This is a genomic window from Helicobacter pylori SA213A (assembly GCF_000476275.1).
Classification (GTDB): Bacteria; Campylobacterota; Campylobacteria; order Campylobacterales; family Helicobacteraceae; genus Helicobacter; species Helicobacter pylori_CL.
This window is the reverse complement of the sequence record NZ_CBOM010000012.1, coordinates 1-47,114: the sequence shown is the minus strand read 5'-3', so window position 1 is coordinate 47,114 and position 47,114 is coordinate 1. Positions and strand designations below refer to the sequence as shown.

General features: G+C 40.0%; 41 protein-coding genes and 1 tRNA gene. 24 read left to right on the top strand and 18 right to left on the bottom strand.

Going from position 1 to position 47,114, the window contains the following annotated elements:
* Nucleotides 1–237: 237 nt before the first annotated feature.
* Nucleotides 238–981, bottom strand: coding sequence for a carbonic anhydrase (locus QT74_RS05425; protein ID WP_033765230.1), 744 nt, complete (start codon nt 979–981; stop codon nt 238–240).
* A 271-nt stretch (nt 982–1,252) separates the two neighbouring features.
* Here QT74_RS05425 and QT74_RS05420 point away from each other — a divergent pair, with 271 nt between their 5' ends.
* From QT74_RS05420 to QT74_RS05410, 3 genes are all read left to right on the top strand, one after another.
* Nucleotides 1,253–2,428: a sugar transporter gene (locus tag QT74_RS05420; RefSeq protein ID WP_033765228.1), complete on the top strand. Its 1,176-nt coding sequence runs from the start codon at nt 1,253–1,255 to the stop codon at nt 2,426–2,428.
* Between the two features lie 170 nt (nt 2,429–2,598).
* Nucleotides 2,599–3,978, top strand: a complete 1,380-nt coding sequence (locus tag QT74_RS05415; protein WP_033765226.1) for an HP1184 family multidrug efflux MATE transporter — start codon at nt 2,599–2,601, stop codon at nt 3,976–3,978.
* Between the two features lie 25 nt (nt 3,979–4,003).
* Nucleotides 4,004–5,155, top strand: a complete 1,152-nt coding sequence (locus QT74_RS05410) for a cation:proton antiporter (RefSeq protein WP_000542869.1) — start codon at nt 4,004–4,006, stop codon at nt 5,153–5,155.
* Between the two features lie 8 nt (nt 5,156–5,163).
* Here QT74_RS05410 and QT74_RS05405 read toward each other — a convergent pair whose 3' ends face one another.
* Together QT74_RS05405 and QT74_RS05400 are read right to left on the bottom strand one after the other, a co-directional pair.
* Entirely contained in the window at nt 5,164–5,925 is a 762-nt protein-coding gene (locus tag QT74_RS05405; protein WP_000312900.1) for a tRNA 2-thiocytidine(32) synthetase TtcA, read from the bottom strand.
* 18 nt (nt 5,926–5,943) lie between these two features.
* Nucleotides 5,944–7,236, bottom strand: coding sequence for an MFS transporter (locus QT74_RS05400; RefSeq protein ID WP_324286933.1), 1,293 nt, complete (start codon nt 7,234–7,236; stop codon nt 5,944–5,946).
* Nucleotides 7,237–7,408: 172 nt separating this feature from the next.
* Between QT74_RS05400 and QT74_RS05395 the strand changes: the two genes are divergently transcribed.
* From QT74_RS05395 to QT74_RS05365, 7 genes are all read left to right on the top strand, one after another.
* A tRNA-Met gene (locus QT74_RS05395) sits at nt 7,409–7,486 on the top strand.
* A 100-nt stretch (nt 7,487–7,586) separates the two neighbouring features.
* The gene (locus QT74_RS05390) at nt 7,587–8,843 is read left to right on the top strand and encodes a NupC/NupG family nucleoside CNT transporter (protein ID WP_033765222.1); all 1,257 of its coding nucleotides are present in this window, start codon (nt 7,587–7,589) and stop codon (nt 8,841–8,843) included.
* 11 nt (nt 8,844–8,854) lie between these two features.
* Complete coding sequence (locus tag QT74_RS05385) at nt 8,855–10,096, top strand: phosphopentomutase (protein ID WP_033765221.1); 1,242 nt, start codon at nt 8,855–8,857, stop codon at nt 10,094–10,096.
* On the top strand, nt 10,093–10,794 hold the full coding sequence (deoD, locus tag QT74_RS05380) for a purine-nucleoside phosphorylase (RefSeq protein ID WP_033621008.1): 702 nt from the start codon (nt 10,093–10,095) through the stop codon (nt 10,792–10,794). The genes QT74_RS05385 and deoD overlap by 4 nt, the downstream gene beginning before the upstream one ends.
* 462 nt (nt 10,795–11,256) lie before the next feature.
* Nucleotides 11,257–13,152, top strand: coding sequence for an outer membrane protein (locus tag QT74_RS05375; RefSeq protein ID WP_033765220.1), 1,896 nt, complete (start codon nt 11,257–11,259; stop codon nt 13,150–13,152).
* A gap of 465 nt (nt 13,153–13,617) precedes the next feature.
* Nucleotides 13,618–14,925, top strand: coding sequence for an NCS2 family permease (locus QT74_RS05370; protein ID WP_001944151.1), 1,308 nt, complete (start codon nt 13,618–13,620; stop codon nt 14,923–14,925).
* A gap of 128 nt (nt 14,926–15,053) precedes the next feature.
* The gene (locus tag QT74_RS05365) at nt 15,054–16,277 is read left to right on the top strand and encodes a sugar MFS transporter (RefSeq protein WP_033765219.1); all 1,224 of its coding nucleotides are present in this window, start codon (nt 15,054–15,056) and stop codon (nt 16,275–16,277) included.
* Nucleotides 16,278–16,549: 272 nt separating this feature from the next.
* Here the strand turns inward: QT74_RS05365 and QT74_RS05360 are convergent, their stop codons facing one another.
* From QT74_RS05360 to QT74_RS05340, 5 genes are all read right to left on the bottom strand, one after another.
* Nucleotides 16,550–17,101: a hypothetical protein gene (locus tag QT74_RS05360; protein ID WP_033765218.1), complete on the bottom strand. Its 552-nt coding sequence runs from the start codon at nt 17,099–17,101 to the stop codon at nt 16,550–16,552.
* A 121-nt stretch (nt 17,102–17,222) separates the two neighbouring features.
* Entirely contained in the window at nt 17,223–18,056 is an 834-nt protein-coding gene (locus QT74_RS05355; protein WP_033765216.1) for a transporter substrate-binding domain-containing protein, read from the bottom strand.
* Between the two features lie 49 nt (nt 18,057–18,105).
* A complete protein-coding gene (locus QT74_RS05350; RefSeq protein ID WP_024118206.1) occupies nt 18,106–18,852 on the bottom strand; it encodes an amino acid ABC transporter ATP-binding protein in 747 nt (248 codons plus the stop codon).
* 1 nt (nt 18,853) lies between these two features.
* Complete coding sequence (locus QT74_RS05345) at nt 18,854–19,525, bottom strand: amino acid ABC transporter permease (RefSeq protein WP_033765213.1); 672 nt, start codon at nt 19,523–19,525, stop codon at nt 18,854–18,856.
* Nucleotides 19,526–19,527: 2 nt separating this feature from the next.
* The gene (locus tag QT74_RS05340) at nt 19,528–20,181 is read right to left on the bottom strand and encodes an amino acid ABC transporter permease (RefSeq protein WP_033765212.1); all 654 of its coding nucleotides are present in this window, start codon (nt 20,179–20,181) and stop codon (nt 19,528–19,530) included.
* A 209-nt stretch (nt 20,182–20,390) separates the two neighbouring features.
* Between QT74_RS05340 and QT74_RS05335 the strand changes: the two genes are divergently transcribed.
* Nucleotides 20,391–22,454: a carbon starvation CstA family protein gene (locus tag QT74_RS05335; protein ID WP_033765209.1), complete on the top strand. Its 2,064-nt coding sequence runs from the start codon at nt 20,391–20,393 to the stop codon at nt 22,452–22,454.
* Nucleotides 22,455–22,749: 295 nt separating this feature from the next.
* Here QT74_RS05335 and hofH read toward each other — a convergent pair whose 3' ends face one another.
* Nucleotides 22,750–24,165 carry an outer membrane beta-barrel protein HofH gene (gene hofH / locus QT74_RS05330; RefSeq protein ID WP_033765207.1) on the bottom strand — a complete coding sequence of 472 codons (1,416 nt, stop codon included), beginning with the start codon at nt 24,163–24,165 and terminating at the stop codon, nt 22,750–22,752.
* A 302-nt stretch (nt 24,166–24,467) separates the two neighbouring features.
* Entirely contained in the window at nt 24,468–26,105 is a 1,638-nt protein-coding gene (gene pgi / locus QT74_RS05325) for a glucose-6-phosphate isomerase (RefSeq protein ID WP_033765205.1), read from the bottom strand.
* A gap of 63 nt (nt 26,106–26,168) precedes the next feature.
* Between pgi and QT74_RS05320 the strand changes: the two genes are divergently transcribed.
* Nucleotides 26,169–27,329 carry an HP1165 family MFS efflux transporter gene (locus QT74_RS05320; RefSeq protein ID WP_033765203.1) on the top strand — a complete coding sequence of 387 codons (1,161 nt, stop codon included), beginning with the start codon at nt 26,169–26,171 and terminating at the stop codon, nt 27,327–27,329.
* Nucleotides 27,330–27,335: 6 nt separating this feature from the next.
* Here QT74_RS05320 and QT74_RS05315 read toward each other — a convergent pair whose 3' ends face one another.
* Both QT74_RS05315 and ccoS read right to left on the bottom strand, forming a co-directional pair.
* The gene (locus QT74_RS05315; RefSeq protein ID WP_033765202.1) at nt 27,336–28,310 is read right to left on the bottom strand and encodes an NAD(P)-binding domain-containing protein; all 975 of its coding nucleotides are present in this window, start codon (nt 28,308–28,310) and stop codon (nt 27,336–27,338) included.
* 24 nt (nt 28,311–28,334) lie between these two features.
* Nucleotides 28,335–28,526: a cbb3-type cytochrome oxidase assembly protein CcoS gene (ccoS, locus tag QT74_RS05310; protein WP_033765200.1), complete on the bottom strand. Its 192-nt coding sequence runs from the start codon at nt 28,524–28,526 to the stop codon at nt 28,335–28,337.
* 122 nt (nt 28,527–28,648) lie between these two features.
* Here ccoS and QT74_RS05305 point away from each other — a divergent pair, with 122 nt between their 5' ends.
* The 3 genes from QT74_RS05305 to ybeY all read left to right on the top strand — a co-directional run bounded on the left by QT74_RS05305 (nt 28,649) and on the right by ybeY (nt 30,293).
* The gene (locus QT74_RS05305) at nt 28,649–29,230 is read left to right on the top strand and encodes a DedA family protein (protein ID WP_033765198.1); all 582 of its coding nucleotides are present in this window, start codon (nt 28,649–28,651) and stop codon (nt 29,228–29,230) included.
* Between the two features lie 91 nt (nt 29,231–29,321).
* Nucleotides 29,322–29,816: a flavodoxin gene (locus QT74_RS05300; RefSeq protein ID WP_000516075.1), complete on the top strand. Its 495-nt coding sequence runs from the start codon at nt 29,322–29,324 to the stop codon at nt 29,814–29,816.
* A gap of 54 nt (nt 29,817–29,870) precedes the next feature.
* On the top strand, nt 29,871–30,293 hold the full coding sequence (gene ybeY / locus QT74_RS05295; protein WP_033765196.1) for an rRNA maturation RNase YbeY: 423 nt from the start codon (nt 29,871–29,873) through the stop codon (nt 30,291–30,293).
* 90 nt (nt 30,294–30,383) lie between these two features.
* Here ybeY and fic read toward each other — a convergent pair whose 3' ends face one another.
* From fic to fliW, 6 genes are all read right to left on the bottom strand, one after another.
* Nucleotides 30,384–30,917: a protein adenylyltransferase Fic gene (gene fic, locus QT74_RS05290; protein ID WP_033765194.1), complete on the bottom strand. Its 534-nt coding sequence runs from the start codon at nt 30,915–30,917 to the stop codon at nt 30,384–30,386.
* Between the two features lie 27 nt (nt 30,918–30,944).
* A complete protein-coding gene (proC, locus tag QT74_RS05285) occupies nt 30,945–31,718 on the bottom strand; it encodes a pyrroline-5-carboxylate reductase (protein ID WP_033765192.1) in 774 nt (257 codons plus the stop codon).
* Nucleotides 31,719–31,739: 21 nt separating this feature from the next.
* The gene (locus tag QT74_RS05280) at nt 31,740–35,435 is read right to left on the bottom strand and encodes an outer membrane protein (protein WP_033765190.1); all 3,696 of its coding nucleotides are present in this window, start codon (nt 35,433–35,435) and stop codon (nt 31,740–31,742) included.
* Between the two features lie 23 nt (nt 35,436–35,458).
* Nucleotides 35,459–37,549 (bottom strand): Hop family outer membrane protein HopI, encoded by a 2,091-nt coding sequence (gene hopI / locus QT74_RS05275; protein ID WP_033765188.1) that lies wholly within the window; start codon nt 37,547–37,549, stop codon nt 35,459–35,461.
* Nucleotides 37,550–37,656: 107 nt separating this feature from the next.
* Nucleotides 37,657–38,718, bottom strand: coding sequence for an undecaprenyldiphospho-muramoylpentapeptide beta-N-acetylglucosaminyltransferase (gene murG, locus QT74_RS05270; RefSeq protein ID WP_033765187.1), 1,062 nt, complete (start codon nt 38,716–38,718; stop codon nt 37,657–37,659).
* A gap of 10 nt (nt 38,719–38,728) precedes the next feature.
* A complete protein-coding gene (gene fliW, locus QT74_RS05265) occupies nt 38,729–39,136 on the bottom strand; it encodes a flagellar assembly protein FliW (RefSeq protein WP_001105858.1) in 408 nt (135 codons plus the stop codon).
* Between the two features lie 125 nt (nt 39,137–39,261).
* Between fliW and valS the strand changes: the two genes are divergently transcribed.
* From valS to QT74_RS08530, 9 genes are all read left to right on the top strand, one after another.
* Nucleotides 39,262–41,880, top strand: a complete 2,619-nt coding sequence (valS, locus tag QT74_RS05260; RefSeq protein ID WP_033765185.1) for a valine--tRNA ligase — start codon at nt 39,262–39,264, stop codon at nt 41,878–41,880.
* A 15-nt stretch (nt 41,881–41,895) separates the two neighbouring features.
* Nucleotides 41,896–43,242: a signal recognition particle protein gene (gene ffh / locus QT74_RS05255; RefSeq protein WP_033765183.1), complete on the top strand. Its 1,347-nt coding sequence runs from the start codon at nt 41,896–41,898 to the stop codon at nt 43,240–43,242.
* Between the two features lie 73 nt (nt 43,243–43,315).
* On the top strand, nt 43,316–43,546 hold the full coding sequence (rpsP, locus tag QT74_RS05250; RefSeq protein WP_000216122.1) for a 30S ribosomal protein S16: 231 nt from the start codon (nt 43,316–43,318) through the stop codon (nt 43,544–43,546).
* 16 nt (nt 43,547–43,562) lie between these two features.
* The gene (locus QT74_RS05245) at nt 43,563–43,886 is read left to right on the top strand and encodes a KH domain-containing protein (protein ID WP_033765181.1); all 324 of its coding nucleotides are present in this window, start codon (nt 43,563–43,565) and stop codon (nt 43,884–43,886) included.
* A 9-nt stretch (nt 43,887–43,895) separates the two neighbouring features.
* Nucleotides 43,896–44,441 (top strand): ribosome maturation factor RimM, encoded by a 546-nt coding sequence (gene rimM / locus QT74_RS05240; protein ID WP_033765234.1) that lies wholly within the window; start codon nt 43,896–43,898, stop codon nt 44,439–44,441.
* Nucleotides 44,442–45,131 carry a tRNA (guanosine(37)-N1)-methyltransferase TrmD gene (gene trmD, locus QT74_RS05235; protein ID WP_080247186.1) on the top strand — a complete coding sequence of 230 codons (690 nt, stop codon included), beginning with the start codon at nt 44,442–44,444 and terminating at the stop codon, nt 45,129–45,131.
* A gap of 20 nt (nt 45,132–45,151) precedes the next feature.
* Nucleotides 45,152–45,508 carry a 50S ribosomal protein L19 gene (gene rplS / locus QT74_RS05230; protein ID WP_000797712.1) on the top strand — a complete coding sequence of 119 codons (357 nt, stop codon included), beginning with the start codon at nt 45,152–45,154 and terminating at the stop codon, nt 45,506–45,508.
* Between the two features lie 565 nt (nt 45,509–46,073).
* Nucleotides 46,074–46,865 carry an NYN domain-containing protein gene (locus QT74_RS05225; protein ID WP_033765179.1) on the top strand — a complete coding sequence of 264 codons (792 nt, stop codon included), beginning with the start codon at nt 46,074–46,076 and terminating at the stop codon, nt 46,863–46,865.
* A 73-nt stretch (nt 46,866–46,938) separates the two neighbouring features.
* Complete coding sequence (locus tag QT74_RS08530) at nt 46,939–47,085, top strand: hypothetical protein (protein ID WP_195742342.1); 147 nt, start codon at nt 46,939–46,941, stop codon at nt 47,083–47,085.
* Nucleotides 47,086–47,114: the final 29 nt, after the last annotated feature.

The window sequence follows — 47,114 nt, the reverse complement described above, 5'->3', positions numbered from 1 at the left end:
GCATAAGAAAATAAGAACACCATAAAATCGTTTTTAGCTTATTTATGGTATTTTAAAGACTCTATATTATCCAATTAGAACAGAGCCTTTTTTAAACTCCTTAGTAGGAATCCTAATCGTTTTTAGCGTTTGAGCGTTTCACAAAATACAAGCGGTTGCAATTTTTAGCGGTGTTTCATGAAGAATGATTTTTATCTCCCTCTTTATAAAAGAGAGAGTTTTCATTTTAGCGGATCTTTAGCGGGTCTCAGCTGAGCTTTTAATGATTACGGTGTTGTAGTCAGGTTGGACGGGGCGTTGGTTGGGCGAATTTTTCATGCGTTTTTTGATTTCAGCCAATTGTTTGGCGGAGACTTCCAAAGGCTCTTCTATGACAAACCATGCCACCCCTTCTGTGCAAGGAGGAGCGGTGAGAGAGCCGTTAAAATGGTAGTAATTGATGCTTTTAGGCAAGAAAGCGTCTAATGCCACCTCTTTAAAATTTTGTTTCTTTTGAATGCCTTCTAAAATAGGATCAAGGTTGGGGTTTTCTTTCCCTTCTTCAAAACCAATCGCTAACACTAACAAACGCCCTTTAGAGTCTTTATGCACGAAATGCGCGCTCAAAGGCCTGGTTTTATTATTGATTAAAAACTCCATAGGGGCGTGGAAATGCACATTATCCAGCACATAATCATGCCCTCTATAATTAATGTGGTTAGTCGGCTCAAACGAAGCCTTTAAAGTATGATGAGTGAAAAAGACCGCTTTAGGTTTAGAAGCGGCGTATTTGAATTGCAAATCGGCTTTATCTTGCGTGTGGTAATAATGCTCAATGTTGATGGGCGATTGGCTTTTACCGCTTTTGCACACTTCAAAATCTTTGTGCAATTTGTCCCAGCGGTGCGGGCCATTTTCTTTATTTTTATAATCCCATTTGGTGTTTTCAGCGCCTATAAGAGAAGCCGTAAGCGCTAAAGCGATCAAAAAAGTTTTTTTCATTTTAATTATCCTTTGTTCTAAAATTCTAAAATATTAAAAAGCAATTAATTCTAGCGCCTAATCAATAATGACCGCAGTTACAAAAAATAGATTGGTTAAAAGTTGGAAATGATTTTAAATTCTGTTTTATATGGTAACAACTCCATTAAATTAATGCGCCTATGGAGCGGGAATATTTGTTTTAACCAGCCCCCAATTTACAAGCAGTTAAAATTTTTGTCTTATACTCTAAGGTTTCAAATTGAATAAAATTTAACCCCTTAAGATTTAAATGATGATAACCAAACAATCGTATCAAAAGTTCGCCTTAATGCGGGTTTTTGTGTTTTCGCTTTCGGCGTTTATTTTTAACACCACGGAGTTTGTCCCTGTCGCACTCTTATCAGATATTGCGAAAAGTTTTGAAATGGAGAGCGCGACAGTGGGGCTTATGATCACTGCTTATGCATGGGTGGTGTCTCTTGGATCATTGCCCTTGATGCTGCTTAGCGCTAAAGTTGAAAGGAAACGCTTACTGCTTTTTCTTTTCGCCCTTTTTATTGCTAGTCATATCCTTTCAGCGCTAGCGTGGAATTTTTGGGTGCTACTCATTTCTCGTATGGGTATCGCTTTTGCCCACTCTATTTTTTGGTCCATCACGGCTTCTTTAGTCATTCGTGTTGCGCCAAGAAATAAAAAACAACAAGCTTTAGGGTTATTGGCGTTAGGGAGTTCGTTAGCGATGATTTTGGGTTTGCCGCTTGGGAGGATCATTGGGCAAATCCTGGATTGGCGATCCACTTTTGGCGTGATTGGGGGCGTTGCGACTCTTATAATGCTACTTATGTGGAAATTGCTCCCGCCTTTGCCGAGTAGAAACGCCGGCACGCTCGCAAGTGTCCCTATATTGATGAAACGGCCGCTTTTAATGGGGATTTATTTGCTTGTGATCATGGTTATTTCTGGGCATTTCACCACTTATAGTTATATTGAGCCTTTTATCATTCAAATCAGCCAATTTTCTCCTGACATTACGACGCTAATGCTGTTTGTGTTTGGGTTAGCAGGCGTGGCAGGGAGTTTTTTGTTCGGCCGTTTGTATGCGAAAAATTCAAGAAAATTTATCGCTTTTGCAATGATTTTAGTCATTTGCCCGCAACTCTTGCTTTTTGTGTTTAAAAACTTAGAGTGGGTGATCTTTTTGCAAATTTTCTTGTGGGGGATTGGGATCACTTCACTCACCATTGCGTTGCAAATGAGGGTGTTGCAGCTCGCACCAGATGCTACGGATGTCGCGAGCGCGATTTTTTCGGGGAGCTATAATGTGGGGATTGGATCAGGAGCGCTGTTTGGCAGTATTGTGATCCACCAATTAGGGTTAGGGTATATTGGCTTTGTGGGTGGGGCTTTAGGTTTGTTGGCACTGTTTTGGCTTAGATTCATTACGATAAAATTTAAAAAAACATAAAGAGCGTTAAAAGGATTAGCCCAATAAAGGAAAATCCCTTTTGCGTTAAAAACCATTTTTTAAAATTTAGTGATACGGCTTGAATCTAACCGTGCTAACGGACAGATTGCCTCTCTTTTTATGTTAAAATAGAAAAATTTGTCATAAATTTTAAGCGGTGTGTGGTTTAAATGCTCAAAAAAAAGATTGATTTGCATAAAGATCCGATAAGAAAGCTCTTTTTTTATTACTTCATCCCTTTAGCTTTTTCTATGATTTCACTTTCCACTTATTCTATGATAGATGGCATGTTTGTGGGCAAAAAACTGGGTAAAGAAGCTATCGCTGCGGTCAATATCGCATGGCCTATTTTTCCAGGACTCATTGCGTATGAATTGCTTTTTGGTTTTGGGGCAGCGAGTATTGTGGGGTATTTTTTGGGTCAAAATAAAACCCATAGGGCTAGGCTTGTGTTTAGCAGCGTGTTTTATTTTGTCGCTCTAAGCGCCTTTATTTTGAGCATGGCATTATTGCCGTTTAGCGAAACTATTGCGCGTTTTTTTGGGAGCAATGACGCTTTATTGGGCATGTCTAAACGCTACATTGAAATCATTTTAATGGGCGCGGTTTTTATGGTCCTCCACCCTTTAGCGGATGTTTTTGTGGTGAATGACAAACGCCCCATTTTAGCGATGGTAGCGATGCTGATTGGCTCGTTAGCGAATATCTTTTTCAACTACTTGTTTATTTTTGTTTTGGAAGTGGGGGTTCAAGGCAGCGCGATAGCCACCGTGATAGGGCATGCGATAGGGGTTTTAGTCTTAATGCAGCATTTTTGGCGCAAAAAAGGGCAATTGTATTTCATCAAACGATTTTCTTTGTCTTCAGTCATTTCTTCAGCTAAAAGCGGCGTGCCTCAAAGCACGGCAGAATTTAGCGCTTCTATTATGATTTTGTTGTTTAATACCGCTATCATGCACACGGCTGGGGAAAGGTTTGTGAGCATGTATGGGATCGTTATGTATAATGCGATTATCTTTTTTACGACTTTGTTTGCGATTTCTCAAGGCATCCAACCGATCGCGAGCTTTAGCTATGGGGCTAGAAATTTAGAGCGCGTGCGAGCCGTGTTTGTCTTTGGTTTGAAAGCAGCGTTTTGTATAGGGATTGTTTTCTATGGCGCTTATTATTTTTTAGATGAATTTTTAATCAAGCTTTATTTACAGCCAAGCGAACAAGATGCACTCTTTATGCAAGAGACTAAAAGAGCGATGAATATTTATTATGTTGGCTATGTTTTTTTAGGCATGACTTTGTTGTGCGCGGTGTTTTTCCAATCCATCCAACGCACTAAAAGTTCGTTTATCATCACCCTTTCGCACACGCTGGGGTTTATAGTTATTCTATTGCCGATTTTAAGTCATTTCTATGGGATTAATGGCGTTTGGGTAACTTACCCTATCGCGCAATTTTTAGCGTTTTTAGTAGCGTTAGGGGTAACTTATTATGAAATCAAAAAAGGGGTTTTCACCACTTATAAAGAGAAAAACCCTATCGCTGTGAAAACTTAATCAATAAATAAGGTAAAATTAAGACATGCATGCAGAATTTTTCACTTTCGCGCTCATTATGCTTTTAATTGTGATGGCTCCTTATATGTCTAGAATCTCTCGTTTGCCTATCACGGTTGTGGAGATTTTATTTGGATCTGTTGGGGCGTATGTGGGTTTTATTGAGCCTACTAAGGGCTTTGAAATCATGTCCGAAATTGGCTTTTTATTTTTAATGTTTTTATGCGGTTTGGAAGTGGAGATTTATTTGTTTAAAAAATTAGGGGTTTCTCTTTTAAAACGCATTTTTGCTTATCTGTTGATTTTATACACGCTTTCATTCATCCTTACTTTTAGCCTTAATTTAGAGCCTATTTTTATGGTGATTTTCCCTATTATCAGTTTGGGCATGATCATGACTTTAGTCAAAGATTATCGTAAAGAGATTTTGTGGCTTGATTTGGTTTTGAAAGTGGGCGTTATTGGGGAATTGTTAAGCATTTTTGGTTTGGTGGTCGTGGATGGGGTGTATTCGCATGGTTTGGGCATGGATTTGATTAAAGATTTAGGCATTCTCATTGTTTTTTTAATCTTAATCATCGTGGCGTTTCAAATCTTTAAGACTTTGTTTTGGTGGTTCCCGCATTTAAAGCTTTTTGTGATGCCTAAAAGCAGTCAGTTTAACCAAGATGTGCGTTTTTCGCTCATGCTCTTTTTTTCCTTGGTTGCGATCGTGGTGTGGCTCAAAATAGAAATGGTTTTAGGGGCGTTTCTAGCAGGGTTAGTCGTTTCTACTTTCTTCCCTCACAAATCAGAATTGATCCACAAGCTCAATGATGTGGGTTTTGGGTTTTTTGTGCCTTTGTTTTTCATCCATGTAGGCTCTACTTTAGACTTAAAATTAGTGTTTTTAAACCCGCATTTGATCCTCCAAGGGATATTGATTGTCATAGCGATGTTGAGTTTGCACTTGATCACTTCAACCTTATTGTGGCGCAAATACTTTAAGGAAGCCAAGCATTTATTTTCATTCGCTTTAGGGGCTTCTATGCCTTTAACTTTTTTAGTAACCACCGCAGCAGTGGGTTTAAAAGCGCAAGCGATCTCGCAAAACACCTACTACGCATTGCTCATGGCGGCTATTTTTGAAGGGGTATTATTCACGATTGCGATCAAAATACTCAACAAAAAAGCTTAAATGAAAGCTTAAGCGTCTAAATATCTAGCGTCGCTAAAGCTGCTCGCTTGGACATTATTGAACGCATTCTCTAAGCTATCAAAGAAACGAGGGTGCAAGTTTTGCATTTCTTTTAAGAAATTTTTGGTGGCTAATCGCGCGATAGGAGGCTTATCAGAGGTGGGCTGTTTGGCCGGGCAGTTGCAATCAGGAGCGACTGGGATATTTTGAGAAGTGACAAAATGGATACTACTGGCTTCTCGAACCTTAATCAAAGGGCGGATCACCAACAAGCCGTTTTCAGCCCTATAAATGGGGGGCATGCTCCTTAAACTCCCGTTATAAGTGAAATTCATAAAAAAGCTCTCCACCGCATCGTCTAAATGGTGCGCGATAGCGACTTTATTATAGCCTTCCTCTAAAGCCTTAGAATACAAAGTCCCTCGCCTCAAACGAGAGCAAAACGAACAAAACGAGCTTTTTTCACGGCGTTTTTCGTTGATGGTGGCAGCGATTTGGGTGTAAATGATCTCATGCTCAATGCCTTGCTCTTGGCACAAATCGCTCAACCATTTTAAATCTTCGCCCAAACCATAATGCACGGTAACCGCTTTAAAATCAAATTTGAAAGGGGCATGTTTTTGCATCCTGGCTAAGATGCAAGCGAGCATGATAGAATCCTTGCCCCCACTCAATCCTAATAAGACTTTATCGCCTTCTTCTATGAGTTTGTAAGTGGCGTTTGTCTTGCCTACAATGTGTAAGACTTTTTTAGAAATTTCATAGGCCATTTTTGATCCTTAATTGTTTTATTTTCTAAAGTTTCGTGCTAAGCGAATGATTTCTTCTTCGCTAATGTGATCGGAATTATATTTCACAATAATGATTTCTTCGCTAATATTAACATACCATTCAATGATTTTGTCCCCTAAAGTTTCAAATTGTTCCTCATTATAAGCGTCTAAGGGGAAATAGACATTTTTTTGCTTGGAAGGGTTATGGAGTAAAAAGAGCGATAGCCCCCAAATAAGCCCTAAAGCTACAACGATTAAGCTTGTGTTAGAAACGCCTAAATGATGGTAGCTCAACCCCCCACTCACACCTCCAACAAAGCTCCCCAAATAGCCAAAAGTAGTGAATTGCCCTAAAACCTTGCCTTTTTCGTTTGCTCTGGCGAATTTGGACGCTAAAGATTGCATGATAGGCTCTAAGGTAGCAAAGCCAATAAAGAAAAACGCCACCCCAACAATAAAAAACCATAAATATTTCCCTAAAAAGCTAGAGTCGGCTAAAAACAAGCATAAATAACTCATAATAAACAATAATACGCCAGAAAGCATCACCCCTTTAGGCTTGTTGTATTTTTCAGCCATAACGCTCGCTACTCCCATGCTTAAAACCCCTAATAAGGCTCCAGGCACATACACTAAGATCAAAAAACTTTCATCTTTATGGAATTCATTCACTAAGGCTAAAGGGATCAGCACAAAAATAAGCGTCATGAACGCTTTTTCAAAAAAAGAGCTTAGATACAAAAGATACAAGGCTTTAGAGTTGGGTTGATAAGCTTTTATGTTTTTGATTTGGTAAGAAATTTTAGGGGCGTCTTTGACTTTTAAAAGCATCAACAAACTCAATAAAGTTAAGATCGCCGTGAGCAAGAAGAGCCATTTTGCCCCCCCAAAAAACGCCACAACCCCAGGGCCTATGGCCATGCTTATAGTGAAGCTAATGAAAATAAACGCCCCCATGATGGCCATCGCTTTGGTGCGCTCTTCTTCTTTCACTTCATCCGCCACCATCGCGCTAATAACCCCCCCTAAAGCCCCCATGCCTTGAATGAAGCGCCCGATAACGAGCGTAATAATATCATTCGCCATAAAGCACACTAACGAGCCAGCTAAAAACAATAATAAGCACACCATAACCACCACTTTACGGCCGATTTTATCGCTAAAAATGCCCATGGGGGTTTGAAAAATAATTTGCGTAAGATACGCTCCGCCCACAGCCAACCCCACGAGTAAGGGGCTGCTTGAATGGAAACTATCCGCATACAAACTAATGACCGGCAAAACAATAAAAAGCCCCAAAAACCGCAACGACGACACTAACGCTAATGGAAAAATTTTCTTAAACATGCGGGTTATTTTACAAGAAAATGCCCAACTTTTGTCATCAATTTGAGGAAGTAGGATTGATAATAAAAGTTTAATGTAATTTTAATGGATTTTTAAGAAAATTTTTTGTATAATCTTATTCTTTTATTTTTTTGTCAAGGTAGCTCAGCTGGTTTAGAGCGCTGGTCTCATAAGCCGGAGGTCGGGGGTTCAAGTCCCCCTCTTGACACCATGATTTGATTTAAACTTCATTTAATCTTCGTTTAATCTTTTTTTTAGCAAACCTGAACTACAATAGCGTTGCATCTTTTAATTTCTTTAGGGATTTGACGATGATTTTTAGCTCTCTTTTTAGTGTTGTAGGGATGGCGGTGCTTTTTCTTATTGCTTGGGTGTTTTCTAGCAATAAAAGGGCTATTAATTATCGCACGATTGTCAGCGCCTTTGTGATTCAAGTGGCTTTAGGGGCGTTGGCTTTATATGTGCCTTTGGGTAGGGAAATGCTGCAAGGCTTAGCTAGTGGCATACAAAGCGTGATTTCTTACGGCTATGAGGGGGTGCGTTTTTTATTTGGCAATCTCGCTCCAAACGCTAAAGGCGATCAAGGGATAGGAGGGTTTATTTTTGCGATCAATGTTTTAGCGATCATTATCTTCTTTGCTAGCTTGATTTCACTTCTATATTATTTAAAAATCATGCCTTTATTTATCAATCTCATCGGTGGGGCGTTGCAAAAATGCTTAGGCACTTCTAAAGCAGAAAGCATGAGCGCAGCGGCTAATATTTTTGTGGCGCACACCGAAGCGCCCTTAGTCATTAAACCTTATTTGAAAAGCATGAGCGATTCAGAGATTTTTGCGGTCATGTGCGTGGGCATGGCTAGCGTTGCGGGGCCTGTGTTAGCCGGGTATGCGAGCATGGGCATTCCTTTGCCTTATTTAATCGCCGCATCGTTTATGTCCGCTCCTGGGGGTTTGTTGTTCGCTAAAATCATTTACCCGCAAAACGAAGCCATTTCTAGCCATGCAGATGTTTCGGTAGAAAAGCATGTCAATGCCATAGAAGCTATCGCTAATGGGGCAAGCACAGGGCTAAATTTAGCCTTGCATGTGGGAGCGATGCTTTTAGCCTTTGTAGGGATGCTCGCACTCATTAACGGGCTTTTAGGGGTTGTAGGGGGGTTTTTAGGCATGGAGCATTTGTCTTTAGGGTTGATTTTAGGCACGCTCTTAAAACCCTTAGCCTTTATGCTAGGCATTCCGTGGAGCCAGGCCGGGATTGCCGGAGAAATCATAGGCATTAAAATCGCGCTCAATGAATTTGTGGGCTATATGCAATTTTTACCTTATTTGGGCGATAACCCTCCTTTAGTTTTGAGCGAGAAAACTAAAGCGATCATCACTTTTGCGTTGTGCGGGTTTGCTAACTTAAGCTCAGTCGCTATGCTGATTGGAGGGCTTGGCAGTTTAGTGCCTAAAAAGAAAGATCTCATTGTAAGGCTTGCTTTAAAAGCGGTGCTTGTAGGCACGCTTTCTAATTTCATGAGCGCGACTATCGCTGGGTTATTCATAGGGCTAAACGCTCATTAAAAGGACAAAACATGCAAAAAAGAGTGGTAATCTTATTATTGGATTCTTTTGGTATAGGGGCTAGTGAAGACGCTAGAGATTTTGGCGATTTGGGGGCGAACACTTTAGGCAATATCGCTAAGGCTTGTTTTAATAACTTGGCTGATTCTAACGATCGCCATGGGGCTTTGAAACTGCCTTATTTAGAGAGTTTGGGTTTAGGGTTGAGCGCTTTAAAAGCTGCAAATGAATTGCCCTTAGGCTTTGAGTCTAAACCTAATCTAATAGGGGCTTACGCTTACGCTAAAGAACTTTCTAGCGCTAAGGATACGATTTCTGGGCATTGGGAGATGATGGGCGCACCCGTTCTTTTTGAATGGGGGTATTTTAAAGACAAAAACAATTCCTTCCCTAAAGAAATTTTAGATGAAATTGCACGTAAAACTAAGATTAAGGGCTATTTAGGGAATTGCCACGCATCCGGGACAGAAATCATCAAAGATTTAGGCGAAAAGCATTTAGAAACTCTATACCCCATTTTTTACACTTCAGCGGATTCGGTATTTCAAATCGCTGCGCATGAAGAAAAGTTTGGGTTGGATAACTTATACGCTCTTTGTGAAGAAGCGTTTCAAATTCTAGAGCCGTTAAAGATCGCTAGAGTGATCGCGCGCCCCTTTATTGGCACCAATAGAGAGAGTTTCAAACGCACCGCTAATCGCAAAGACTATGCGATAAAGCCCCATAAAAAATTGCTTTTTGAAACATTCATTGAAGAAAAGCAGGGTGAAGTCATTAGCATTGGAAAAATCGCTGATATTTACGCTCATGTGGGGATCACTCAAAAGTTCAAAGCCGGTAGTTTGATGGAGCTGTGCGATGTTACTTTAGAGCAGGTCAAAAACGCTAAAAACAACAGCTTGATTTTTACGAATTTTGTGCATTTTGATAGCGATTATGGGCATCGGCGCGATATTAGCGGGTATGCTAACGCTTTAGAGTATTTTGATGCGCGTTTAAAAGAGGTTTTAGACAATTTAAGGGAAAACGATTTGCTCATTCTTTGCGCCGATCATGGGTGCGATCCCAGCTTTAAAGGCACCGATCACACACGAGAATACATTCCTATTTTATTCTATCATAAAGATTTACAACCAGCTTTTTTAGGCAAGAGCGATTCGTTTGCGGATATTGGGCAAAGCATTGCCCACTTTTTGGGATTAAGCCCCTTAGATTATGGCAAAAACTTATTAAAATTTAAAGGACAACCATGACCCCTCACATTAACGCCAAAATCGGCGATTTTTATCCTCAATGCCTTTTATGCGGCGATCCCTTAAGGGTGAGCTACATTGCGAAAAATTTTTTACAAGACGCCAAAGAGATCACGAATGTGCGTAACATGCTAGGCTTTAGCGGGAAGTATAAGGGTAAGGGGATTTCTTTAATGGGGCATGGCATGGGCATTGCGTCATGCACGATTTATGTAACCGAACTCATTAAAACCTATCAAGTCAAAGAGCTTTTAAGGATTGGCACTTGCGGGGCGATTAGCCCAAAAGTCGGCTTGAAAGACATTGTCATGGCGACAGGAGCTTCAACGGATTCTAAAACCAATCGGGTGCGTTTTTTAAACCACGATTTGAGCGCAACGCCTGATTTTGAATTGAGTTTAAGAGCGTATCAAACAGCAAAGCGTTTGGGTATTGATTTGAAAATAGGCAATGTTTTTTCAAGCGATTTTTTCTATTCTTTTGAAACGCATGCCTTTGATTTGATGGCCCAATACAACCATTTGGCTATTGAAATGGAAGCGGCAGGGTTATACGCCACAGCGATGGAATTGAACGCTAAGGCTTTATGCTTATGCTCAGTTTCAGATCACTTAATCACTGAAGAAGCCTTAAGCCCTAAAGAAAGAATAGAAAGCTTTGATGACATGATCACTCTAGCCTTAGAGATGATGGGCTAGCCTTTTTTGTTTTCCCCCATAAGTTAAGGATAAACTTTAAAGGAAAACCCTTAAAGCTAAAAGCCTTAAGGGAACTTTTAAAAAACAAAAGCTACCGTTTTACAGAAACTTCGTTTTAAAAAACTACCGCTTCAATAAAACAACCACTTTACACCCCAAAAACGAAATTTCAAGGTATAATGTTTTCTAAGAGTTTTTGCCATGTTTGGTAGCCATGACAAACTCCTTTTATGGATTTATCCCCATAATCCGACTTATGGGGGCGTTTATTTCACAATAATCTTTCTAAAAACCAAATCCCAATCAATTAAAAACACTCTTAAAAGCTTGGTTGAGCGCATCAAAACACCCTAAAACTTTTTTTTGAAATTCAATAAATTTGTGGTAAAATTAAACGCATTGTAAATAAATTCTCATTTTGATACATTTTTTGCAATAAAACATTACTTTAAGGAACATTTTATGAAAAAAACGAAAAAAACGATTCTACTTTCTCTAACTCTTGCGTCATCATTGCTCCATGCTGAAGACAACGGCGTTTTTTTAAGCGTGGGTTATCAAATCGGTGAAGCGGTTCAAAAAGTGAAAAACGCCGACAAGGTGCAAAAACTTTCAGACGCTTATGAAAACTTGAACAAGCTTTTGGCTAATCACAGCCATTCCAATCCAGAAGCGATTAATACAAACAGCGCCACAGCGATCAATCAAGCGATTGGCAATTTAAACAAAAGCGCGCAAAGTTTAATTGATACAACAGACAATTCCCCTGCCTATCAAGCCACGCTTTTAGCGCTAAAATCCACGGTGGGGTTATGGAATAGCATAGCCTATGCAGTCATATGCGGAGGCTATACGGATAAACCCAACCACAACACCACAGAAACTTTTTACAACCAGCCAGGACAAAATTCAAATTCGATCACTTGCGGTGGGACTGTGGGGACTCTTCCAGCAGGCAAAAATTCTCATCTGTCCATTGAACAATTTGCAACGCTCAATAAAGCGTATCAAATTATCCAAGCCGCTTTGAAACAAGGTCTCCCTGCTTTAAGCAATACAAAAAAAACGGTGGAAGTAACCATTAAAACAGCAACCAACGCTAACAACATTAATGTCAATAATAACAATAACAATGCTGCTGACACTACAGTTAGCATAACTGATACTTATATTAACGATGCGCAAAACCTTTTAACCCAAGCACAAACCATCATCAACACCCTTCAAGACAATTGCCCGATGTTGAAAGGGAAGTCTAGTAGTAGTGGAGCTAATAACGCAAACACCCCTTCATGGCAAACAAGCGCTAACCAAAATTCGTGCAGCGTTTTTGGCACGGAATTTAGCGCTATTTCAGAGATGATTAGTAACGCTCAAAACATCGTTCAAGAAACCCAACAGCTTAATACTACCCCACTAAAAAGCATCGCGCAACCCCACAATTTCAACCTTAACTCCCCTAATAGTATCGCTTTGGCTCAAAGCATGCTCAAAAACGCTCAATCTCAAGCAGCGGTTTTAAAACTGGCCAATCAAGTGGGGAGTGATTTCAATAGAATTTCTACAGGAGTTCTTAAAAATTATATAGAAGAATGCAGCGCGAATGCTTCAAGTGAAAGCGTTTCTAATACCACTTGGGGGAAAGGTTGTGCGGGCGTGAAACAAACTCTAACTTCGCTAGAAAGTAGCAACGCTTCTTTTTCTAGCCAAACGCCTCAAATCAATCAAGCGCAAACCCTAGCCAACACCATTGTTCAAGAACTCGGTCATAACCCTTTCAAACGGGTGGGCATCATTAGCTCTCAAACCAATAACGGGGCGATGAACGGCCTTGGGGTGCAAGTGGGTTATAAGCAATTTTTTGGAGAAAAGAAAAGATGGGGGTTAAGGTATTATGGTTTCTTTGATTACAACCACGCCTATATCAAATCAAGCTTCTTTAACTCGGCTTCTGATGTGTGGACTTATGGGGTGGGTAGCGATTTATTGTTTAATTTCATCAATGATAAAAACACCAACTTTTTAGGTAAAAATAACCAGATTTCTTTTGGGCTTTTTGGAGGCATTGTGCTAGCAGGGACTTCATGGCTTAATTCTCAATTCGTGAATTTAAAAACCATCAGCAATGTCTATAGCGCTAAAGTGAATACGGCTAATTTCCAATTTTTATTCAATTTAGGCTTGAGAACCAATCTCGCTAGACCTAAGAAAAAAGATAGCCATCATGCGGCTCAACATGGCATGGAATTGGGCGTGAAAATCCCTACCATTAACACGAATTACTATTCTTTTCTAGACACTAAACTAGAATATAGAAGGCTTTATAGCGTGTATCTCAATTATGTGTTTGCTTATTAAAAACCCTCTTTTTTAAAAGGGGGGTTAAACTTCTAAAAAACCTCTAAAGCTAAAAATTTTCAAAAAAATAGTTATTAAACCCAAAAATGAAATTTTAAGGTATAATGTTTCCGCCATTTTTATTTTTCGTTTTTAGTTTTCCATGGCAAACTCCTTTTTAGAATTTACCCCCATAATCCGACTTATGGGGCGTTTGTTTTGCAACAATCTTTTCAAATTTAAAAAAACGCTCCCTCAAAAACCATTAAAGAGTGAAATTACCTTACAAGATGAGCTTTTTTGCGATTTTCATTAAAACGATTATTTTTTAGCGGAGTTTTTAAAAAAAAGGGTTTTTTACTCACTTCTTTTGATTGAAACAACACAATCAAGCATCTTAAGGCAATTTAAAATAAAATAGCGCTAGCATAACCCCAAAGCCCCTTATTAAATTAATCTATACCAAATAGTAAGGAGTTATCTAACATGGGGTTTTTCAAGCTTAAAGAACACAACACGAACATTGCCACCGAGTTTAGAGCGGGTTTAACGACTTTTATCACCATGATTTACATCGTGCCCTTAAACGCTCTTATCCTTTCTCAAGCCAACATGCCTTATGAAGCCCTTTTAAGCGCAACGGCCATTATCACTATCTTATCGAGCGTGTTTAACGGGTTATGGGCAAACACTCCCATCGCTATGAGCGTGGGATTAGGGTTGTCAGCTTATTTTAGCTTTGGATTGGTTCAGGGGCTAAAACTCCCTTGGCAGAGCGCTTTAGGCATCGTAGCGCTCTCGGGAGCGATTTTTGTGATTTTGTCTTTCACTAAATTTAGAAGTTGGGTCATGCGAAGCATTCCTAGCGATTTAAGGCGTGCGGTGAGCGCGGGGATAGGGGCTTTTATCGCATTTATTGGCCTTAAAGAAATGCATATCGTCGTTACCCATAAGGCTACGCTTGTAACCTTAGGCGATTTTGGCGATCCGCATGTGTTATTGGGGGTTGTGGGGATCATTCTAACTTTCGCGCTCTACACGCTCAAAATCAGGGGTTCTTTCATTATAGCGGTCTTAATCACTTCCATTCTCGCATGGGTTTTAAAGCTGGCTCCTTACCCTAGCGAATTTTTTTCCATGCCCGCTAGCATTAGCCCTATCGCCTTTCAATTAGACTTTAAGGGCATTTTTTTTGATGCGAGTGGGGCTTTCACTTTAGCGTTAGTGCCAGTCATCATCACTTTTTTTGTAACCGATTTGTTTGATTCTTTAGGCACGCTTGCAGGGATTGGCCACAAGACTGATTTTTTCAATGATGAAGAAAAAAACAAGGAATTAGAAAGGACTTTAGAAGCGGATGCGGTGGCTTCTTTAGGGAGCGCGGTGGTGGGCGTTTCTACTACGACAGCTTTTATAGAGAGCGCGAGTGGGGTTGAAGAGGGGGGCCGCACAGGGCTGACAGCGGTTTTTACCGGATTATTTTTTGTTTTAACGCTTTTTTGCTTGCCTCTTTTAAAAGCCATTCCTAGCAATGCGATTTATCCGGTGCTGGTGGTAGTAGGGGTTTTGATGTTTAGCGTGTTAGAGGGGGTGAATTTTAAAGACATGGCCATTAGCGTTTCCACTTTTTTAACCGTGGTGATGATGCCCTTAACCTTCTCCATTGCCGATGGATTAGCCTTTGGCTTTTTGTCTTATAGTATCATCAAATTGGTTCAAAAAGACTTCAAAGCGCTCAATTCAGGCATCATCATTCTCTGCATCATTTCTGTCTCTGTATTTATCTTTCGTTAAGCTCTTTTTAAGGGGCTTTGCATTTTTTACTCATTTCATGCCTCTTTTTCTTTATTTAGACAGATTATTATCTTAAAATAATTGTAATATCATTATTATTATATCAACTCAATAAAAAAGGAGAAGGTATGCAAAAAACTTCTAACACTTTGGCGCTGGGGAGTTTGACAGCGCTATTCTTTCTAATGGGTTTTATCACGGTTTTAAACGATATTTTAATCCCGCATTTAAAACCCATTTTTGACTTGACCTATTTTGAAGCTTCACTCATTCAATTTTGCTTTTTTGGGGCGTATTTCATCATGGGAGGAGTTTTTGGGAATGTGATCAGTAAAATCGGCTACCCTTTTGGCGTGGTGCTTGGTTTTGTGATCACAGCGACGGGGTGCGCGTTGTTTTATCCGGCAGCGCATTTTGGCTCCTATGGGTTTTTTTTAGGAGCGTTGTTTATTTTAGCGAGCGGGATTGTGTGCTTGCAAACCGCTGGTAATCCCTTTGTAACCTTGCTTTCTAAAGGTAAAGAAGCCAGAAACCTGGTTTTAGTCCAGGCGTTCAATTCGCTTGGCACGACTTTAGGGCCTATTTTTGGGAGCTTGTTGATTTTTAGCACGACTAAAATGGGCGATAATGCAAGTTTGATAGACAAATTAGCGGACGCTAAAAGCGTTCAAATGCCTTATTTGGGCTTGGCGGTGTTTTCGCTTCTTTTAGCGCTCATCATGTATCTTTTGAAATTGCCTGATGTGGAAAAAGAAATGCCTAAAGAAACGACGCAAAAAAGCCTCTTTTCGCACAAACACTTTGTTTTTGGGGCTTTGGGGATCTTTTTCTATGTGGGGGGAGAAGTGGCGATTGGCTCATTCTTGGTGCTAAGCTTTGAAAAGCTTTTGAATTTAGACCCTCAATCAAGCGCACATTACTTGGTGTATTATTGGGGAGGCGCGATGGTGGGCCGTTTCTTAGGCAGTGTGTTGATGAATAAAATTGCCCCTAATAAATACCTGGCTTTCAACGCCTTAAGTTCTATTGTTCTCATTGCTTTGGCTATTCTCATTGGAGGCAAGATCGCTTTATTCGCGCTGACTTTTGTGGGCTTTTTCAACTCTATCATGTTCCCTACCATCTTTTCTTTGGCTACGCTCAATTTAGGGCATCTCACTTCTAAGGCTTCTGGGGTGATTAGCATGGCGATTGTGGGAGGGGCGTTAATCCCCCCCATTCAAGGTGCGGTTACAGACATGCTAGCGGCAGCTGATTTGAATTTGCTCTACGCTTATGGTGTGCCGTTGTTGTGCTATTTTTATATCCTCTTCTTTGCACTTAAAGGGTATAAGCAAGAAGAAAACTCCTAAAAAAAGGGGGGGGTTTCTCTTTTATTTTCTTTCTTTTATCTTGTTTTAAAAATCAGTAATAAAGAACTTGACTTTAATCAAGCAAGCGCTCTATAAAAGGGTTTATTTGTCAGTATTTGATGAGGACAGAGCTTTTTTTAACAACTTGAGGCAAAAACACAAACAGGGTTTTTAAAATTTTTAAGATGCGATCAAAAATACTGCTAATGAATAAAAAAATCCCCTAACCACAAAAGATTAAGAGATTTTAAGAATGAAGCAAAGAATAAAGACTAGTAAATGGGTTTAGCGTCTTTGAATTTATATTCCGTAAGAAACCCAGTGCCATCAAAATTACCCACCAAAGAGATCTTTGCAATATCACCCACTTGGCAATCGGTTTCTAAAATAAGATAAGGCACTTCATCTTTACCGATTAAAGTGATCACTCGGCCCTTTTTTTCACGACTTTGCTTGGGGAACTCTTTAGAATCAAGGCCTGTGGTATTATCGCCGGTTTGGAGCATTCTAAAAGCATAGCACATGCCATCATTGATTTGAGCGCTATAAATCTTGCCTTTTTTAACTTCTTTTTTAACCCCCGGTTTAACCGCAATGCGTATTTCTGAGTGGATCTCAGCCTCTTGCATTTTGCCCTTATAATCTCGCACCTGAACCTTATGTGTGCCATTAGGATCTCCCTTTTTAAGCAGAGAATCTTCATAGCTGAATTTTTGAATGTCTAAATCCCCATCAACAAAACTCCTAGCGTCAAGCTGAACGCTCAAAAGCCCTAGCAACCCAATTAATGAAAATTTCAAACAACGCTTATAAAAATAACTCATCAACAAATCCTTTCAATGTAAAATCAAACAAATATATCTCAAAATGAAAAACAAAAAGATCACAAAACCGCTAATTTAGCAATCAAAACACGCTCTGTCAAGAAATCAAAGCCTAAAGAAATCATTCAAAAATAATTTCTTCCGGTTTGATTTCATCGCCATAAACAGGCTCTAAAGTTTCCTTGTAAGCTTCTTTTAAAAAGTCGCTAGAAATGAGGGAATCCATTTCGTTATTCAACCATTCTAAAAGCTTAGGGTTGCCTTTTTTAATCGCTGGAGCGATCACATCTTTATCGCCAAGGCTTGTAATGCCTAATTTAAACTCAGGGTGCTGTTTCGCCCAAGCGAGCAACAAAGTGTTATCATGGGCTAGAGCGGTAGCCTTATTATTTAAAAGGGCTAAAAAAGTCTCTGTGTTTTGCTCAAATTTCAAAAGTTTGATATTGGGGTAATTTTTAGTGAAATAAAAATCCGCTGTCGTGCCTTTATTCACAATCAACTCTTTATCCTTCAACTCTTCTATATTTTTAATGACCCCATCTTTAGAAATCACCCCCAAAGCGACTTTCATATACGGCTTAGCGAAATCCACGACTTTTTCTCTTTCTTTAGTGTGCGTGAAATTAGCCATGATAATATCCACTTTATTGGCTTTTAAAAATTCCACCCTAGCTGAGGCTTCTACAGGAATAAACTCAATCTTATTTTCATCGCCCAATAAATCAAGGGCCATGCGTTTAGCGATGACTACATCATAGCCTTGATATTTCCCTTTAGAATCCACAGATCCAAAAGGAGGCTTATCGCTAAAAACCCCCACTTTTAAAACCCCTCTTTGTTTAATGACTTCTAAAGCGTCCTTTTTTTCTTTATGGCTATCAGAGCATGCGTTAAAGACTAAAGCGATCAAAACTAAAAACAGCCCCCACATTTTAAAAAGCCCGTTCGTTTTCATAAAAACACCTTTTTCTTGAAATTAAAATCATCTTTTTAGCAAACTTTATTTAACAGCTCCCTAAAAAATGGAAAGTTTCTAAAAATTTTTGCGCTCTTTGAGATTTCGGGTGGTTAAAAAATTCTTTAGCGCTGTTTTCTTCAGCGATTTTACCGCTATCAAAAAACACGATTTTATGAGCGATTTTTTGCGCGAATTTCATTTCATGCGTTACAATCACCATGCTCATGCCCGTTGTGGCTAATTCTAAAATCACTTCTAAAACTTCTTTAACCATTTCAGGGTCTAAAGAGGCGGTTACTTCATCAAAAAGCATGATTTTTGGCCGCATGCATAAAGAACGCACGATGGCTACTCGCTGTTTTTGCCCACCGCTCAATTCTTTAGGGTAAGCTTGTTGTTTATGCTCCAAACCCACTCGCTTTAAAAGCTCTACGGCTTGAGAAATGACCTCATCTTTGGATCGTTTTTGCACTTTTAAGGGGGCGAGTAAGATATTATCTAACACATTTAAATGCGGGAACAATTCATAATTTTGAAACACCATGCCTATTTTTTGGCGCATTTGATTCCAGTTAGTGGCTGGCGTATTAAGGTTAGTGTTTTCAAAAAGGATTTCACCTCCATCAATCTTTTCAAGCCCGTTTAGGCATTTTAAAAAAGTGCTTTTCCCGCACCCACTAGGCCCTAAAATCACTGCCACTTCACCCTTATTTAAAGTGAAATTGATGCCGTCTAAAACCAAATGGTTTTGATAGGTTTTTTTTAACCCTTTGGTTTCTAAAATCGCGCTCATTTTACCCTCTAATGTGTTGGAATTTTTTTTCTAAATAGGAACTATACAGGCTCAAACTATAGCATAAACTAAAATAAAACATTAAGATAACGCCATAAACCACAAAGCTCGCATTGGGCATGCGTAAGAGATTAAGCTCTATGATTTGCTGGCCCACTTTTAACAAATCAATCGCTCCAATGAGAGAGACTAAGGCTGTGGTTTTAATCATGCGCGTGAATAAATTAAGGCTTGAGGGCAATAAAGACAAAAAGCTTTGAGGGAAAATAATATTAAAAATCACCTTTTTTGAATCTAAGCCTAAAGCTAGAGCGCTTTCTACTTGGTGTTTGCTCACGGAAGTTAAAACCCCTCTAGTTAAATCCATCATTTCAGCGCCACCCCACAAGCTAAAAACAATAACGCTCGCTAAAACGGCGCTAATATGCAAATCAAACCAGCTCGCTAACCCAAAATACACGATAAAAAGCCATGCTAAAAGCGGGATGATGCGAATGCTTTCTAAATACACACGGCACGCCAAAACCATTATTCTAGAACCAAACGCCATCAAACTCCCCAAAAGTATTCCAACAATGATTGAAACAATCGCAGAGCTAAGAGCGATCAAAAGAGTGGTTTCAAACCCTTCTAACAAACGCTTAAGATTGTCTAATTCTAACAAAACTCCCATTTTTAAGCCACTTTCTTTTTAAAGAAACGCTCTAAGATCACAAACAAAACGCTTAAAGGGAGCAAAGCGATCAAATAAGTGAGGCTTAACATCAACAGACTTTCAGTCGTTTTGTAATAAATGCCAATAAAATCTTTCGCCACAAACATAATATCGGTTAGGGCTATCGCGCCCACCACCGAAGTTTCTTTGAGTAAAAAAATCACATTCGCTCCTATGGAAGGCATAGAAACGCTTAAGCTTTGAGGCAGAATAATATAATACATCATCTTCAAAGGGCCAAACCCTAAACTCAAAGCGCTTTCTCTTTGAATGGAAGCTAAGCTTTTAAACCCAAGCAAAAAACTTTGACTCATATACCCCCCACCCAAAAACCCTAACGCTAAAACCGCGCACTCTAAAGCGCTCAAACCGATTTCATTCAACCCGTAATACAAAAAGAAAAGCTGGATGAGTAGGGGCGTGTTCCTAGCGATTTCGCCATAGATATAGACAACAGGAGAGAGAAAACGCGTTTTAAAATACAAAATGATCGTGCACAAAAACCCCACCAAAAGAGAGAGCAAAATCCCAAAAAAAGAAATATAAAGCGTGAGTTTTAACCCCTTAAAAAACATAGGGATGGAGTGAAACATAAAATCCCAATCTAATGCCATAACGCTAAACCTTAAAATTAATGACGCTTTAAAGAATCATGTTTAAAACAGCTCTTATTTACCTTAATTGTTAGAAGTTTGGAAAACCCAAGCCTTTAAGCGGGAAGTTTATGAGCCGTTTTACCACTATTCAAAGAAATTTTGGATTATAATAAAAAAACTGGCTGAAATTAACAACAATGATTAAACAATCATTAAATGGAGAGGACATGCAAAAAAGTTTAGTTTCTTTGGCTTGGGTCTTTGTAGCTGTTTTAGGGGCGATCTGTTTAGGGGTGTTAGCCTTACACAAGGGTGAGAGCATTAACACGCTATGGCTTGTAGTAGCGAGCGCTTGCATTTATAGCATAGGCTATCGTTTTTATAGCCATTTTATCGCTTATAGGGTGTTAAAGCTAGACGATAACAGAGCCACGCCTGCATGCGTAAGGAATGACGGCAAGGATTTTGTGCCAACCGATAAAGCCATCACCTTTGGGCATCATTTCGCCGCTATTGCTGGGGCTGGCCCTTTAGTAGGCCCGATACTGGCCGCTCAAATGGGTTACTTGCCCTCTATCTTATGGATTTTGATAGGCTCGGTTTTAGGGGGTTGCGTGCATGATTTTGTGGTGCTTTTTGCTTCCATTAGGCGCGATGGCAAGTCTTTAGGCGAAATGATCAAGCTTGAAATGGGTCAATTTGTAGGCATGATCGCTAGTTTAGGGATTTTAGGAATCATGCTCATTATCATTGCGATTTTAGCGATGGTGGTGGTGAAGGCTTTAGCGCATTCGCCTTGGGGCTTTTTTACGATCGCTATGACCATTCCCATTGCGATTCTTATGGGGCTTTACATGCGGTTTTTCAGGCCGCATAAGATTTTGGAAGTTTCTATTATCGGCTTTATTTTGTTGATTATAGCGATTTATGCGGGTAAATACGTTTCTTTAGATCCTAAATTAGCGTCAATTTTTACTTTTGAAGCCAGTTCTTTAGCGTGGATGATCATGGGTTATGGTTTTGTGGCTTCTATTTTACCGGTATGGTTTTTACTCGCTCCACGAGATTATTTAAGCACTTTTTTAAAAATTGGCGTTATAGGGGTGTTGGTTGTGGCCATTGTTTTTGTCGCTCCGCCTTTACAAATCCCTAAAATCACGCCCTTTGTAGATGGCAGTGGGCCTGTGTTTGCAGGAAGCGTGTTCCCTTTCTTGTTTATCACGGTGGCTTGCGGGACGATTAGCGGCTTTCATGCTTTAATTTCTTCAGGCACGACCCCTAAAATGCTCGCTAAAGAAAGCGACGCCAGGCTAGTGGGCTATGGATCTATGGTGATGGAGAGCGTTGTGGCTCTTATGGCGTTGGTGTGCGCGGGGATCTTGCACCCAGGGCTTTATTTCGCTATCAATTCCCCAGAAGTGAGCATCGGTAAAAATATAGCTGATGCGGCTTCGGTGATTAGCTCATGGGGTTTTAGTATCAGCGCTGAAGAAATCAATGAAATGACTAAAAACATTGGCGAAAGCTCCATTTTGAGCCGCACCGGTGGGGCGCCCACTTTTGCGATTGGTTTAGCGATGATCGTGTATCACATTTTAGGGGATCCAAGCGTGATGGCGTTTTGGTATCATTTTGCGATTTTGTTTGAAGCTCTGTTCATTTTAACCGCTGTGGATGCAGGCACACGAACCGCTCGCTTTATGATCCAAGATTTGCTCGGCAATGTTTATAAGCCTTTGGGCGATCTTAGCTCTTATAAGGCTGGGATTTTTGCCACTCTTTTGTGCGTGGCAGGGTGGGGGTATTTCTTGTATCAAGGCACGATTGATCCTAAAGGGGGGATTTATACGCTATGGCCTTTATTTGGCGTGAGCAATCAGATGTTAGCGGGCATGGCGTTGTTGTTGGTTACGGTGGTGTTGTTTAAAATGGGGCGTTTTAAAGGGGCGATGGTAAGCGCTTTGCCGGCAGTTTTGATTCTAGCGATCACTTTTTATAGCGGTGTGTTAAAAGTGATGCCAAAGAGCGATGATAGCGTGCTTAATAATGTTTCGCATGTGGCTCAAATGCAAATCATTAAAGAAAAAATAGCACTCACTACCGATGAAAAAGCGCTCAAAACGCTCCAAAAATCCTTTTTTAACCACATGATTGATGCGATTTTGTGCGTGTTTTTCATGTTTGTGGCGTTGTTGGTTTTAATCGTAAGCGTTAGGATTTGTTCAAACGCTTATTTTAAAAATAAAATCTACCCGCCGCTGGCTGAAACGCCCTATATCAAAGCTGCTTGAATAAAAAAGGGGTTTTAACCCCCCCTTTAAATCCATAAAAAAAGTTTGACCCTGTTCGTGAAGCGTGCAAACACTAAAGACGTTTGGGATTTCTGCTCTGGTTCTTAAAAGGCTATCGCTTGATTTAAATTAAAAATGAACTTGTATTTTACTTAACGGGTATGATTTAAAAAGGGCTTTTGCTTGAAAAGAAATTTTACATATAGAGATTAGAGGAACAGCGTTAAAAAACGCCTATCATGTTTTGTGTTCATAGCATCAAAAAAGATGCCTACCATATTCATAGGGGGTAGCATCAAAATGATGCTACTAGAGCCGTGTATAAAGCGCTCCTGTCAGAATAAAGGGCGGGGAAGTTTTTAGGCACAGGCCCGTTTTCACCTGGTTTAAAGCCTTTGTTAGTATGCACGCCATAATACGCAAGATCCACGCTACCGCTCAAATATTCATTGAATTTATAGCCTAAAGAGATCATCGCTCTTGCTTCCCAAGAGACCACTGAATTGGAGTATTGTGTGGCGAATTTCCATGTGAATTTTTTGGCAAAGTGAGTGCCGCCACAAGAAAGGAAAATGGTAGCGGCGTCTCTTTTAAGGGCTGTGCCTGTAAAACCCGCATAGACGCTGTTACTCCCCATGATCACACCGCTTGGATTCCCCATGTTGCCTATCCAACCATTAGCGTTTTGAAAGACTTTATAAAAAGCGATTGAAACATTGTAATTGTTGATGTCAAAGCGTTGGCGGATAATGAGGTTTTGCCCGTTTTGAGTGGCAGGCGTGTCGTATTTATAGACCGGGCTTCCATTGGATTTAACGATCATCCAAGGGTAGTAAATGGGGAAAAACCCTATGATAGCCGTATCAGAGCGAAAGCCTGTGCCGCTAAAATTAGGGTTAGAGTCCCAACCAATCTTAACGCCCGGAGCGTTAAAGATTTGAGGCGAAAGGTAATAAAAGCCTTCTATGAGGAAACGATGAGGTTTATAGGTGAGTTGCACCGCATGCGTGCCATAAAGCACCTTTCGCCCATGGCTATCATAACCTCCCTTATCGTTTTTGGTAAAGCCTCCGCTATAAGTAGTTCGTGCGGCATACCAATCTAATAGAAACGATCCAAAAGCGAACGCCCTCCCAAAAGAGCTAAACCAAGTCAAGCGCGCATGCTTGTATTGCCCAGAAACTTGAAAGCCTTGCGTTTGACCGCTTTTATAAGGCATAGTGGAGAGATAGCGCCCGGCTTTTATTTCAAAATAATTCTTATAGGCGTATTCTAAATACGCGTCGCTAAAGACATAGTTGCGGACATTTTTGTTGTATTTCATGTTCTGCGTCTCAAGGCTATCGGTTTGTAAGATATTCGTATAGCCCCCCATAAACCCATCGTAATAACCAAAGAGATTATAAGCCACAGATCCGTCTTCAAACTTCTTCGTGCCGTCATAGAAAATAGATCCGACCATGCCCCCTATTTTGCCTTTTAGAACATGATCTGAAACCTTTTTGGGTAACAGGCTAAAACCAAGCCCTAAATAGCCCGCAATCGTTGCGAATTGCTGCATAGGGTAGATGCCTCTTTCTTTATTGATTTTATGCTGGTTAAAACCGATCGTGCTGGATTGATCCACAAAGCCGTTGAGCTTAGCTTCAAAACCTTGTAAAGAAGTGCTTAAAAACGCTCCAAAGAATAAAACCTGACTTGCCTTTTTCATGCATGCCTCCTAAAATGAGATTGATAAATGCAAATGCTTTTAAAGATAAATCTATTCTTTAGTTTTTATTATTCTTAGCTTTGAAGTAATTATAATATGTAAAATAATGCATATGACGAGAAAGTCAAGCTTTTAAAAGCTAAAAACGATTAATTTGTAGAAAATTTACTCCCTTTAAACTCAAATGGCTAATATATGGTGCTAAAATCCGTTACGATTAACGGATTATTTTGAATGGATCGCTTGAGAATGGGGTTAAGCTTCGCTTCATTATTTTTAGGTTTCACTTTGCCGCAAAAAACCTATTGGTTATAGTTCTTATACAGTTCTATTAAGTGTTTAGTGGAGCTGTCAAAATAAGCGTTGCTTTTATGCCCCTCTAATTCTTGTAAAATCGGCACGGCTAATTCTTTCCCAAGCTCCACGCCCCACTGATCAAAGCTGTTAATATCCCAAATGACCCCTTGCACAAAGACCTTATGCTCATAAAGAGCCACCAACGCCCCAATATTGCTTGGTGAAATCTTTTCTAATAAAAGGATATTAGAGGGGCGGTTGCCAAAAAACACCCTGTGGTGGGCCAAGTCTTTGGCTTCATCTTTGTCTAAACCTTTAGAAAGCAATTCCCCAAGCGCTTCTTCATAGCTTTTGCCTTTCATGAAGGCTTGCGCTTGCGCTAAAACATTGCTGAATAAAATCTCATGGTGGCCTTTAGCGTTAGGCTTTTTATCCAAAGAGGCGATAAAATCAATGGGGATTAAATGCGTGCCTTGATGCAAGAGCTGGAAAAAGGCGTGCTGAGCGTTAATGCCCATATCGCCCCAAACAACAGGGCATGTGTCATAGGGGATGGTTTCGCCTTTTTTACTGATGCGTTTGCCATTGCTTTCCATATCTAATTGTTGGATGAATTTAGGGAAATGCCTCAAATACTGATCATAAGGAGCGATCAAATGGCTTTTGGATTGGAAAAAATTGATATACCACACGCCAATTAATCCCATTAAAACGGGCAAATTGCTTTCAAAAGGGGCGTTTCTAAAATGCTCATCCATCAAATACGCCCCTTTCAAAAGAGCGTTAAAATTTTTCTTCCCTAAATAGATCATAATGGATAAGCCAATGGCCGACCACAAGCTATAACGCCCCCCTACAAAATCCCAAAATTCAAACATGTTATGCTCGTCAATGCCAAATTGTTGCACGGCTTCTTTATTGGTGGATACCGCTACAAAGTGCTTAGCGATATGCTTTTCATCGCCGCTCCTTTCTACAAACCATTTTCTAGCGGTTAGGGCGTTGGTCAAGGTTTCTTGAGTGGAAAAAGTCTTAGAAGCCACGATAAAAAGCGTGCTGGCTGGATTGATTTTTTCCAAAACGTCTAAAATCTGCGTGCCATCCACATTGGACACAAAATGCATTTTTAATCTCGGGTGGCCGTAGCGTTTTAGAGCGGTGCAAACCATTAAAGCGCCTAAATCTGACCCCCCAATGCCGATATTGACAATATCAGTGATCACTTGATTGGTATAGCCTAGTCTTTTACCGCTCCTCACGCTATCACTAAAGGCTCGCATGCGTTTTAAAACGCTCCGAACACTTTTTAACACTTCCATGTTGTCTAGTAAAATTTCAGTGTCATTCAAGCTTCTTAAGGCGGTGTGTAAAACGGCCCTTTTTTCGGTGGTGTTGATTTTTTCGCCCTTAAACATCGCTTCAATCTTTTCTTTTAAAGAGCAGTCATTCGCTAATTCAAAAAGAAGCTTTAAAGTGGTATCGTTCAAGCGGTTTTTGGAATAATCCAAACTCAAGCTTTCCAATTGCACGAAATAGCGGTTCGCTCGATCTTTGTCTTTAGAAAACCAATCGCGCATATGCGCTTCTTTGATTTCTTCATAATGTTTGAGTAATTTTGGATAAGTTTTTAATTGGGTTAGCATCAATACCCCTTAATGAAAAGATATAACGCCGTATTATAAGCTAGTTTTAATTATAATTTTCAAATGTTAAGAAAAAACATTTTAGCTTACTATGGGGCGAATTTTCTCTTAATCATCGCTCAAAGCTTGCCCCATGCGATTTTAACCCCCTTGTTGCTTTCTAAAGGGCTTAGTTTGAGTGAAATCTTGCTCGTGCAAACCTTTTTTAGCTTTTGCGTGCTAGTGGCTGAATACCCGAGCGGTGTTTTAGCGGATTTGATGAGCCGGAAGAATTTATTCCTGGTTTCTAATGCCTTTTTAATCGCTAGTTTTTCGTTTGTGCTATTTTTTGATAGCTTTATCCTCATGCTTTTAGCGTGGGGGTTGTATGGTTTGTATAGCGCATGCTCTAGCGGCACGATTGAAGCTTCGCTCATCACAGACATTAAAGAAAACAAAAAGGATTTGTCCAAGTTTTTAGCCAAAAACAATCAAATCGTTTATTTGGGCATGATTATAGGGAGCTCTTTGGGATCGTTTTTGTATCTCAAAATCCATGCGATGCTGTATATCGTGGGGATTTTTTTAATCATGCTTTGCGCGCTAACGATCATCATTTATTTTAAAGAGAAAGAAGGGGATTTTAAAAGCCAAAAAAGTTTGAAACTCCTTAAAGAGCAAGTCAAAGGCAGCCTTAAAGAGCTTAAAGATAACCCCAAGCTTAAAATTTTGTTAGTGGGGCATTTGATTACGCCCGTCTTTTTTATGAGCCATTTTCAAATGTGGCAAGCGTATTTTTTAAAACAAGGCGTTAAAGAGCGATACCTTTTTGTGTTTTATATCGCTTTTCAAGTGATTTCTATCCTCATTCATTTTTTAAAAGCCTCCAATTACAGCCAAAAAATCGCCTTGAGTTCGCTTGTGGTGTTGTTAAGCGTTAGCCCCTTATTGCTTAGCAATATCCCTTATTGTTTCATAGGGGTGTATGCGCTCATGGTGGCGTTTTTCACTTACATGAGCTATTGCTTGGGGTATCAATTTTCCAAATTCGTTTCTAAAAACAACATTTCATCGCTCTCATCGCTCTCATCAAGCTGTGTGCGCGTGGTTTCTGTGTTAGTTTTATCCTTGAGCAGTTTAGAGTTGCGTTACTTTTCACCCCTAACTATCATCACCATGCATTTTACTCTAACGTTTATCATCCTCTTTTTCTTTTTGTATAAGGCTAAGCCGTTTGATGAGTGAGCGGCTTTAAGAGCGCAACCTTTTAGCGATTTCTAAAGCGACATCATAGCCATGATTGAGTGCGGTAGCGATGCTCGCCCCTGATTTGAATAAAATATCGCCCACGATGAACAAATTAGGGATATTGTTGCTCTCTAAATTTTCCTTCACCACAGGGATATTCGTGCTAGGATCTAATTCTAAAGAACAGCGTTTGAAAAACTCTAAAGGGGTAGAGCCGCCGATCGCATACAGCAAGCGATCAAAACTCTCGCTCGTGTTATCGGTGAAATTAACTTTAATTTGAGTGTTATCTTCTTCTAGGCTTTCAATATCCACTCCAAGCTTGCTTTTAAGCGTGTTGTTATCCAGGACTTCTTGCAAGTTTTTAGCGTTGTCTTCATTGATACGGCTGAATTCTTTTTTGCGGTAATTGAGAGTGGTAGGGGTGGTTTTACACAAAGCAATGGCGTATTCCACCGCTGAGTTGCCTCCGCCGATCACAAGGGTTTTTTCATTTTCCTTGCAATCATTGATGCTAAAAACCACTTGTTTGGAGAGCGCAACAGGGATTTTATAAGCAGTAGGGCGGTTTGGCTGGCCCATTTTCCCAATCGCAACCACCACAAATTTAGCATGATAGGTTGTATTAGAAGTGGTGGTGATTTTAAACAGCTCGCCCTCTTTTTTCACGCTTTCAATATCGGTTTTATAGCTTGGCGTGATGTGATGCTCTTTTAAAAGGTTAGTGAAATTCTCTAAAGTTTCTTCTTTAAAGCTGTCTTTAAAAGGGATATGCCCTTTAAGCTCTACGACTTGCTTTTTATAATCTTTATCAATCCTTTTACCGGCTTTATAAAACTTCTCTAACATGCCTGAATGGCTTTCGGTTTTTTCGCATAAAAGCACCTTTTTAACGCCGGCTATTTCGCATTCTACGGCCGTGGCAATGCCCCCAGGCCCTGCACCCACTATCAACACATCTAAAATTTCTTGATTCATTCCTATCCTTTTATTTTAATTCTTTTAATTCTCTTGGCGTTTTTCTTGTAAAATCGCTTCGTTCAAATCGCTCGTGCTGTCATACAACACGCTTTCAAGCATGCGTTTTTCGTCGTCAAACTGACCGCTTTTAACCCCCCATAAAAACGCTATTAAGCCTACCAATCCCATAAGCACTGAGATAACTAACATGATGGTTAAAATTTCTGTATTCATCTCTATATCTTTTAGGTTATTAGGATAACGCTGTCATTATACTAAAAGATAGCGTTTAAATCACCAATAGGTTGAATAAGTTTGGATAACATGAAAATGAGAAAACTAAAAAGAGGGTTTGAATGCAAGAAGCGTTGTTGCGTTTTCAAGAGGGTTTTAAGGAGTGGGGTTATCTTATTTTGTTTTTATATTCTTTAGGGGGCGGGTATGTGGGGATTGTCATCGCTTCTATTTTGAGCGCTACCACGCACGCTTTAGATATAAAAATAACCATTCTTGTCGCTTTTTTAGGGAATATGGTAGGGAGTGGGGCTCTTGTAATCTTTGCCCGCTATCAAAAAAGAGATTTTTTGCAATATTTTCATAAGCACCGAAGAAAGCTTGCTTTAGCGAGTTTGTGGGTGAAACGCTACGCCTTGCTCATGATTTTTGTCAATAAATATTTGTATGGGATTAAAAGCGTTGTGCCTTTGGCAATTGGTTTTAGCAAATACCCTTTAAAAAGATTTTTATGGCTTAATGTTTTATCCAGTTTTTTGTGGGCGTTAATCGTGGGGAGCGTTTCTTTTCAAGCGAGCGATTGGGTGAAAACGCTGTATGAAAGGCTTTCTCATTACACTTCGTTTTTTATCATAAGTTTTGTTCTTATAGCGCTTTTAATATGGTTTTTATTGAAACGATATTCGCACAAAATGGGTTTTTAAGCAAGATGTTTAATTAAATGCGCTAGACTACGCCCACAAGCATTCGCATAAAGTGGGTGCGTTAATATCTTTAAACACAAGGATTGAGAACATGGGAAAAATTGGTATCTTTTTTGGGACAGACAGCGGGAATGCTGAAGCCATTGCCGAAAAAATCAGCAAGGCTATTGGTAATGCGGAAGTGGTTGATGTGGCTAAGGCTTCTAAAGAGCAATTCAATAGCTTTACAAAGGTTATTCTAGTCGCTCCAACAGCCGGTGCGGGCGATTTGCAAACAGATTGGGAAGACTTTTTAGGCACGCTAGAAGCGAGCGACTTTGCGAATAAAACCATTGGGCTTGTAGGCTTGGGCGATCAAGACACTTACAGCGAAACTTTCGCAGAAGGCATTTTCCACATTTATGAAAAAGCTAAAGCCGGCAAAGTGGTAGGACAAACTCCCACTGATGGTTATCATTTTGAAGCTTCTAAAGCGGTAGAAGGCGGTAAATTCGTGGGTCTTGTGATTGATGAAGACAATCAAGACGATCTCACTGATGAGAGGATTTCAAAATGGGTAGAACAAGTTAAAGGTTCTTTCGCTTAATCTTTAAAGCCCTAAATTTTAGGGCTTTTTTAAACTTCTTTTTATATCTTGTTGATGCTAGAAATAGATAACCAAACCCCACTAGAATCGGATTTTTTATTATTAGAAAAAATCGCAAATGTTTTAGCCCCCACTCAAATCATTGAGCTTGTTTTGGTGAGCGATGAAACCATGCGAGAAATCAACAGGGATTTAAGGAACTGCGATTACGCTACCGATGTTTTGAGCTTCCCTTTAGAAGCGATCCCTCACACCCCTTTAGGGAGCGTGGTGATTAACATACCATTAGCTCAAACTAACGCTCTGAAATTAGGGCATAGTTTAGAAGAGGAGATCGCTCTTTTATTCATTCATGGGGTGTTGCACTTGTTAGGCTATGACCATGAAAAAGATAAGGGCGAACAACGCCAAAAAGAGGGCGAACTCATTAAAGCGTTTAACTTGCCTTTGAGTTTGATTGAACGCACACAGGATTAGGTTTAGATGCTCTACTAATGCTGACAAATAAAGTTTTTAATTTTTAAGAATGGTATTTTTAAGATTTGAAAAAATGCTTTTTGGAATTTTTCAAAGCCCTTCATAATAATACGACTGCGTGATGCCTTTAATGAGAGTTAAGGGATCGTTGGTATTAGAACTCAAATGCTTTTTTAAAAGCGTTTTGATTTCCAAATCATTCACAGGGCTTCTCTCCATCGCGCTCAAATAAGCGGCTTTATCAATCCTATCCCAAAGCACAATTTTTTTCAATTCCTTTTTAAGCAACAAATCAAGCCATATCCTTGTGGCTCTGCCATTACCCTCCAAAAAAGGGTGGGCGATATTCATTTCCACATATTTTTCTATGATTTGATTGAAATTACTTTGCGGCATGCCCTCAATTCTGGGTAAAATCAAATCCAAATACAAGCAGTTAGCGAATCTAAAATTCCCTTTAGAAATATTTTTATCCCTGATTTTCCCGGCAAATTCATACAACCCTTCAAACAAACAACGATGGATTTCTTGCAAGCCTTTGATCGTGCCTACTTCTATGGTGTCAATATAACCGCTTTGGACTAAATGCTTGGCTTTTTCTAAACTTTTTCTGTCTAAATGCATCGCGCTTCTTTTAAAGAGTGCAATTTTTTAGGGACGCATTTTTTTCACGCTTTCATGGCAAGCTTCTATAAACGCTCCCCTAACCCCCCTTTTTTCTAAAACGCTCAAGCCCTCAATCGTTACGCCTTTAGGGGTGCAAATTTGCTCTGTAATCATTTCAGGGCGCTCTTGTTCTAAAAGCTTGGCAAAGCCCTTAAAACTCATTTTCACTAATTCTAAAGAATCTTTAGCGTTCAGGCCCTCTCTAATGCCGGCGTCTTTCAAACTGCTCGCTACTAAGCTTAAAAAAGCGAGCGCGCTCCCATTCGTTGCAACGCTAGAATCAACCTGCTCTTCATTGCCCACTCGCACGCAACTCCCAAAACTCTCAATGATACTCAAAGCCTTCTCGCTTATCAAAGGTGCAACTGATTTTTCGCACACCGCTGTAGAAGAAAGGGCGAACTTGCTTGCGATATTGGGCATGCATTTGAGATAGTGTGAAGAATCAATCGCGCCCTTTAAGGCTTCAAAACCCACGCCAGCTAAAGCGCTCAAAACGCTTTTAGCCTGGCCTTGATAGTTAAAATCCTTAAGGTTATAAGGCTTAAAAAGTAAAAACACGAATTTTTCATGCACATTAATAGCGTCTTTGTAATGCACGATTTGAGCTTGAATGTTTTTTTCTTGTAAAAAGGGGGCGATTTTTTCAGGGTTTCTCCCGGTGATTTCTAAAATAAAACGCTTGGATAAAATTTTATGCGAGCCTTCCAAAATCGCTTGGGTCATATTCCCATAGCCAATGAATTGCAAAGTTTCCATGACGCACCCCTTTTGAAATTTTTAAAACCCCATGATGTAATTGATATAAAAAGTATAAAGCCTTCTGTAGCTCACATCAGCCCCAGCGCTGCTCAAATACGCTTGATTGATGAGAGGCACTTTAATCCCAAATTCCACGCTCTTTTGGCTTATAACCCCTTGATTGTGGAATTTTTGAGCGAAACGCTTGAACTCCGCAAAGTTGGTGCGCACCCCAAAATTCAGCGCCACTTGAAAATTCGTTGAATGGATGTCATTAGCGTTCCCCCAATTGTCAATGATTTGCTGCCTTAAAGAGCTAAGCCAAGTCGTGCCGCCCAGTTGGACCCCAGCAAACAGCCCAAAATTCAACGCTTTAGTGTTGTAAGTCCTCCTGAACAAGTTCCATAAAAAATCCGTGCCTACCCCATAAGCAAAGATATTCGCTTTCACGCTTTGATTGGCCACGCCGATTTCACTAAAGCCGTAATCAAAGAAAAAATAATGCCTAAGGCCCAATTTCCTAGCCTTACCAAAGAAGTATTTATAGCCTATGCCAACCCCTAAACCATTGCTCATGCCATGTTGGGTGCTTTTGGCGGGTGCATACTGGCTTAAAATGGGTTGAGCGCCGTAGCTATTGGCTTGATTTTGCGCGTTTTGAACTTGATTCCTGGCGTTAATCATCGCACCAATGAGTTTTTGTTGCACCATAAAGAAAGTTTTATCCCCTAAAAGCTGCCGTAAGGTTTGCGAGAATGACTGAATGGTGGTGGTGTTGGAAGTGATTTCTTGAAGCAAGGTTAAAATCGCATTAGGGCTAATATCGTTTTGTAAGGCTTGAAACCCTTGAGAAATAGCGCTCGTAATCGCTTGAAAAGCGTTTGTAAGGCTCTCATTACTAGCGTTATTGTCATTATTTTGGATAAACCCGGCGGTTTTAATAAATTCGGTGAGTAAATTAATTAAATTATTCGTATCGCTCACCCCATTGGTGGGGATTGCCCCTAAAAGGTTGATAAGCCCACCGGAGCAACTGCCACTATTACCACCGCTACCATTACCACACAAATTGCTGAGACTACTACTATTGCTTTTTAGCGCTTCAAAGAATTGTTTTAAGCCGTTTTCAACGCCCTTGTTATTCCCTGAACTGGCGATAATGTTGGCTATTTTTTGGGCGTCGCTATAAACTTTTTGCAAGCTGCTCTCGTTAGTGGTTGCGGTAGTTGCTGTGGCGCTTTGTTGTTTGTTGGGTTCATAACAATTGCTCTTATTCGCTCTATTCGTGCATGTTTGATAGGCGTTATTAGCATAAGTCCCTAATTTCCCATCGCTGGCGTCTGTGAGCATTTGGTAGGCTGTGTTGATGTTTCTGTTCCCATTACCCCCATTATTTCCGCTACTGCTAAAACTCTTAAGAGATGAAATGATGTTATTGAGCAAACCATTACTAGTGAGCGTGATTTGTTGGACATTGTAGGTGATGCTGTTCCCACCACTGCTCCCACTTTGAGTTGTTGCGCTTGTCGTGTACCCTAAAGCGCTTTGCAACCCGCTGTAATAAGCCTTAGAATCGGACCATTGCTGATAGCACCAGTTAGCGTTTCCATTCGTTCCACCCGCGCATGCGTTATTATTGTTGGTTACCCCGCTTGTTTGTTGGGTTTGTTGGCTTTGATTAATTAAAGCGCTCATGTCTGTAGGCACTTGCTGGTCAATCGTATTGATGAGCTGGTAGAAATTCGCTCTCAATTGGATGCGTAGATCTTGGTTATTGCTAGCAGTTAAATTTTGCGATTGACTCTCATTAGGCTTACTAGTGTTATAAAGCGCGTTCGCCCAAGCTTGGATATTACTGCTTTGGCTTTGAAAAGCGTTTTGAATGCTTTGCTGGAAATTACTGACATTTTGCAACACGGTGTTCAAGGCTCCCATTACCGTGTTGTTAGGGGATTGTGTGGTTGCCCCACTGCTTTGAGCTAAGTTGGTTGTCTTGGTTTCTTCTTCATTGTTCACAACCACCATCGCCTTTAGTTTAGAAGCGTTGCTTTTAGTTTGAGTGCTAGTATTAGTCCCGTTAGAGCTTAAAATATTTTGCAATTGGGAGTTCCCGCTGAGACTCAAACCCCCAGAAGAAGAGCTAGTATTATTGCATGAGCTTGTCCCGGATTGCGTTCCGCTAGGGCATAAGATCTTAGCGTTGTTTTGCAAATTTTGTTCTGAAGTTTTTAAAGAGTTATAAACGCTCCACACTTGAGAAACAAGGTTGAAAGAATTCACGCCGATTTGCTCTTTACCATTAATGGTTTGGACTTGTGAAGTGGCGACTAAAGAATTGTCAAAGCTGTTTGTAGAGCCATTTGTGGAGCTTGTGGAGCTTGTGGAGCTTGTGGCTGAGCATGAAATCCCGCTAGAAGCATCGCTAGAAAGGCTCCCGGTAGCAGTCATGCAATCATATGCGCTGATATTTTGCCCTTGAGCGTTGGTAACGGTGCCAATTTGGTAATTGTTAGAAGTGTTTTTGAGCAAGTTTTTAGGCTCACTAAAACTGATCCAAGAAATTTGTTTTAAAGCGTTGTTGTATTGTGTTATCGTGCTTTCATAGGCTTGAAAATTCAAAGCGTTGTGCAAGTTGTTTAAATTGTAAGTGGTGTTGTTGATTGCATTGTTGTCTAAAGTGTTGATAGCGACGCTTTGGAGTTTTTGGGCAATGGCTTGGACTTGTTGGTTGGCCTGGTTGCTTGAAGTGGGGGTTGCGGCTAAAGGGGCTAATTCTTGGATAAATTGTTCTAAACATTGGACTTGGCTAGTGCAACCATTGGGGTTATTTTGGGAGTTGCTTGCGCTATTACTCAATGTCCCTTGTAAAGTGTTCATTAAAAGGGTGTTGTTGTATTGTTGTTGGTTGTTGCTGTTTGAAGAAGTAGAGCCTAAAATGGAATTAGTTGGATAGAACACGACTTGTCCTGGTGGGTTTAACACCACATGCGTTGTGGTTGTCGTAGGGAAATATCCTACCCCTAAAGTGTTTAAGGCGTTGATAAGAGCGCTCACGTAAGCGGTATTGTTGCTAGAAGCGTTCACCGCACTGGTTAGATTGGTGATTAAGGATTGCACATAAGTGGTGCTAGTGGTTTTGGTGATGCTGTTTTCAATTTCTTGCAACAATTCTGTCATGGATTGCGCGGTGTTTTGGAGCTGGGCTTTGACTTCTTGGGTGTTATTGCTAGGATTAAGGCTATTCACAGAGCTAATGATGCTAGAGCTTAGCGCAACGCCTTCATTAAAAGCGCCTTGAGTGTTGGAAAGGAGTTTGGCTGTGATTTGTGAAGAGTGGGCTTTTAAGGGGTCAGAGCTTCCTTTAAGCCCTATGATTTGTTGGGAAATGCTAGAGATTTGACGGCTAGAATAAAAATCTTTTCTTTTGCCAATTTGATTTAAGATATTAGAAATGCCTTCTAGTTGGTTGCCTACGGTATTGCTCACCCCATAGCCTAAAGCGTCAATGACGCTTTGAGAGCTTAAAGTGATCAAACCGGTGGTAGGGCCTGCAACATTAATCGCGCTTTGAGTAACGCTATTGATGATGCTTTCATTTTCTAAGAGTTGTTTGTTATTGATAAATTGTTGCGTGCCGCCGATTTGATAGCCTACAGACATATACCAGCCATTATCTTCAGCTAAGAGAGAGCTGATTAAAAGGAGCGGTATGAGTTTTTTAGCTTTTTTTATCATCTATTTTCCCTTATTGTATTCAATTAAAAGCCTATATTGTAGCCCACATAAAAACTAAAAGCTCTTCTATACTTCGCTGTAACGCCTTCTGATTGGTAATAAGTGTGATAAAGCACCGGTATTTTAAGGCCAAATTCCACCCCTTGAGAAAAACGAGATCTTCTTTGCTTGGCGATCTTGGAAAAATTAGTCCTTATACCTAAATCAAAAAGGAATTGGAAAGAAGTGTCCTTGGGCTTAAGGTGGTTGCCATCCACTTGATCTAAAAAATTCGTTTTCCAGGTTTGCCCTGCAAATTGAATGCCGGCGAAAAAACCTATATCTATCGCTTCAGTCCCCCTTTTTCTGGTGAAAACATTATAGAGGAAGTCTGTGCCTGCACCATAGCTAGAGAGCGTGGCTTTCACTAAAGAGGGGTTTGATCCAAATTGCGCGTAACCAAAATCATAAAAGCCATAATACCTAAGCCCAAACATGCGCTTTTTGCCAAAGAATTGCTTATAGCCCATTTTCACGCCAAAGCCGTTCATGTTGTTAGAATTAGAGTTATGCTCTAAAAAATTCCTAGCAAAGCCCATTTGATAAACTTGATTCACTTTAGTTTGCATTTCATTAATCACCCCACCAATCACCTCTTTAGAGCGATAAAGTCCGTAAGCCATTAAAGTTTTTGCTGTGGGGGAATAGGGGCTTGATAAGATCTTGTCAATTTGTGCGGTGGTTGGGGCGTTTGTGGCTTGCTCTAGTTGGTTTATGATCACTTTTTGTTCTTGTTGGGCTTGTTGTGGGGTTAAACTATTTTGTGGGGTTGAATTATTGTTATTAACTTTCCCTCCATAGCTAGGTAAAAAATTCAAACCCTTGTTGTTCAAATCCAAATAGGGGGCGACCCAATTGGTGATGAAATTCCCATACGCTTGGGTGTTGTTGAGCAAGCTTTCCCCATAGTTGATAGCGTCTTGCATTTGTTTATAATCTGAAGTGCCTGTGAGTTTAGCGGCCTTGTTGGCAAAAACTTGCATGCCTGAAAAAATCATAGAAGCGGTGATGCCATTAGCGATGATGCTGTCAGCTAAATAATAGACCGCCGAGCTAGGGTGGTAGGTGTATTGGCCATTACCTGATCCTACCGTCGCTCCAGCGGGTAAGGTTTTTAAGGGGGCTTGGTTGCCGTTATTGCCGTTTTTGGTGTAATAGCCCGGACCGCTAAAACTTTGATAGCCTTGTTGGGAATCGCTGCCATTAGGGGCTTTGTTGTAAGTGAAGCCAAATTGCTTTTCATTCGCTAAACCCCCTAAAATCCCTGCTTGCATTAAAGCTTGGAAGATGTTTTGGGCGTTTTGGGCTATGGATTTGGCTTCGTTAGTAGCGGTGCATTGGTTTTGAGTGCTGCAAATGGTTTGATTGTTGCTTGCTGTGGCTAATCCGTCTTGTAAAAGGTGTTGCAAGACTTCAGGGCTAAAATTCACTGAACCATTGCCATTAAAAGATTTATTCGTTAGAGTTTGGTTATACCAGAGCGTGGTTAAAGCGTTGGTAATATCATTGTTTAAAGCGTCCATGGTATTGGCTAGACCCTCAGGCAATGCAATAACAGTGCTTTGATTGCCAAATTTGACGTTAAAGACTTTGGCGTTAGAAAGATTTTCAGGGTTACGGAGTAGAGTCTCGCCGATGAGTTGGGTGAGCTTGTTTAAATTATTGACTAAAGATTGCATATCAAAGGTGGCATTGACATTGCCTCTTGGGGGGTTGTTGCCTGTATTGCCATTTTGGGCGTTTTGTTGATAGCCCCCCGCATAGAGCAAACATCTTTTAGAAGGATCAGGGCAGAGCATTTGCATTAAAACCCTGGTTTGTTGGCCCATCGCTTCTAAATAATAGGCTAAAGGCACCGCCGCAGATTCTAGAGCGATAGCGTTTTGGCGGATGTAGGTGGATGCGTCTTGACTAGCGTTAAGCCCTGAGTTATCCACCCTTTGAACGGCTAGAGAAGTTTGATAACTCACCCCCATAAAAAACCCGTCATCTTCTGCCGCTAAAGGGTTAAGAAAAAATAAGGGGAGTAGGCTAGAACAGATAAGCCATTTTTTATTAGAAATAAAGTTTTGCAAGGGGTTATCCTTTTCTTTTTAAAAGATTTGAGCTATCCTAAATTTTATCTTATTTATCGCTTAAGTTTAATGGTTAGTCGCTTAATTGTTGATTAAAATGAGCTATTTTAGGTGCTTAAAATCGTTTCAATAATGGTTTTCGCACCGTCTTTAGCGATTTTTTGTTGCAATTTGGCGCTGATAATGGTTAGGTTTTTATTGCCTTGATCGTCTTTTTGGTTGAGCTTTCTAATGACTTCAAAGAGTTTTTTAGGCAATAATTCGTTTTGAGGCACAATGTAGCATAGGTTTTCTTTTTCAAATTCTAAGACATTGTAATACTGGTGGTTATTGCTCGCAAAAGGGTAGGGGATAAAAATCGTGGGTAAGCCATTGGCACACAATTCCCACACGCTACTCGCTCCGGCTCGGCTCACGCACAAATCCGCTCTATGCATGACTTCTGTGATGTTGTTGTGGAAAGCAAACAATTCTATCTTATCCAACAGCCCTAATTCCTGGTAAAAAAAACGCATTCTTTCATGAGCGTTTGAGCCGCAAATGTGCGTGATTTTAATCCCTTGTTTGGTGAGTTTGGGAGCGTTTAATAAAGCGAATTCATTGATCGCTTTTGCCCCTTGCGAACCGCCTAAAAATAAAATGTGCTTGATTTCAGTTCGAGTCCTAGCACAATCAAAAAAAGCGTTTTGCACTGGATAGGAGGTTAAAACATGATTTCCTTTATCTTTAAAAACATAGCTTGAAAACACCGCTTTAGCTTTGGGGGAAAGGTAGCGGTTAAGAGAGCCTTTAATCGCATTTTGCTCATGGATATAAAGGGGTATTTTATTGAGTAAGCTTGCAAAACTCGCCGGCCCTGCGCTAAACCCTCCCACGCTAATGGTGTGCGTGATCTGGTGTTTTTTTAGGATTTCTTTAGCCTTAAAAGCGGCTTTAGCTTGCAAGAATAAAGAGCCTATTTTTTTAAAAAAGCTTTTATTGACCACGCCTTGCGTGTTGAAAAAATAGCGTTCGCTAAATAGGGGGCTGTTTTCAAACCATTCTTTATCTTGCCCATAAGTGGAGCCTAAATAAATAGCCTCTATGCCTTGCTTTTCTAATTCTATGGCTAAGGCTTTAGCGATAGAGAGATGCCCCCCCGTGCCTCCCCCTGTAAGAGCGAATTTCATGCTAAAACCCTTAAGCTCGTTCTCTTTCTTGAATCACAAAGCTTTTTAAAGGATCTCTAAAGCCAAAATCCGGGTAATCCATCATAGAAAGCGCCACTTGAGCGCCAAAGCCATTTTTGGAATTAAACACTAAAGGGGCTAAGAAATTAACCATAGAATCTTCTAAATTTTTTTGCAACACGACCACGCAATACACCTCTACTTTGGAATGAGAATCTAATTCTAGCAGTAATTCTATGTATTTGGGTATCACAAAGCTGTATTCCCTCAAACAATAAGGATTCACTAAAACCATATCCAACGCCATGGGCGAGTTCGTTTGACTAACCAATCGGCTGAATAAGGAATCAATTTTTTCCAAACGCACTTCATTGATATGCTCAAATCCTAAAATAGGGGCTTTTAAAAAGTAATTCACTGGACTATCCTTTTTAATTTAAATGCTTTGTTGTATAATTTTAAAAAAATACGCAACAATTAAAAGCGTAAAAGCAAAAGGCGTTCCAAAATTAAGGATCGTTTTATTTTAGGATAAAAATAATAATGAAACAAGAACCCACCACTTACCAACCTCAAGAGATAGAAAAAAAGATTTATGAAATTTGCTCTCATAGGGGGTATTTTGAAATTGATGGCAATGAAAAAATCCAAGAAAAAGGCAAGCGATTTTGTTTGATGATGCCCCCTCCTAATGTGACCGGTATCTTACACATAGGGCATGCTTTAACTTTAAGCTTGCAAGATATTTTAGCGCGCTACAAACGCATGGATGGGTATAAGACTTTGTATCAGCCCGGGTTGGATCACGCTGGCATTGCGACGCAAAATGTCGTGGAAAAGCAGCTTTTAAGTCAAGGGATTAAAAAAGAAGATTTAGGGCGTGAAGCGTTCGTTCAAAAAGTGTGGGAATGGAAAGAAAAGAGCGGGGGAGCGATTTTAGAGCAGATGAAGCGTTTAGGCGTGAGTGCGGCTTTTTCTAGGACTCGTTTCACGATGGATAAGGGCTTGCAAAGAGCGGTTAAATTGGCGTTTTTGAAATGGTATGAACAAGGTCTCATCGTTCAAGATAATTACATGGTGAATTGGTGCACTAAAGATGGGGCGTTAAGCGATATTGAAGTGGAGTATGAAGAGCGTAAGGGGGCGTTGTATTATATTAGATATTATTTAGAAAATCAAAAAGATTATTTAGTGGTGGCCACCACGCGCCCTGAAACTTTGTTTGGCGATAGCGCGCTTATGGTCAATCCTAACGATGAGAGGTATAAGCATTTGGTGGGGCAAAAAGCGATCCTGCCTTTAATCAATCGCACAATCCCTATTATCGCTGATGCGCATGTGGAAATGGAGTTTGGCACAGGGTGTGTGAAAGTTACCCCTGGGCATGATTTTAACGATTATGAAGTGGGCAAACGCCACCATTTGGAAATGATTAAAATCTTTGATGAAAAGGGGATTTTAAACGTGCATTGCGGGGAGTTTGAAAATTTAGAGCGTTTAAAAGCCAGAGATAAGGTCGTAGAAAGATTAAAAGAAAACGCCTTATTAGAAAAGATAGAAGAACACACGCATCAAGTGGGGCATTGCTATCGTTGTCATAATGTGGTAGAACCTTATGTGTCTAAGCAATGGTTTGTCAAGCCTGAAATCGCTCAAAGTTCTATTGAAAAAATCCAACAAGGTTTAGCGCGATTTTACCCTTCTAATTGGATCAATAATTATAACGCTTGGATGAGGGAATTACGCCCTTGGTGTATCAGCAGGCAATTGTTTTGGGGGCATCAAATACCGGTATTTACTTGTGAAAATAACCACCAGTTCGTAAGCCTTGATACCCCCTTAAGTTGCCCTACTTGCAAGAGTGAAACACTAGAGCAGGATAAAGATGTGCTAGACACATGGTTTAGTTCAGGGCTATGGGCGTTCTCTACTTTGGGGTGGGGGCAAGAAAAAAGCGGTTTGTTTAATGAAAACGATTTGAAAGATTTCTACCCTAACACCACGCTCATTACCGGGTTTGACATCCTCTTTTTTTGGGTGGCTAGGATGCTTTTTTGCAGCGAATCGCTTTTAGGCGAATTGCCCTTTAAAGACATTTACTTGCACGCCTTGGTTAGGGACGAAAAGGGTGAAAAAATGAGCAAATCTAAAGGTAATGTGATCGATCCTTTAGAGATGATAGAAAAATACGGTGCGGATAGTTTGCGTTTCACTTTAGCCAATTTGTGCGCTACGGGTAGGGACATTAAGCTTTCTACTGCGCATTTAGAAAATAACAAGAATTTTGCCAACAAGATTTTCAATGCGGCGAGTTATTTGAAACTCAAACAAGAAGCTTTCAAAGACAGAGAACATTTGAACGAATACCAAACGCCTTTGGGGCGTTATGCGAAATCGCGCTTGAATCTTGTTACTAAAGAGGTTCGTAACGCTTTAGATAACTATCGTTTTAATGACGCCACGACTTTGTTATACCGCTTTTTGTGGGGGGAATTTTGCGATTGGTTCATTGAATTTTCTAAAGTGGAAAATGAAGCGATAGACGAATTAGGGAGCGTGTTAAAAGAGGCTTTAAAACTCTTGCACCCTTTCATGCCCTTTATCAGTGAGTCTTTATACCACAAGCTCAGTAACACGGATCTAGAAAACACTCATTCTATCATGGTCATGCCTTACCCTAAAGATTTGGCGCAAGATGAGACATTAGAGCATGAATTTGAAGTGATCAAAGATTGCATCGTGTCTTTAAGGCGTTTAAAAATCATGCTAGAAACCCCACCGATTGTTTTAAAAGAAGCGAGCGTGGGATTAAGAGAAGCCATAGAAAACACAGAGCGTTTGCAAACTTACGCTCAAAAATTAGCGAAATTAGAAAAAGTCAGCGTGATAACTTATAAGCCTTTAAAAAGCGTGAGCGATGTGGGGGAATTTTGCCAGACTTATGCGGATTTAGAAAATCTTGATTTAAGCCCGCTTGTTGCGCGTTTAAAAAAGCAGCTAGAAAAACTGGAAAAAGAAAAACTAAAACTCAACTTGCACAATGAAAATTTTGTCAAAAACGCGCCTAAAAGCGTGCTAGAAAAAGCCAAAGAGGGTTTAAAAACGCTTTTAGAAAAAGAGAGTAAAATTAAGCAAGAATTGGATTTGTTAGAACAACCATAATAAAAAGGATAGAAAATGTTTCAAGCGTTAAGCGATGGGTTTAAAAACGCACTCAATAAAATCCGCTTTCAAGATGATGAAAAAGCGCTAGACAGAGCGTTAGACGAATTGAAAAAAACGCTTTTGAAAAATGATGTGCATCATAAAGTCGCTAGAGAATTGCTCAAAAAAGTGGAAAGCCAGACTAAACTTAGCGGCATCGGTAAGCAGCAATTTTTAGACGCTTTAGAAAAGAGTTTGTTGGAAATTTTAAGCGCTAAAGGGAGCAGTGGTTTCACTTTCGCTCAAACGCCCCCCACCGTGGTTTTAATGGCAGGTTTGCAAGGGAGCGGTAAGACAACCACCACCGCTAAACTCGCTCATTATTTAAAAACCAAAAATAAAAAAGTGCTTTTATGCGCATGCGATTTGCAACGCCTAGCAGCGGTGGAGCAATTAAAGGTTTTGGGCGAACAGGTGGGCGTGGAAGTGTTTTATGAAGAAAATAAAAGCGTGAAAGAAATCGCCAACAACGCTTTAAAAAGGGCTAAAGAAGCGCAATTTGATGTTTTACTCGTGGATAGCGCAGGGCGTTTAGCCATAGATAAAGAGCTTATGCAAGAATTAAAGGAAGTTAAAGAAGTCTTAAACCCTCATGAAGTGCTGTATGTTGCAGACGCCTTGAGCGGGCAAGATGGGGTCAAAAGCGCGAACATCTTTAATGAAGAAATAGGCGTGAGCGGGGTGGTGTTAAGCAAATTTGATAGCGATTCTAAAGGGGGTATTGCTTTAGGCATCACTTATCAATTAGGCTTACCCTTGCGTTTTATTGGGAGCGGGGAAAAAATCCCTGATTTAGATGTGTTTGTGCCTGAAAGAATCGTGGGGCGTTTGATGGGGGCTGGAGATATTGTCTCGCTCGCTGAAAAAACCGCCAGCGTTTTAAACCCTAATGAAGCCAAAGATTTGAGCAAAAAACTCAAAAAAGGGCAATTCACTTTCAATGATTTTTTAAACCAGATTGAAAAGGTGAAAAAATTAGGCTCTATGAGTTCTCTAATCTCTATGATTCCAGGTTTAGGGAATATGGCAAGCGCACTAAAAGACACGGATTTAGAAAGCTCTTTAGAAGTGAAAAAAATCAAGGCTATGGTCAATTCCATGACTAAAAAAGAGCAAGAAAACCCCGAGATTTTAAACGGCAGCCGAAGAAAAAGGATCGCTTTAGGGAGCGGCTTAGAAGTGTCTGAAATCAATCGCATCATCAAACGCTTTGATCAAGCGAGCAAAATGGCGAAACGCTTAACCAATAAAAAGGGCATTAGCGATTTGATGAATCTAATGAGTCAGGCTAAAAATCAAACGCCCCCTAAAATGCGCTAACTTTTAAGCATGTTTTAGGTGCTTTTGTTGTATAATCTCAAATTTAATATGAATATTTTAGGAGATTTTTGTAATGACAGTCATTAGACTCACTCGCATCGGGAGAAAGAAAAAGCCTTTTTACAGAGTGGTGGTAACCGATTCTAGGAAAAGAAGGGATGGAGGTTGGATTGAATCCATTGGGTATTACAACCCTTTAAGCGAGCCTAAAGATATTAAGATTGATAAGGAGCGCTTGGATTACTGGAAAGGCGTGGGGGCTAAAATGAGCGAGAGGGTGGAAAAGCTTTCTCAAAAAGCCTAAGGTTTTGTGAGGTTAAATGCACGAATTAGATCCTTTGAACACGCCTTTTTCTCAAGCTGATTGTAAGGACTATTCGCATTGTGTGGCAACTTTTTTAGAAAAATATTTAAAAAAGGTTGTATCTTTCCCGCAAGCTTTGAGCGTAGAGCACACGCTTTTAGAAGATAAAATCAAGCAAATCACTATTTATACCCACCCATCAGACATGGGGCATGTGATCGGTAAAGAGGGTAAAATGGTGAGCGCGATTAAGGCGTTTGTTTCTGGTGTGAAAGCCAAAGATGGGTTTTCTTATAAAATCGTTGTTTTTGCCAGTAAAAATAGCGATCAAACGCCTTGAGTGGTTTCTATGCTTTTAGTGGGCAGAATTGGTAAAAGCGTGGGGCTTAATGGGGGGTTGAAGCTTCATTTAGAGAGCGATTTTCCGGAGTGCTTAAAAAAAGGCGTTAAGGTGAGCGTTGCTCCCTTGAACGCTTTCTCTCGCGCTTCTTCTTTTAAAGACTATGTGATCCATTCCTATGAACATGCTAAAAACCTATTATTTTTAGAAACGATCCACACGCCCGAAAAGGCTAAAGAGCTGACTAATTTAGGGCTTTTTATGAGCGAAGCAGAGAGTAAAAAACTCTGTGTTTTAAAAGAGGGCGAGTTTTTTTATTGCGATTTAGTAGGGCTTAGCGTGGTGGAAGAAAACGAGATTCTAGGAAAAGTCATAGAAATCCAAAGGATTTCTCAAACAGATTATTTCATGGTTGAAACCACGCTGAACTTGGTTGAAAAAGGTTTGGCTAAGATTTTTTTAATCCCTTATAGGGATTTTTATATCCAAGAAATCCTTTTGCAAGACAAAAAAATAACCACCCATAACGCTAAAACGCTTTTAGAGAATAGTTGAGTGAAATTCAGCGTTTTGACCCTTTTCCCGCAACTCGTATGGCCTTATTTTGAAGATTCTATTTTAAAAAGAGCGTTAGAAAAAAATCTTTTTGAATTGGAAGTGTTAAACCTTAGAGATTTTAGCGCTAATAAATATCAAAAAGCGGATCACACGCTCATTGGTGGGGGTGCGGGGCAAATTTTAGACCCTGAGATGATAGAAAACGCGCTCCATTCTGTTAAAAACCCTAAACACACGATTTTTTTAAGCGCGGTGGGCAAGCCTTTCAAGCAAATAGACGCGATGCGTTTGGCTCAAAAAAAGCATGTCGTTTTGGTGTGCGGGCGTTATGAGGGCTTTGATGAACGCTCTATTGAACTTGACGCTGATGAGGTTTTTTGTATAGGCGATTTTATTTTGACAGGGGGCGAGCTTGGGGCGTTGTGCTTGATAGATAGCATCGCTCGCCACATTCAAGGGGTTTTAGGTAACGCCCAATCTTTAGAAAATGAGAGCTTTGAAAATGACTATTTGGAAGCCCCTAATTTCGCTAACGCTGTTTTTAAATCCAAAGAAATCAATAAAATCCCTGCACCTTTAGAATATTCTAAAGGAAATCATGCTAAAATCAAGCAACTAAAACTTGATTTGTCAAAATTAAGGACAAAATTTTACCGCCTTGATTTATTCAAGCAGCACAAATCATGAAATTGACATTAAGGAAACACATGAAAAACCGCTACATTCAGCAATTTGAAGACGCTCAATTAAAAGATAAGACCATGCCACAATTTAAAGCCGGCGATACTTTAAGATTGGGTATTACCATTAAAGAAGGCGAAAAAACACGAACCCAGTATTTTGAAGGCGTGTGCATTGCGATTAGAGGCAATGGCGTGGATAAGACTTTTTGCGTGCGTAAAATGGGGGCTAACAACATCGGCGTGGAGAAAATTTTCCCTTTTTATAGCGAAAGTTTGGCGAGCGTTGAAGTGTTGCGCGTGGGTAGGGTGCGCCGCGCGAAGCTCTACTATTTGCGCGATAGGAGAGGTAAGGCAGCAAGGATTAAAGAAATCCGCCATTAATTTTTTAAGGCTTTTTTAAAAGATTGACTAGAAAAACATTTCTAGTTTTTAAGGGTTAGGATAAGTTTTTAACCCTTTTTTTAAGAATAGTTTTTCTTTTAAATCCTACTATCAAACTTTTAAAGCTTTCCTTGAGGTTTCAGCATTCTCAAGGTAGGGTTTTGTCGCTTTTTTCTGGCTTGCTATCTGTTGAATTGGATTTTTGGCTCTGTTTTTAGTGGGGCGTTGGTTGTCATGTTTTAAAAAGACCAAAAAGCGTTTTTTACTATCAAAATGCAAAAAGTTTGACGCAAGTTGGATAATAACTCCTTAAAAAAAGCGATCAGGTTAGGGGGTTTTAAGGGTTTGAGAGAATATTAAAGCGCAAAATATCCCCTCTTTATTTTCAATTATAAAACAAAGTTTTTAAAATAATGAAAGAAATGAGATAAGGCTTTGAGTGTCTGTATTTGGTGAGAACAGAACCTTTATTTTTTAAACACAAGGTGCTTGTTTGGATTACCATGCTACACTTATTTTTAATGAGAAGCGCTTATTGTGGCAAAATTCATATTTTAGGAAGAACATGGAAAAAACAGAAACCACGATTTTTGTGGATTGGGAAAATCTTCTCGCCGATTTGAAAGCAATCCAAGAAACGGATGAGCGTTTAAAAGAGCCTAATTTTAATTTCAACAATCCCGATCAACTCTTAGCGTTAATCCGTTCGTTTTTGGAGCCTGAAGAGGAATTGAAGCGGATCTATTTTTATGTATCTGAGCCTTTTACAGAAGTTGAACCTAGAATCAAGGGCAATAAAAACGAAGAACTTGAGGAGTATAAAGAGAAGAATCCTAAAGATTATGAGGAAAGAGTGAATAAATCAGGGATTATCCAATCTTTCAACCATGCGATCGCCCAACAAAATCAAGTGAAATTACGAGTCGGGCGGGTAAAGTTCAAATTCGTATATAAGTTCGAAGACAAAGAAGTCTATAATGGTCTAGAAGCCAAGATTTTCATACCTTACTTAAAGTTGCGTCAAAAACAAGTTGATGCGCTGTTGGCGCACGATATTACCAAGCTGTATTGCACCAAACAAGGAGGGTGTATTTTGCTGTTCAGCAGGGATACTGATCTTGTGCCTGTGTTAGAAGCCGCTTGGGAGAAAGGCTTTGAAGTCTTCATCGCCAACATTCAAGAAAGCCCCAATTCTGTCCCTTCAGACTTGAAGAAGTCTTGCAATGTGAGAGAACGCAGTGTCGCTGACATTGTAGATAACTTGCCAAAAAATCAGTACACTTCCAAGAAAAAGAACTTTTCCCCCAACGAGCCTTTTAACAACCCATTTAAAGACCAACTCTTTAAAAAGAATTAACACGATCCCCCCACCAAGGGGACAAAAAAGCACCCATTTTAAAAGGGTTAGCTTAAGCGGATTTTTCTAATCCATGATTTCACTTTTTGCTCGCTATTATGGAGTGATTTTTGAAAACGAAGATAAATTAGCGCTTATAATAGTGGTTTTATGGGGAATGCGCACATGTTTTGGCGGTGGTATTGAGATTTTTCAAAACCCAATTATTTTAAAATTTTAACTTACTCTGTCCTCTGTCAAAAATTTTTA

Coding starts and splice junctions, on each gene's coding strand:
- QT74_RS05425 (WP_033765230.1), bottom strand. CDS start 981: ATGAAAAAAACTTTTTTGATCGCTTTAGCGCTTACGGCTTCTCTTATA.
- QT74_RS05420 (WP_033765228.1), top strand. CDS start 1,253: ATGATGATAACCAAACAATCGTATCAAAAGTTCGCCTTAATGCGGGTT.
- QT74_RS05415 (WP_033765226.1), top strand. CDS start 2,599: ATGCTCAAAAAAAAGATTGATTTGCATAAAGATCCGATAAGAAAGCTC.
- QT74_RS05410 (WP_000542869.1), top strand. CDS start 4,004: ATGCATGCAGAATTTTTCACTTTCGCGCTCATTATGCTTTTAATTGTG.
- QT74_RS05405 (WP_000312900.1), bottom strand. CDS start 5,925: ATGGCCTATGAAATTTCTAAAAAAGTCTTACACATTGTAGGCAAGACA.
- QT74_RS05390 (WP_033765222.1), top strand. CDS start 7,587: ATGATTTTTAGCTCTCTTTTTAGTGTTGTAGGGATGGCGGTGCTTTTT.
- QT74_RS05385 (WP_033765221.1), top strand. CDS start 8,855: ATGCAAAAAAGAGTGGTAATCTTATTATTGGATTCTTTTGGTATAGGG.
- deoD (WP_033621008.1), top strand. CDS start 10,093: ATGACCCCTCACATTAACGCCAAAATCGGCGATTTTTATCCTCAATGC.
- QT74_RS05375 (WP_033765220.1), top strand. CDS start 11,257: ATGAAAAAAACGAAAAAAACGATTCTACTTTCTCTAACTCTTGCGTCA.
- QT74_RS05370 (WP_001944151.1), top strand. CDS start 13,618: ATGGGGTTTTTCAAGCTTAAAGAACACAACACGAACATTGCCACCGAG.
- QT74_RS05365 (WP_033765219.1), top strand. CDS start 15,054: ATGCAAAAAACTTCTAACACTTTGGCGCTGGGGAGTTTGACAGCGCTA.
- QT74_RS05360 (WP_033765218.1), bottom strand. CDS start 17,101: ATGAGTTATTTTTATAAGCGTTGTTTGAAATTTTCATTAATTGGGTTG.
- QT74_RS05355 (WP_033765216.1), bottom strand. CDS start 18,056: ATGAAAACGAACGGGCTTTTTAAAATGTGGGGGCTGTTTTTAGTTTTG.
- QT74_RS05350 (WP_024118206.1), bottom strand. CDS start 18,852: ATGAGCGCGATTTTAGAAACCAAAGGGTTAAAAAAAACCTATCAAAAC.
- QT74_RS05345 (WP_033765213.1), bottom strand. CDS start 19,525: ATGGGAGTTTTGTTAGAATTAGACAATCTTAAGCGTTTGTTAGAAGGG.
- QT74_RS05340 (WP_033765212.1), bottom strand. CDS start 20,181: ATGGCATTAGATTGGGATTTTATGTTTCACTCCATCCCTATGTTTTTT.
- QT74_RS05335 (WP_033765209.1), top strand. CDS start 20,391: ATGCAAAAAAGTTTAGTTTCTTTGGCTTGGGTCTTTGTAGCTGTTTTA.
- hofH (WP_033765207.1), bottom strand. CDS start 24,165: ATGAAAAAGGCAAGTCAGGTTTTATTCTTTGGAGCGTTTTTAAGCACT.
- pgi (WP_033765205.1), bottom strand. CDS start 26,105: ATGCTAACCCAATTAAAAACTTATCCAAAATTACTCAAACATTATGAA.
- QT74_RS05320 (WP_033765203.1), top strand. CDS start 26,169: ATGTTAAGAAAAAACATTTTAGCTTACTATGGGGCGAATTTTCTCTTA.
- QT74_RS05315 (WP_033765202.1), bottom strand. CDS start 28,310: ATGAATCAAGAAATTTTAGATGTGTTGATAGTGGGTGCAGGGCCTGGG.
- ccoS (WP_033765200.1), bottom strand. CDS start 28,526: ATGAATACAGAAATTTTAACCATCATGTTAGTTATCTCAGTGCTTATG.
- QT74_RS05305 (WP_033765198.1), top strand. CDS start 28,649: ATGCAAGAAGCGTTGTTGCGTTTTCAAGAGGGTTTTAAGGAGTGGGGT.
- QT74_RS05300 (WP_000516075.1), top strand. CDS start 29,322: ATGGGAAAAATTGGTATCTTTTTTGGGACAGACAGCGGGAATGCTGAA.
- ybeY (WP_033765196.1), top strand. CDS start 29,871: ATGCTAGAAATAGATAACCAAACCCCACTAGAATCGGATTTTTTATTA.
- fic (WP_033765194.1), bottom strand. CDS start 30,917: ATGCATTTAGACAGAAAAAGTTTAGAAAAAGCCAAGCATTTAGTCCAA.
- proC (WP_033765192.1), bottom strand. CDS start 31,718: ATGGAAACTTTGCAATTCATTGGCTATGGGAATATGACCCAAGCGATT.
- QT74_RS05280 (WP_033765190.1), bottom strand. CDS start 35,435: ATGATAAAAAAAGCTAAAAAACTCATACCGCTCCTTTTAATCAGCTCT.
- murG (WP_033765187.1), bottom strand. CDS start 38,718: ATGAAATTCGCTCTTACAGGGGGAGGCACGGGGGGGCATCTCTCTATC.
- valS (WP_033765185.1), top strand. CDS start 39,262: ATGAAACAAGAACCCACCACTTACCAACCTCAAGAGATAGAAAAAAAG.
- ffh (WP_033765183.1), top strand. CDS start 41,896: ATGTTTCAAGCGTTAAGCGATGGGTTTAAAAACGCACTCAATAAAATC.
- rpsP (WP_000216122.1), top strand. CDS start 43,316: ATGACAGTCATTAGACTCACTCGCATCGGGAGAAAGAAAAAGCCTTTT.
- QT74_RS05245 (WP_033765181.1), top strand. CDS start 43,563: ATGCACGAATTAGATCCTTTGAACACGCCTTTTTCTCAAGCTGATTGT.
- rimM (WP_033765234.1), top strand. CDS start 43,896: ATGCTTTTAGTGGGCAGAATTGGTAAAAGCGTGGGGCTTAATGGGGGG.
- rplS (WP_000797712.1), top strand. CDS start 45,152: ATGAAAAACCGCTACATTCAGCAATTTGAAGACGCTCAATTAAAAGAT.
- QT74_RS05225 (WP_033765179.1), top strand. CDS start 46,074: ATGGAAAAAACAGAAACCACGATTTTTGTGGATTGGGAAAATCTTCTC.
- QT74_RS08530 (WP_195742342.1), top strand. CDS start 46,939: ATGATTTCACTTTTTGCTCGCTATTATGGAGTGATTTTTGAAAACGAA.